The 57,671-nt window shown below is 61.7% G+C and carries 46 protein-coding genes and 1 tRNA gene (2 of these 47 running past the window's edge); 27 read left to right on the forward strand and 20 right to left on the reverse strand.

Features of this window, described 5'->3' with window-relative positions; all coding sequences use genetic code 11:
- Together BLS08_RS10050 and BLS08_RS10055 are read left to right on the forward strand one after the other, a co-directional pair.
- Window positions 1–1,613, forward strand: partial view of an NADPH-dependent 2,4-dienoyl-CoA reductase gene (locus tag BLS08_RS10050; RefSeq protein ID WP_026088778.1) — the 3' portion only. Its footprint begins 421 nt before the window's first position; 1,613 of the gene's 2,034 nt are visible here — the last part of the coding sequence; its start codon lies beyond the left edge, outside the window; its stop codon occupies window positions 1,611–1,613.
- A 65-nt stretch (window positions 1,614–1,678) separates the two neighbouring features.
- On the forward strand, window positions 1,679–2,110 hold the full coding sequence (locus BLS08_RS10055) for a nuclear transport factor 2 family protein (protein WP_017679046.1): 432 nt from the start codon (window positions 1,679–1,681) through the stop codon (window positions 2,108–2,110).
- An 8-nt stretch (window positions 2,111–2,118) separates the two neighbouring features.
- On the opposite strand, the gene BLS08_RS10060 is transcribed toward BLS08_RS10055, so the two are convergent.
- Window positions 2,119–3,075, reverse strand: coding sequence for a TAXI family TRAP transporter solute-binding subunit (locus BLS08_RS10060; protein WP_017679047.1), 957 nt, complete (start codon window positions 3,073–3,075; stop codon window positions 2,119–2,121).
- Window positions 3,076–3,659: 584 nt separating this feature from the next.
- Between BLS08_RS10060 and BLS08_RS10065 the strand changes: the two genes are divergently transcribed.
- From BLS08_RS10065 to BLS08_RS10075, 3 genes are read left to right on the forward strand one after another with little or no spacing between them, the layout of a single operon-like run.
- Window positions 3,660–5,027, forward strand: coding sequence for a hypothetical protein (locus BLS08_RS10065; protein WP_017679048.1), 1,368 nt, complete (start codon window positions 3,660–3,662; stop codon window positions 5,025–5,027).
- A 2-nt stretch (window positions 5,028–5,029) separates the two neighbouring features.
- Window positions 5,030–5,971, forward strand: a complete 942-nt coding sequence (locus tag BLS08_RS10070; protein ID WP_017679049.1) for a 1-aminocyclopropane-1-carboxylate deaminase/D-cysteine desulfhydrase — start codon at window positions 5,030–5,032, stop codon at window positions 5,969–5,971.
- Window positions 5,972–5,993: 22 nt separating this feature from the next.
- Window positions 5,994–7,103 carry a cyclic nucleotide-binding domain-containing protein gene (locus tag BLS08_RS10075; protein ID WP_017679050.1) on the forward strand — a complete coding sequence of 370 codons (1,110 nt, stop codon included), beginning with the start codon at window positions 5,994–5,996 and terminating at the stop codon, window positions 7,101–7,103.
- A gap of 79 nt (window positions 7,104–7,182) precedes the next feature.
- Here BLS08_RS10075 and BLS08_RS10080 read toward each other — a convergent pair whose 3' ends face one another.
- Entirely contained in the window at window positions 7,183–8,115 is a 933-nt protein-coding gene (locus BLS08_RS10080) for a DUF1853 family protein (RefSeq protein WP_017679051.1), read from the reverse strand.
- Window positions 8,116–8,211: 96 nt separating this feature from the next.
- Here BLS08_RS10080 and BLS08_RS10085 point away from each other — a divergent pair, with 96 nt between their 5' ends.
- The 10 genes from BLS08_RS10085 (at window position 8,212) to BLS08_RS10130 (ending at window position 22,661) form a co-directional block, all read left to right on the forward strand.
- Window positions 8,212–9,099, forward strand: coding sequence for an NAD(+) kinase (locus BLS08_RS10085; RefSeq protein WP_017679052.1), 888 nt, complete (start codon window positions 8,212–8,214; stop codon window positions 9,097–9,099).
- Complete coding sequence (locus tag BLS08_RS10090) at window positions 9,100–10,074, forward strand: metallophosphoesterase (protein WP_017679053.1); 975 nt, start codon at window positions 9,100–9,102, stop codon at window positions 10,072–10,074.
- Window positions 10,071–10,931, forward strand: a complete 861-nt coding sequence (locus BLS08_RS10095) for a rhomboid family intramembrane serine protease (protein WP_090336457.1) — start codon at window positions 10,071–10,073, stop codon at window positions 10,929–10,931. Before BLS08_RS10090 ends, BLS08_RS10095 begins: the two co-directional genes overlap by 4 nt.
- 90 nt (window positions 10,932–11,021) lie before the next feature.
- Complete coding sequence (locus BLS08_RS10100; RefSeq protein WP_017679055.1) at window positions 11,022–11,285, forward strand: YeaC family protein; 264 nt, start codon at window positions 11,022–11,024, stop codon at window positions 11,283–11,285.
- Window positions 11,285–12,121 (forward strand): DUF2797 domain-containing protein, encoded by an 837-nt coding sequence (locus BLS08_RS10105; RefSeq protein WP_090336460.1) that lies wholly within the window; start codon window positions 11,285–11,287, stop codon window positions 12,119–12,121. Before BLS08_RS10100 ends, BLS08_RS10105 begins: the two co-directional genes overlap by 1 nt.
- A gap of 51 nt (window positions 12,122–12,172) precedes the next feature.
- A complete protein-coding gene (pepN, locus tag BLS08_RS10110) occupies window positions 12,173–14,830 on the forward strand; it encodes an aminopeptidase N (protein ID WP_090336463.1) in 2,658 nt (885 codons plus the stop codon).
- A 614-nt stretch (window positions 14,831–15,444) separates the two neighbouring features.
- Entirely contained in the window at window positions 15,445–17,415 is a 1,971-nt protein-coding gene (locus BLS08_RS10115) for a DUF1302 domain-containing protein (protein ID WP_090336466.1), read from the forward strand.
- 68 nt (window positions 17,416–17,483) lie between these two features.
- Window positions 17,484–18,854 carry a DUF1329 domain-containing protein gene (locus BLS08_RS10120; RefSeq protein ID WP_090336469.1) on the forward strand — a complete coding sequence of 457 codons (1,371 nt, stop codon included), beginning with the start codon at window positions 17,484–17,486 and terminating at the stop codon, window positions 18,852–18,854.
- Window positions 18,855–19,193: 339 nt separating this feature from the next.
- A complete protein-coding gene (locus BLS08_RS10125; RefSeq protein ID WP_394327943.1) occupies window positions 19,194–20,288 on the forward strand; it encodes a WD40/YVTN/BNR-like repeat-containing protein in 1,095 nt (364 codons plus the stop codon).
- 18 nt (window positions 20,289–20,306) lie between these two features.
- A complete protein-coding gene (locus BLS08_RS10130) occupies window positions 20,307–22,661 on the forward strand; it encodes an efflux RND transporter permease subunit (protein WP_090336476.1) in 2,355 nt (784 codons plus the stop codon).
- 603 nt (window positions 22,662–23,264) lie between these two features.
- Here the strand turns inward: BLS08_RS10130 and BLS08_RS10135 are convergent.
- The 11 genes from BLS08_RS10135 to BLS08_RS10185 form a co-directional block, all read right to left on the reverse strand.
- Window positions 23,265–24,905, reverse strand: a complete 1,641-nt coding sequence (locus BLS08_RS10135; protein ID WP_090336480.1) for a BatD family protein — start codon at window positions 24,903–24,905, stop codon at window positions 23,265–23,267.
- A complete protein-coding gene (locus BLS08_RS10140) occupies window positions 24,902–26,659 on the reverse strand; it encodes a VWA domain-containing protein (RefSeq protein ID WP_090336483.1) in 1,758 nt (585 codons plus the stop codon). Before BLS08_RS10140 ends, BLS08_RS10135 begins: the two co-directional genes overlap by 4 nt.
- A complete protein-coding gene (locus tag BLS08_RS10145) occupies window positions 26,656–27,660 on the reverse strand; it encodes a vWA domain-containing protein (protein ID WP_090336486.1) in 1,005 nt (334 codons plus the stop codon). The genes BLS08_RS10140 and BLS08_RS10145 overlap by 4 nt, the downstream gene beginning before the upstream one ends.
- Window positions 27,653–28,147, reverse strand: coding sequence for a DUF4381 domain-containing protein (locus tag BLS08_RS10150; RefSeq protein WP_090336488.1), 495 nt, complete (start codon window positions 28,145–28,147; stop codon window positions 27,653–27,655). Before BLS08_RS10150 ends, BLS08_RS10145 begins: the two co-directional genes overlap by 8 nt.
- A complete protein-coding gene (locus BLS08_RS10155; RefSeq protein ID WP_075748576.1) occupies window positions 28,144–29,091 on the reverse strand; it encodes a DUF58 domain-containing protein in 948 nt (315 codons plus the stop codon). The genes BLS08_RS10150 and BLS08_RS10155 overlap by 4 nt, the downstream gene beginning before the upstream one ends.
- 100 nt (window positions 29,092–29,191) lie before the next feature.
- Window positions 29,192–30,151, reverse strand: a complete 960-nt coding sequence (locus tag BLS08_RS10160; RefSeq protein WP_090336490.1) for an AAA family ATPase — start codon at window positions 30,149–30,151, stop codon at window positions 29,192–29,194.
- 194 nt (window positions 30,152–30,345) lie between these two features.
- Window positions 30,346–31,275, reverse strand: a complete 930-nt coding sequence (locus BLS08_RS10165; protein ID WP_090336493.1) for a 5-oxoprolinase subunit C family protein — start codon at window positions 31,273–31,275, stop codon at window positions 30,346–30,348.
- On the reverse strand, window positions 31,272–31,985 hold the full coding sequence (locus tag BLS08_RS10170; protein WP_090336495.1) for a 5-oxoprolinase subunit B family protein: 714 nt from the start codon (window positions 31,983–31,985) through the stop codon (window positions 31,272–31,274). The genes BLS08_RS10165 and BLS08_RS10170 overlap by 4 nt, the downstream gene beginning before the upstream one ends.
- On the reverse strand, window positions 31,982–32,734 hold the full coding sequence (locus BLS08_RS10175) for a 5-oxoprolinase subunit PxpA (protein WP_090336498.1): 753 nt from the start codon (window positions 32,732–32,734) through the stop codon (window positions 31,982–31,984). Before BLS08_RS10175 ends, BLS08_RS10170 begins: the two co-directional genes overlap by 4 nt.
- A 152-nt stretch (window positions 32,735–32,886) precedes the next feature.
- On the reverse strand, window positions 32,887–34,770 hold the full coding sequence (locus BLS08_RS10180) for a methyl-accepting chemotaxis protein (RefSeq protein ID WP_090336502.1): 1,884 nt from the start codon (window positions 34,768–34,770) through the stop codon (window positions 32,887–32,889).
- Between the two features lie 140 nt (window positions 34,771–34,910).
- Window positions 34,911–36,134, reverse strand: a complete 1,224-nt coding sequence (locus tag BLS08_RS10185) for an OprD family porin (RefSeq protein WP_090336504.1) — start codon at window positions 36,132–36,134, stop codon at window positions 34,911–34,913.
- A gap of 271 nt (window positions 36,135–36,405) precedes the next feature.
- On the opposite strand from BLS08_RS10185, the gene BLS08_RS10190 reads away from it, so the two are divergent.
- The 5 genes from BLS08_RS10190 to BLS08_RS10210 all read left to right on the forward strand — a co-directional run bounded on the left by BLS08_RS10190 (window position 36,406) and on the right by BLS08_RS10210 (window position 45,602).
- Window positions 36,406–37,350 carry a LysR family transcriptional regulator gene (locus BLS08_RS10190; RefSeq protein ID WP_021489712.1) on the forward strand — a complete coding sequence of 315 codons (945 nt, stop codon included), beginning with the start codon at window positions 36,406–36,408 and terminating at the stop codon, window positions 37,348–37,350.
- A gap of 208 nt (window positions 37,351–37,558) precedes the next feature.
- A complete protein-coding gene (locus BLS08_RS10195; RefSeq protein WP_090336507.1) occupies window positions 37,559–38,536 on the forward strand; it encodes a TRAP transporter substrate-binding protein in 978 nt (325 codons plus the stop codon).
- Window positions 38,537–38,602: 66 nt separating this feature from the next.
- The gene (locus BLS08_RS10200; protein WP_090336510.1) at window positions 38,603–39,109 is read left to right on the forward strand and encodes a TRAP transporter small permease; all 507 of its coding nucleotides are present in this window, start codon (window positions 38,603–38,605) and stop codon (window positions 39,107–39,109) included.
- Between the two features lie 58 nt (window positions 39,110–39,167).
- Window positions 39,168–40,472, forward strand: coding sequence for a TRAP transporter large permease (locus BLS08_RS10205; protein WP_017679077.1), 1,305 nt, complete (start codon window positions 39,168–39,170; stop codon window positions 40,470–40,472).
- Between the two features lie 288 nt (window positions 40,473–40,760).
- On the forward strand, window positions 40,761–45,602 hold the full coding sequence (locus tag BLS08_RS10210; RefSeq protein ID WP_090336514.1) for an NAD-glutamate dehydrogenase: 4,842 nt from the start codon (window positions 40,761–40,763) through the stop codon (window positions 45,600–45,602).
- Between the two features lie 322 nt (window positions 45,603–45,924).
- Here BLS08_RS10210 and BLS08_RS10215 read toward each other — a convergent pair whose 3' ends face one another.
- Complete coding sequence (locus BLS08_RS10215; RefSeq protein ID WP_090336516.1) at window positions 45,925–47,358, reverse strand: M48 family metalloprotease; 1,434 nt, start codon at window positions 47,356–47,358, stop codon at window positions 45,925–45,927.
- 108 nt (window positions 47,359–47,466) lie between these two features.
- On the opposite strand from BLS08_RS10215, the gene BLS08_RS10220 reads away from it, so the two are divergent.
- Together BLS08_RS10220 and BLS08_RS10225 are read left to right on the forward strand one after the other, a co-directional pair.
- Window positions 47,467–47,706: a sulfurtransferase TusA family protein gene (locus tag BLS08_RS10220; protein ID WP_017679080.1), complete on the forward strand. Its 240-nt coding sequence runs from the start codon at window positions 47,467–47,469 to the stop codon at window positions 47,704–47,706.
- Window positions 47,707–47,820: 114 nt separating this feature from the next.
- Window positions 47,821–48,885 carry an AI-2E family transporter gene (locus BLS08_RS10225; RefSeq protein ID WP_090336518.1) on the forward strand — a complete coding sequence of 355 codons (1,065 nt, stop codon included), beginning with the start codon at window positions 47,821–47,823 and terminating at the stop codon, window positions 48,883–48,885.
- Between the two features lie 248 nt (window positions 48,886–49,133).
- Here the strand turns inward: BLS08_RS10225 and BLS08_RS10235 are convergent, their stop codons facing one another.
- Window positions 49,134–49,607, reverse strand: coding sequence for a peroxiredoxin (locus BLS08_RS10235; RefSeq protein WP_003460629.1), 474 nt, complete (start codon window positions 49,605–49,607; stop codon window positions 49,134–49,136).
- A gap of 146 nt (window positions 49,608–49,753) precedes the next feature.
- Window positions 49,754–50,311, reverse strand: coding sequence for a glycine cleavage system transcriptional repressor (locus BLS08_RS10240; RefSeq protein WP_003460630.1), 558 nt, complete (start codon window positions 50,309–50,311; stop codon window positions 49,754–49,756).
- A gap of 247 nt (window positions 50,312–50,558) precedes the next feature.
- Between BLS08_RS10240 and dapA the strand changes: the two genes are divergently transcribed.
- From dapA to BLS08_RS10260, 4 genes are all read left to right on the forward strand, one after another.
- On the forward strand, window positions 50,559–51,440 hold the full coding sequence (dapA, locus tag BLS08_RS10245; RefSeq protein WP_090336520.1) for a 4-hydroxy-tetrahydrodipicolinate synthase: 882 nt from the start codon (window positions 50,559–50,561) through the stop codon (window positions 51,438–51,440).
- Window positions 51,441–51,456: 16 nt separating this feature from the next.
- Window positions 51,457–52,578 (forward strand): outer membrane protein assembly factor BamC, encoded by a 1,122-nt coding sequence (bamC, locus tag BLS08_RS10250; RefSeq protein ID WP_017679083.1) that lies wholly within the window; start codon window positions 51,457–51,459, stop codon window positions 52,576–52,578.
- 198 nt (window positions 52,579–52,776) lie between these two features.
- Window positions 52,777–53,691 (forward strand): phosphoribosylaminoimidazolesuccinocarboxamide synthase, encoded by a 915-nt coding sequence (locus BLS08_RS10255; RefSeq protein ID WP_394327944.1) that lies wholly within the window; start codon window positions 52,777–52,779, stop codon window positions 53,689–53,691.
- Window positions 53,692–53,808: 117 nt separating this feature from the next.
- A tRNA-Ser gene (locus tag BLS08_RS10260) sits at window positions 53,809–53,898 on the forward strand.
- A gap of 383 nt (window positions 53,899–54,281) precedes the next feature.
- Here the strand turns inward: BLS08_RS10260 and BLS08_RS10265 are convergent.
- Window positions 54,282–55,196, reverse strand: a complete 915-nt coding sequence (locus BLS08_RS10265) for a replication initiation protein (RefSeq protein ID WP_090336525.1) — start codon at window positions 55,194–55,196, stop codon at window positions 54,282–54,284.
- 341 nt (window positions 55,197–55,537) lie between these two features.
- On the opposite strand from BLS08_RS10265, the gene BLS08_RS10270 reads away from it, so the two are divergent.
- Entirely contained in the window at window positions 55,538–56,080 is a 543-nt protein-coding gene (locus BLS08_RS10270; protein WP_090336529.1) for a type 4 pilus major pilin, read from the forward strand.
- Window positions 56,081–56,126: 46 nt separating this feature from the next.
- On the opposite strand, the gene BLS08_RS26010 is transcribed toward BLS08_RS10270, so the two are convergent.
- From BLS08_RS26010 to BLS08_RS10280, 3 genes are all read right to left on the reverse strand, one after another.
- A complete protein-coding gene (locus tag BLS08_RS26010; protein WP_139204196.1) occupies window positions 56,127–56,567 on the reverse strand; it encodes a hypothetical protein in 441 nt (146 codons plus the stop codon).
- Window positions 56,568–56,589: 22 nt separating this feature from the next.
- Window positions 56,590–56,868, reverse strand: a complete 279-nt coding sequence (locus BLS08_RS10275; RefSeq protein WP_090336531.1) for a hypothetical protein — start codon at window positions 56,866–56,868, stop codon at window positions 56,590–56,592.
- 136 nt (window positions 56,869–57,004) lie between these two features.
- On the reverse strand, window positions 57,005–57,671 hold the 3' portion of the coding sequence (locus tag BLS08_RS10280) for a coiled-coil domain-containing protein (RefSeq protein WP_139204198.1). 1,184 nt of this gene lie beyond the right edge of the window; 667 of the gene's 1,851 nt are visible here — the last part of the coding sequence; the start codon falls outside the window, past its right edge; it ends in the stop codon at window positions 57,005–57,007.

A 57,671-nucleotide genomic window follows, 5' to 3' on the forward strand; every position in this document is an offset into this window, starting at 1 on the left:
AGCAGATCGCCGACTTCGTCAATTGCGCGGCGCTGGCCCAGCAGGCCGGTTATGACGGTGTCGAGGTGATGGGCTCGGAAGGTTATTTCATCAACCAGTTCCTGGTCGCCCACACCAACCATCGTACCGACCGCTGGGGCGGCAGCTACGAGAACCGCATGCGCCTGCCGGTGGAGATCGTCCGCCGCGTGCGCGAGGCGGTCGGCCCGAACTTCATCATCATCTATCGCCTGTCGATGCTCGATCTGGTCGAGGGTGGCAGCACCTGGGACGAGATCGTGCTGCTGGCCAAGGCCATCGAGCAGGCCGGCGCCACCCTGATCAACACCGGTATCGGCTGGCACGAGGCGCGTATCCCGACCATCGCCACCAAGGTGCCGCGTGCGGCCTTCACCAAGGTCACCGCCAAGCTCAAGGGTGAGGTGTCGATTCCGCTGATCACCACCAACCGCATCAACACCCCGGAAGTCGCCGAGCAGGTGCTGGCCGAGGGCGATGCCGACATGGTGTCGATGGCGCGCCCGTTCCTTGCCGACCCAGACTTCGTCAACAAGGCCGCCGAAGGCCGTAGCGATGAGATCAACACCTGCATCGGTTGTAACCAGGCCTGCCTGGATCACACTTTCGGCGGCAAGCTGACCAGTTGCCTGGTCAACCCGCGCGCCTGCCATGAGACCGAGCTGAACTACATCCCCACCGCCGCGGTGAAGAAGATCGCCGTGGTCGGTGCCGGCCCGGCTGGGCTGGCGGCTTCTACCGTCGCCGCCGAGCGCGGCCATGCTGTGACCCTGTTCGACGCGGCTGGCGAGATCGGTGGCCAGTTCAACGTGGCCAAGCGCGTGCCGGGCAAGGAAGAGTTCTTCGAGACCCTGCGCTACTTCAAGCGCAAGCTGGAAACCACTGGCGTCGACGTACGCCTGAACACCCGCGTGTCGGTGGACGATCTGCTCAAGGGGGGCTTCGACGAAATCATCCTGGCCACCGGTATTGCCCCGCGCACCCCGGATATTCCGGGTATCGAGCATGCCAAGGTGATCAGCTACCTGGACGCGATTCTCGAGCGCAAGCCGGTCGGGCATAAGGTCGCTGTCATCGGTGCCGGCGGTATCGGTTTCGACGTGTCCGAATTCATCACGCACCAAGGCAAGGCCACCAGCCTCGACCGTGACGAGTTCTGGAAAGAGTGGGGCATCGACACGGCGCTGGAAGCCCGTGGTGGCGTGGCGGGTGTCAAGGCGCATCCGCACCCGGCGGCGCGTCAGGTATTCCTGCTGCAGCGTAAGAAGTCCAAGGTCGGCGATGGCCTGGGCAAGACCACCGGCTGGATTCACCGCACCGGCCTGAAGAACAAGAACGTGCAGATGCTCAACAGCGTCGAGTACGTGCAGATCGACGATGCCGGCCTGCATATCCGCATTGCTGGTGGCGAGCAGCAGGTGCTGCCAGTCGATACCGTGATCGTTTGCGCTGGCCAGGACCCGCTGCGTGAGCTGCAGGAAGGTCTGGAAAATGCCGGCCAGCGTGTGCACCTGGTCGGCGGTGCGGATGTCGCCGCCGAGCTTGACGCCAAGCGGGCGATCAACCAGGGCTCGCGCCTGGCGGCCGAACTCTGATCGAACCGACGCCCCGCCTTGTGCGGGGCGTCTGCTTAGTGGCTGAGAATAACAAGGAGACGCCCATGTCGCTCGATGCTCAACTCAACCCATCCGCCGCAGCCAGCCTGGCACGCTGGCACCAGTTCGTCGCCGCCAAGGACCTGAGTGCCTTGCCCGAGTTGCTGCACCCTCAGGCGGTGTTCCGTTCGCCCATGGCGCACACCCCTTATCCGGGCGCGCAGGTGGTCAATCTGATCCTCAATACCGTGCTCAAGGTGTTCGAAGATTTTGCCTATCACCGCGAACTGGCTACTGCCGATGGCCTCAGTGTGGTGCTGGAGTTTTCCGCGAAGGTTGGCGGGCGCGAGTTGAAGGGCATCGACATGATTCGCTTCGACGAGTCGGGACGAATCGTCGAGTTCGAGGTGATGGTGCGCCCGATGAGCGGACTGCAGGCGCTCGGCGCGGAAATGGCGCAGCGCCTGGCACCCTTTCTCGCAGCCGCCAAGGGCTGAGGGGCGCTCTACTTGAGAACGCCCACCTCACGATAGAAGCGCTCGGCGCCGGGGTGCAGCGGAATCGGCAGACCACTGGTCGCCCGTTCCAGTCTGATGTCCCTGGCGGCTGGATGCGCTTCGGCCAGTCGGTCGAGGTTCTCGAAGAGCAACTTGGTCATCTGATAGGCCACGGCGTCGGAAACGCTGGTCTGACTGACCAGAACGTTGGTGATGGTCGCCGTCGTCACGTCGTTGGCCTGGCCCTTGTAGGTGCCGGCAGGAATGGTGCCCGACTGATAGGCGCTGCTGCCGATACGTGACACCACCTGCTCTGGGATGGCGACGAAGGTGATCGGCACGCGTTCGGCCAGGTCGCGAATCGCCGCCATACCCAGGCCGGCCGACTGCAGGGTGGCGTCCAGTTGGCCTTTCTCGATCAGTTCGACCGATTCGGCGTAGGGCTTGAATTCGACGTGGCCCATATCCGCGTAGCTGAGACCCGCGGCCTTGAAAATGGCCCTGGCGTTGAGCTCGGTACCCGAGCGCGGCGCCCCGACGGAAATACGTTTGCCGCGCAGATCCTCCAGGCTGGTGATCCCCGATGCCTTGCTGGCAACGATCTGGATGTAGTTCGGGTAGATCCCGGCGATAGCGCGCAGGCGATCACGCGGGGCTCTGAAGCCAGCTTCTTCATCGCCTTTCCAGGCATCGGCAACGGAGTCGCCCAGGGCGAAGGCCAACTGGCCACGGGCGATCTGCAGCAGGTTGAGGTTCTCCACCGAGGCCTTGGTAGCCCGCACGCTGGTGGTCGAGTCTGCGATACGCTCGCTGTAAAGCTCGGACAGGCTCATGCCCAGCGGGTAATAAACGCCACTGGTACCGCCGGTAAGGATGTTGATCGAGGTTGGGTTGGCGTGAGCGTTGGGGCTACTGGCCAAAATCGCGGCAGCGGCGAGCAGGCCAAGGCGCTTGGCTAAGTACATGAGAATTCTCCGTTGTTGTTATTTTTAGCTAAGGACGCGGCAGTGCTGTGCAGGCAGTCTTCTGGCGCCGGGATAGGCACTCGCGAAGCGGATTGAACGATGAGGGGTTGGCAGTGAAGTGATGGCGGAACATGGCTGACCTCTTGTCTTTTTTATCAGTCCGGCCGCGCGACAGGCGCGCGAGCTTGTAAGAGCCAGAGCAGGTCACGTGCCAGGTTGTCGGACCACCGCTCTAGAGCGGATGAGCCCAATGGCACTGGCTGGAATAGGCAAAATTCCGCTTGTGAGGCATGGGTGAAAAGCAAGAATCCGCCGATCGAGTTGTGCTTGGCAGGCTGTTAACCATCCAGGCGGACCGGACCGCTGGCAGCTTTCGTACTTTCCGGTCTTGTCACATTTTTGCGCTAAGCGGTGGTCTATTCGGCCTGGCTCGCAGAGTGAGTGCCAACCCAGTCACATTGCTGTGGTCGGGTTTTCCCCTAGACTTGCCTCAGATATCAAGGACGATATCAGTACCGGAGTATGCGCTGCTCCGGCACGCGACTATGCGCGCGCGTATTCCCGGTTGGTCCAGAGGGTCCTCAATGAGCATGCAGAACAAGCCGCAGATGGTGGAAGCCGTGATGTTCTTCAGTGAACGCGGTATCTGCAAACAGATGATGTTCCCTGAGTTCGAAGCCTTGCTCGATGGTGTGGTGAACATGCCCGAGTTCGCCGACGAACAGATGCGCGCGGTATTCGTGGTGATCAACCCGCGGCTGCTGGTGAGGGCGGCGGTATTCTTCTTTCTGGATTTCGACGAGGACGGTCGCCCCGACAAGGGTTGGAACATTCCTCTGCAACATCTGGCAGAACGTGCCGGCCGTGGCCCGGACCTCGGCGCCGGGCCGATTCGTCTGGCTTGTCGCAGTCAGTGCCCGGTGTCCTGGCACCAGATGCACCTGTGGGACCCCAGCCTGGCGCCGGGGCAAAACGATCTGGTTTTGCTGCGCGATGCAGTCAAACGTAACCAGCTAGGGCTCCTGATCGAGGACGACAGTGCCCAGTCGGTGGTTGCCGAGCGTTTGCAGGTAGCTTCCGAAGACAAATGGTATGCGCCGGATCCGGCCAAGGAAGTGGCCGAGCAACTGGCGCAGAAGATGGATCATGAACATCGCGCCAAGACCGCGCAGCTGATTCAGCAGCAGCGCCTGCGCATCACCAGCCTGACCCAGCAGCATGAAGACGAACTGGCCAAGTTCAAACTGGCCAGCGAGGAGCAGAGCAAGAATCTGCAGGCGCAGATCCATGGGCTGCATCAGGCGCTGCGCCAGCAGGAGGAGCTCAACGCCAACCTCAAGGCGCAACTGGCCGCCCAGGCCGAAAGTTTCCAGAGCAGCCGTGAGGAAATGACTCAACAACTGCGTGCCCTCGAGCGTCATGGTCGTACCGAGGGCGATATCCTGCGTGCGCAGTACGATGGTGAAATGCGCGCCAAGGTCGCTGCGGCTGTGGCGGAGTACAAGGAACAGATCGCCATACGCGACGTCGAACTGGCCTATCGCAACGAGCTGGATGCCCAGTTGCAAGCGGAAATCGAACGCCTCAAGCGTGAGCGCGATGCATTCGCCAGTCAGGGCGGTGACCAGGTGCTCGATCGTCTGGCCAAGCTTGGCGTGGTATTCGTGGTGTACCATCCCGGCGCCGGGCACCTGACCATTCCCCTGCAGGATGTCGCCCGCTATCAGGACAATCCCATGGCCTACGCCGCTGGCAAATGCTTCGTTTCCGAAGATCAGTATCGGCACTGGTTGGCGCATTATCAGCAGCCCAGCTGCGACGCATCCTTGCCCAGTGGGGAGCGCTGCGCCATTCCCATCGATCGCGTCGATACGCCCAGCCGTTTCACCCTGGGTGATTCGAACTGCTGCGCGCGGCACAAGGCGAGCAGTCGTCTGCGCACCGTCAGCTGACCTTGCCAATACGGATTCCCACCTGGCGCCCGCGGGCGCCGCTACAACCTCTGCAACTGGACTGGCTCGAGGCCGCCGGCGTCGAGCTCGCCTGCTTGCGCCTGGATCTTGTCGACCCACTGCTGTCCGGCAACAAGTGGTTCAAGCTCGCGCCCTATCTTGAGCAGGCCGCTGCGGCTGGTGCGCAGGGGGTGATCAGCCTGGGGGGAGCGCACTCCAATCATTTGCATGCGCTGGCCGCTGCGGGCCGGCGTTTCGGTTTCGCCTGCGTCGGTCTGTTGCGTGGTGAAGCGCAGCAGACCCCGACCGTCGATGATCTGCAGCGCATGGGCATGGCGCTGCACTGGCTGGGTTACAGCGGCTACCGTGCGCGGCATCAGCCGGACTTCTGGGCGCCCTGGCTCGCCCGCTATCCGGGTTTCCAGGTGATCAGCGAGGGCGGTCTGGGCCTTCACGGCGCTAGTGGCTGCAGCTGTCTGGTGGCGATGGCCGAAGCGCAGTTGGCCGATATCGGCTGGCCTGATTTCGATGCCTGGTGGCTGGCTACGGGGACCGGCACCACCCTGGCCGGTGTGCTGCTGGGTGATGTTCGGCGCTGCGTGTTCGGCGCGCAGGCGGTACCGAGCGACCACGGCGTCGCCACTCAGGTCGCCAGGCTGCTGGACGAGGCCGGGGCGTCGGAGCGACGCTGCCAACTGATCGACGCCGCGCGCGGCGGTTTTGCCCGGCTCGACGAGCCACTGCGCCAGTTCATCCTGGAGACTGAGCAGGCCAGCGGTGTGCCGCTGGAGCCTGTGTATACCGGCAAGGCGCTTATGGCGCTGCGCGATTTCTGCAAGCGCGGTCATCTTGCGCGCGGCAGTCGGCTGATATTCATTCATACTGGCGGCTTGCAAGGGCGTCGGGTGTTGATGGGCGCCAGCGCCGACTACACTCAGGTCTGACCAGCGGAGCCTGGAAATCCTCATGAGCGAACCCCTTACCCCCGAACAACTGCGCAGCCTGACGCCGCTCAACGTGCTTTCCGAGCAGCAGTGGCGCGAGTTGCGTAGCCAGCTGGTGCCGCAGCCTCTGTTGGCCGGGCAACTGCTGTTTCGTCGGGGGGATCAGGCGCGCCTGACCTGCTATCTGCTGGCCGGCGAGTTGCAGCTGCAGGATGCCGAGGGCAGAACGCAGAGGGTGCAGGCTGGTAGCGAGATCAGCTGCCACCCGTTGTCGCCCGGCCTGCCGCGGTTACATGACGCCCGCGCCGTGAGCGATGTCAGCGTGCTGATGATCGACAGTGCCACGCTCGATCGCCTGCTGACCTGGCGCTTGGCGCATCAGGACCTGTTGCTGGCGCTGCAGCAGAGTGGCGCCGATGTCGAGTGGCTGGAGCGGCTGTTGGAAAACCCGTTGTTTGCCAAGGTGCCGCCGGCCAACGTGCAGAACATGCTCGCTCGCTTGCAGAAGATCGAGCTGGCGGCTGGCAGCCAGATTATCGAAGAGGGTGCCACTGGCGATTGCTGCTATTTCCTGGAAAGCGGCCGCGCCGAGGTGATTCGGGGCGCTGGTAGCGAGCACCAGGTGCTGGCGGAGCTGGAGGTTGGCGCTTGTTTCGGCGAGGAGGCCCTGCTTGCCGACCGGCCGCGAAATGCCACGGTGACCATGGTCGAGGCCGGCAGTGTGTTGCGTCTGGATCGTCAGGATTTCTTTGCCCTGCTCAAGGCGCCCGTGGTGGCCGAGGTGTCGCTGGGCGAGGGCGCCAGGTTGCTGACGCAGGGCGCGCAGTGGCTCGACGTACGCCTGCTGGAAGAGTACGAAAAGGCGCATGCGCCGCAAGCGCTGCATATGCCGCTGCAGCTGTTGCGTCTGAAGGCGCGCCTGCTGGAGCGATCACGCACCTACCTGTGCTACTGCGACAGTGGCAAACGCAGCAGCGGCGCGGTGTTTCTGCTCTCGCAGCTGGGTTACAGCGTTTACGCCTTGCGCGGTGGCCTGGACGCCTTGCCGGCGGTGCAACGCGATGCGCTGCTCTGTGAGAGCGGCGCAGGGTATCTGGCCCGTTCCGGTGGGCGTACCGAACGTAGCCGTTGATCGGCGCAGGCTCTGGGGCAAGCGTAGCCCGGATGAAATCCGGGGATTGCAGACGCATGCGTCCCGGATTGCATCCGGGCTACGAGTGCGTCGGCCACTGATCATTGACCAGAAAGATCCGCTCCACCTCCCGCCAATCCCCGGCGTGATCCTCCTCCAGTCGTACCAGCAGTTGCGCCTGAGCCTCCGGGCGCAACGTGCTCAGCCATTGCTGGAGCATTTCATCAGACCAGACCCCGTCGGCATTCACCAGAGCCGGCGCTAGCCAGGCCAGTCGCGGTAGCGGCTGCCAGTGCGCGCCTGGCTTCGTCGCGGCGAAGTCATTCCAGTCGCGCTGGTACAGCCAGCGCCCCCGGCAGTGTTCGGACGTGGCGCCGTGAGGCGCGGGGGAGTCGTCGGGCCAGGGATAGAACAGGTAGCCGCCGAGCCAGAAGGCGGATCGGGTTTCGCCCAGTTGCAGGTCGTTCAGCGCTCCCCGTGCCTCGCTGCGCGAAGACAGGGGTAACTGGTGCTGCGCGAGGTGGCTCAGTTTCAGATCGAGCCGATCATGACTGCCCGGGCCTAGCCAGTCAGCGGCGTCGCTGCCGTCCGTGCCGAGATAGAACTTCACTGCCAATTCAAGATGGTGTTCGCCTTCTGCGTCGCGCAGCAGCAGGTCCAGTTCGCCCAGGGTCTGACCGTTCTGGCGGATCGGCAGGTTGGCGGCGACGACCTCGACATCCGGTGCCGCATGCAGGGCGAACTGCCACAAGCGTTCGTAATAGAGGCCAAGGCGGCGCACCGGTTTCGCGGCCAACCAGGCATGCAGGGCACCGGCATCGTTGTCCTGCTGCACGAGCCAGTCAGCCAGCCGCTGCGGTTGCCGCGTCCAGCAACTGGCCTGTAGCGGATGACGCTGGACTTTCGGGGTCTCACCCAGCATGGGTGGCGAGAACAGCGCCCAGGCCAGGTCACGCACAGCCGGGGTACGCAAGCCCAGCAGCAGATCGTGCAGCGAGTCGGGAGCAGTCATCACCCGAGCATAGCGCAGTAACAGTGCTGGTTTGCTGCCGCCCAGGCCTTTGGCCGATAATCTCTCTTCGTTTCTTATCTGTCTGGCAGGAGTCCCATGGAGCAATTTCGCAATGTCGGCATCATCGGGCGCCTGGGCAGCACGCGGGTGCTGGAAACCGTGCGGCGACTCAAGCGCTTTCTGATCGACCGTCACCTGCATGTGATCCTCGAGGACACCATCGCCGACGTGCTGCCGGGACACGGCCTGCAAACCTCCTCGCGCAAGATGCTTGGCGAGGTCTGCGACCTGGTAATCGTCGTCGGTGGCGACGGCAGCATGCTTGGCGCCGCCCGCGCCCTGGCGCGGCACAAGGTGCCGGTGCTGGGGATCAACCGTGGCAGCCTGGGTTTTCTCACCGATATTCGCCCTGACGAGCTGGAGCTCAAGGTGGCGCAGGTGCTCGAAGGCCAGTACCTGACCGAGAATCGCTTCTTGCTCGAGGCTGAGGTGCGTCGTCAGGGCGAGGCCATCGGCCAGGGCGACGCGCTCAACGACGTGGTGCTGCACCCCGGCAAGTCGACGCGGATGATCGAGTTCGAGCTGTATATCGACGGTCAGTTCGTCTGCAGCCAGAAGGCCGACGGCCTCATCGTCGCCACGCCCACGGGTTCTACCGCCTATGCGCTGTCTGCTGGCGGGCCGATCATGCATCCCAAGCTCGATGCCATCGTCGTGGTGCCGATGTACCCGCATACGCTGTCCAGCCGGCCCATCGTGGTCGACGGCAATAGCGAGCTGAAGGTGGTGGTGTCGGCGGACATGACCATCTATCCGCAGGTGTCCTGCGACGGCCAGAACCACTTCACCTGTGCCCCGGGCGACACCCTGCACGTGGCCAAGAAGGCGCAGAAGCTGCGTCTGATCCACCCGCTGGATCACAACTACTATGAGGTCTGCCGCACCAAGCTTGGATGGGGCAGCCGCCTGGGAGGGCAGGACTGAATGTCCCTCGACCCCCATCGTGGCTATGACCTGATCGGTGATATCCACGGTTGTGCGCAAACCCTCGAACGCCTGCTCGAACGGCTGGGTTACAGCCGCCAGGGTGGCGTGTGGTGCCATCCGACGCGCATGGTGATCTTCCTCGGTGACCTGGTCGACCGCGGCCCGGGTATCCGCGAAACCCTGCATCTGGTGCATGACATGGTTCGCGCCGGCCAGGCGCTGTGCATCATGGGCAATCACGAGTTCAATGCCTTGGGTTGGAGCACGCCGGCGCCGCCGGGTAGTGGCCGTCAGTACGTGCGCGAACACAGCCCGCGCCACCAGCGCCTGATGCGCGAGACATTGGCGCAGTTCGAGGATCATCCGCAGGAATGGCGTGAGTTCCTGCGCTGGTTCTACGAGATGCCGCTGTTCATCGATGCCGGGCGCTTCCGCGTGGTGCACGCCTGCTGGGATGACGAGTTGATCACGCCGCTCAAGGCGCAATTCCCCGATGGCTGCATCGATGAACATTTCCTGCAGGCCTCGGCGGTGCCCGGCAGTTTCGCCAACATGGCGCTCGATCGCCTGTTGCGCGGGACCGACATGCGTCTGCCGCATGGTCTGACCCTGACCAGCGGCGACGGCTTCACCCGCTCGTACTTCCGCACCAAGTTCTGGGAGGAGGACCCGAAGACTTATGGCGATATCGTCTTCCAGCCCGATGCCTTGCCGGAGCTGGCGGCGCAGACGCCGTTGACCGAACTGCAGAAGGACGAGCTGCTCAGGTACGGCGCGCATGAGCCGCTGCTGTTCGTCGGTCACTACTGGCGGCGTGGCAAGCCGGCGCCGATCAGGCCCAACCTGGCCTGCCTGGATTACAGCGCGGTGGTCGGTGGCCGCCTGGTGGCTTATCGTCTGGATCAGGAAACACGTCTGGACGCGGGTAAATTCGTCTGGGTCGATGTCGACCCTCAGGAGGCGCCGCGATGACGGCTGTGGTTGTGTTGCGCTTGCCGCTGGATCGCGATTTGAGCGGTTTCATCGCTCTGCTGCAGCGTTTGCGTGTGCCGCACCGGGTATCGGAAGAGGGCGGCGAGCAGGTGCTCTGGGTGCCGGGGCAGGAGCTTGCAGAGCAGGTGCGCGAGCTCTATGCGCGTCATCCGCAGGGCGATGATGCCGGAGAGCTGCCGCCAAGCGTCGCCCCTGTGCGCGAGAGTTTCGCCACTCAGCTACGGAGCAGCCCGGTCACGGCGTTGATGTTGCTGACCACCTTCATCGTCTTTGCGGTGACCCTGGCGGGCGAGAACTTTTCCACCATTCGCTGGCTGAGTTTTGTCGATTTTCGCCTCGACGGTGAGCACATCTATCTGACCTATCTGGATGCCACCCTGGGCAGCGGTCAATGGTGGCGCCTGATCACGCCGATGCTGATCCACTTCGGTTGGTTGCACCTGGCGATGAACAGCCTGTGGTACTGGGAGCTGGGGCGGCGCATCGAATTTCGCCAGGGCGCCATCGGCCTGCTCGGGCTGACCCTGCTGTTCGGCCTGGCATCGAATTTCGCCCAATACTGGTGGGCCGGGCCGTCGTTGTTCGGCGGGCTGTCCGGCGTGCTTTATGGCTTGCTCGGGCATTGCTGGATCTACCAGCGCCTGGCACCGAACGCTGCCTATCGCCTGCCGTCTGGTGTGCTGGTGATGATGCTGGCCTGGCTGCTGATCTGCATGACCGGCATCTTCGAGTTGTTGCAGTTCGGCGCCATCGCCAATGCCGCGCATGTCGGCGGCTTGCTCACCGGCTGCCTGACCGGGCTGCTTGGCGGTATGCTGGCCCGACGTAGCGCTTGATTCGACTTTTTGACCTGTAGGGCGGGTGCAACCCGCCAGCTCGGCGTTTCGGCGGGTTTCACCCGCCCTATGATTTACTTGGAGACCTGTATGTCGTCCTTTCTCGATGCGATTGAAAACATCACCCCGGAAATCTACGAGAGCCTCAAGCTGGCCGTGGAAATCGGTAAATGGCCGGACGGCCGCAAGCTGACTCAGGAACAGAAAGAGCTGAGCCTGCAGGCGATGATCGCCTGGGAAATGCAGAACCTGCCGGAGGAAGAGCGCACTGGTTACATGGGCCCGCAGGAATGCAGCAGCAAATCCGAGCCGGTACCCAACCTGCTGTTCAAGTCCTCGGATACCCTGCACTGATGAGTGAATTGGGACGTGGCTCGCTGAGCAAGATGAAGGCGCACCTGGACGCACCGGTGCAATACGCTTTCCGCCTGGGCGACGAAGAAGTACCGGTCAACCCGCTGGTGGGCAAGCACCTGCGCCTGGAATACCTCGGCGCCATCCATTGCACGCACTGCGGACGCAAGACCAAGACCAGCTTCAGCCAGGGTTATTGCTACCCCTGCATGCAGAAGCTGGCGCAGTGCGACGTCTGCATCATGAGCCCGGAGAAGTGTCATTACGATGCAGGCACTTGCCGCGAGCCGAGCTGGGGCGAGCAGTTCTGCATGACCGATCACATCGTCTACCTGGCCAACTCCAGCGGCGTGAAAGTCGGCATCACCCGCGCCAGTCAGGTGCCGACACGCTGGATCGACCAGGGTGCGACCCAGGCGCTACCCATCCTGCGCGTGGCCACGCGGCAGCAGTCCGGTTTCGTCGAGGACCTGTTGCGTAGCCAGGTAGCGGACAAGACCAACTGGCGCGCGCTGCTCAAGGGCGATGCCGTGCCGGTCGATCTGCTGGCGATTCGCGAGCAATTGTTCGATAGCTGCGGTACGGGCATCACCGAGCTGCAGCAGCGCTTCGGCCTGCAGGCCATTCAGCCGCTGTCTGCCGCCGAGGTGCTGGAAATTCGCTACCCCATCGAGGCCTACCCGGCCAAGATCAGCAGCTTCAACCTGGACAAGCAGCCGCTGGCCGAAGGTACTCTGCTCGGTATCAAGGGCCAGTACCTGATGTTCGACACCGGCGTGATCAATATCCGCAAGTACACCGCCTATCAGTTGGCCATCCACGAGATCGCCGCCTGACACCCGATTGCCACCGGCGCCCGGGGCGCCGCAGACGAGAGGCCAAGAACCATGCGCACCGAACAATCCAAGACCATTTATCTGAAGGACTATCAGGTTCCCGACTACCTGATCGACGAGACCCACCTGACCTTCGAGCTGTTCGAGGATCACAGCCTGGTGCACGCGCAACTGGTCATGCGTCGCAACCCCGCCGCCGGCGCTGGCCTGCCGAAACTGGTGCTGGATGGTCAGCAGCTTGAACTGCTGGAGCTCAAGCTCGATGACCGCGAGCTGGGCGAGGGCGACTACACGCTGACCGACAGCCACCTGACCCTGCAGCCGACGCAGGAACGTTTCGTGGTCGACAGCAGTGTGCGCATTCACCCGGAAAGCAACACTGCGCTGGAGGGCCTGTACAAGTCCGGCACGATGTTCTGCACCCAGTGCGAGGCCGAGGGCTTTCGCAAGATCACCTTCTACCTCGACCGCCCGGACGTGATGAGCAAGTTCACCACCACGGTCAGCGCCGAAAAGCATGCCTACCCGGTGCTGCTGTCCAACGGCAACCCGATTGCCAGTGGTTCGGAAGAGGGCGGTCGTCATTGGGCCACCTGGGAAGACCCGTTCAAGAAGCCGGCCTACCTGTTCGCCCTGGTCGCTGGTGATCTCTGGTGTGTGGAAGACAGCTTCACCACCATGAGCAGCCGCGAAGTAGCGCTGCGCATCTACGTCGAGCCGGAGAACATCGACAAGGTGCAGCACGCCATGGACAGCCTCAAGCGCTCGATGAAGTGGGACGAGGAGGTCTATGGCCGTGAGTACGATCTGGACATCTTCATGATCGTCGCGGTCAACGACTTCAACATGGGTGCCATGGAGAACAAGGGCCTCAACATCTTCAACTCCAGCTGCGTGCTGGCCAAGGCCGAGACCGCCACCGACGCCGCCCACCAGCGCGTCGAGGCGGTGGTGGCGCACGAGTACTTCCACAACTGGTCGGGCAACCGCGTGACCTGCCGTGACTGGTTCCAGCTGTCGCTCAAGGAAGGCTTCACCGTGTTCCGCGACAGCGAGTTCTCTGCCGACACCCACTCGCGCACCGTCAAGCGTATCGAAGACGTGGCCTACCTGCGCACTCACCAGTTCGCCGAGGACGCCGGCCCCATGGCTCACCCGGTGCGCCCGGACGCGTACATGGAAATCTCCAACTTCTACACCCTGACCATCTACGAGAAGGGTGCCGAAGTACTGCGCATGATTCACACCCTGCTCGGCCCGGAGCTATTCCGCAAGGGCTCGGACCTGTACTTCGAGCGTCACGACGGCCAGGCCGTGACCTGCGACGATTTCGTCAAGGCCATGGAAGATGCCAGTGGCATCGACCTGACCCAGTTCAAGCGCTGGTACACCCAGGCCGGCACGCCGCGTCTGGAAGTCAGCGAAGCCTATGACGAGGCGGCGCAGACCTACAGCTTGACCTTCCGCCAGAGCTGCCCGGCGACGCCGGGGCAGAGCGAAAAGCTGCCGTTCGTGATTCCAGTGGCGCTCGGCCTGCTCGATGCCCAAGGCTTTGAGCTGCCGCTGCGCCTGCAGGGCGAAAGCGCGGCGCAGGGCACCAGTCGCGTTTTGTCGGTGACTGAGGCTGAGCAGACCTTCACCTTCGTAGGCGTCGTCGAGAAGCCGCTGCCCTCATTGCTGCGCGGCTTCAGTGCGCCGGTCAAGCTGCACTTCCCCTACAGCCGTGACCAACTGATGTTCCTCATGCAGCACGACAGCGACGGCTTCAACCGCTGGGAAGCCGGCCAGCAGCTGTCCGTGCAGGTACTGCAGGAACTGATTGGCCAGCACCAGCGTGGTGAAGCCCTGGTGCTGGATCAGCGTCTGGTCACCGCGCTGCGCACCCTGCTTGAAGACGAGTCGCTGGATCAGGCCATGGTCGCCGAGATGCTCTCGCTGCCGGGCGAGGCCTATCTCACCGAAATCAGTGAGGTGGCGGATGTCGAGGCCATCCACGCCGCGCGCGAGTTCGCTCGCAAGGCGCTGGCCGACGCGCTGTTCGCTCCACTGTGGGCGCGCTACCAGGCCAACCGTGAAGTCTCCAAGGCCACGCCTTACGTGGCCGAGGCAGCGCACTTCGCTCGCCGCAGCCTGCAGAACATCGCGCTGTCCTATCTGATGCTCAGCGAGAAGCCCGAGGTGTTGGCGGCCTGCGTCGACCAGTTCGACAACGCCGACAACATGACCGAGCGCCTTGCCGCACTGGCCGTGCTGGTCAACTCGCCGTTCCAGGAAGAGCAGGGCAAGGCCCTGGCCATGTTCGCCGACTTCTTCAAGGACAATCCGCTGGTCATGGATCAATGGTTCAGCGTGCAGGCCGGTTGCCCGCTGCCGGGCGGTCTGGAGCGTGTGCATGCACTGATGCAGCACGAAGCCTTCACCCTGAAGAATCCGAACAAGGTGCGTGCGCTGATCGGTGCCTTCGCCAACCAGAACCTGATCAACTTTCACCGCGCCGACGGGGCCGGCTACCGCTTTCTCGCCGACCAGGTGATCACTCTCAACGCCCTCAACCCGCAGATCGCTTCGCGTCTGCTGGCGCCGCTGACCCGCTGGCGCAAGTACGGCTCGGCGCGTCAGGCACTGATGAAGGCCGAGCTGGAGCGCATCCTCGCCTCCGGTGAGCTGTCCAGCGATGTCTATGAAGTGGTGAGCAAGAGCCTGGCCTAAGGCTGATGCCGCTTAGGTAAGGCTACGGAAGCTGTGTTTCGTAGGAGCCCCGCCCCGGGGCGAAGCTTTTCAGGTTCGCGGCGAGGCGCCGCTCCTACACACTCGGTGCGTCGACGCTTGACTGGTTGGCTTTAGGCCTGAAACGGGTTTTGCTCCACAAAAAAAGTGTTACCGACCTCTGGTTGGTAACACTTTTTTGTTACCCAATGAAATATGCATGCAGTCCGTTATGCCTTTGCACACTTAAGTTCGGGCTTCGTCGCTTGACAGCGAGATGATATTCGTCACCCAACTGCGCTGCGAGGCGCGTGGTAAGTGGCATAAAGCGTCGGATCGTAGGACAAAGTGCGCCAGTTTTTCTGACGTATTGGTCAGTGGCTGATCAGTCACGAAAAGAAACTGGCCAACAGCTCTTCCAAGCCTGTTTGCGCTGATACACCTGTTTGAATTGGCACAATGGTTGCAGTACCGAGCTGGATCTGACCGCGTGCGAGCGCACGCTGGTCGTTGGAACATGTCGCTGCAAATAAAAACAGAAGCCGTCGTCAGTACGGCAATCGCGACCCGGATACGGGATCGCTCAAAAGAATGATCTGTCCACGGAGTGAGTCTCGATGGAAATTAAGTCCCGCAAGCCCGTTCTACGTTTTGCCCCGGCCAAGGCCGGCTTTGCGTTCGCAGGCGTTCTGCCGTTGCTGGTCGCCGCCCAGGCTCAAGCGGTGGAGTTCAGCTTCGCCGATAACGAAATCACCGGCTCCCTCGATACCACCATCTCCTACGGTCAACTGTGGCGCGTACAAGGCCAGGACAAGACCAACAACGACATCAACACCAACGATGGCAACCGCAACTTCGATACCGGCCTGGTTTCCGAAGTTTTCAAGATCACTACCGATCTGGAGGCTTCTTACCAGAACTATGGCGTATTCGTTCGCGGTACCGCTTTCTATGACACCCAGATCATGGACAAGCGCAACGATTACTATGACGCCAACACTCCGGCTCAGCCGAGCCAAAGCTATCCGCGCGATAACACCTTCACACGTGAAACCCGCCACAAGGCTGGTCGTGACGCGCAGATTCTTGACGCCTACGTCTATGGCAACTGGGACGTGGCCAACATGCCTGTCTCTGGTCGTTTCGGTAAGCAGGTATTCAACTGGGGCGAGGGTCTGTTCTATCGCGGTGGTGTGAACACCACCAACCCGGTCGATGCTGCCAAGTTCCGTTTGCCAGGCTCGGAAGTGAAGGAAGTGCTGGTTCCGGTCGAGGCGCTTAGTTTCAACATCGGTTTGACCGATAACCTTTCGATGGAGACCTTCTATCAGTTCAACTGGAAAGAGAGTGCTATCGATCCGGTCGGTACCTATTTCTCTGAGACCGACTTGTTTGCTGACGGCGGTCATACCGCTTATAACGAAAGTGGTGCGCTAGCTGGGGCCCTGACACCGAACCCGCGGCTCGGTGGTCTTTCGCTTTATCAAGCCTCCGTATTGAACCCTGCTTATGGGCTGAATGGGAGTTCATTTGCCACGTCTGACGCTTTCAAAGTTGCATCTATCAAGAATGACCTGAATGCCAAGAACGATGGCCAGTTTGGTGTGGCGTTTCGTTATATAGCGGAAGAGCTGAATTCGACGGAATTTGGTTTTTATTTTGTCAACTACCATGCCAAAGAGCCTGCGATCTACGCTCAGCTTGATGGGGCTTATGCTGGGCTAACTCCTGCGCAGTTTGGTGCTTTGGTCGCCAGTGCTCCGGTGCAGGGGGCGGCTGGCGGTGATCCTGCACTTGCGCAGCAGATTGCTGGCGGTTTGGTCTCGGTTGACGTGGCCAATCAAATTCAAGCAAGCCGCCAATATGCCGAAGACATCAGGATGATGGGGCTGAGCTTCAATACCACTGTGGGCAATGCGTCGGTATTCGGTGAGTTTTCCTATCGTCCCAACCTGCCGATTGGTATAGCCACAACTAACGACCTGTTGGGGCAAGTTCTCCAGCAAGCGCCACAGATCGCTTTGGGGCAGCAGGTGCAAGTGGGGGGGCAGACTGTAAGTCTGGGTAATCGTCGCTTGAGCAACTATGAACGTGTTGAGGCTTTTAACACGTCCATTGGCAGTATCTACAACTTTGGCCCGTCACTGGGCTTCGACTCCCTTTTTGGTGTTGCTGAGCTCGGTTCTGAACATATTCGTGGCAGCGATCTGAAGTACACAGACTTCCAGGGTAACGTGCGCTACTACTCCGGACGTGCGAACGGTTCCTATATCTCCGGCTATGACCGCGACGACCAGATCAACAAGAACTCCTACGGCTATACCCTGGTGCTCTCCGGCACCTGGAACGACGTCTACGCCGGCGTAAACCTGTCGCCGTTCGCCGTGTTCAAGCACGACTTCGAAGGCAACTCGCACCAGACCGGTAACTTTATCGAAGGTCGCAAGGCTTACACCGTCGGTATGCGCGCCAGCTATCTGAACAGCCTGGAAGCCGAGATCCAGTACACCGAGTTCTACGGCGCTGGTCAGAACAACGATGCGCGTGATCGCGACAATATCGGCGTCAACGTCAAGTACTCCTTCTAATAACCAAAATCGGAAAGAACGCCGGGCGCTTGCGGGCGCCCGTCACGACTCTTCATGGAGAATTACCCATGCTGAACAAGCACAGGCTGATGGCCGTAGCCGTTGCACTGGCGTTTTCCGCCGGTTCCGCGCTGGCTGCCGTTTCCTCGCAGGAAGCCGCAAAACTTGGCGATACCCTGACTCCCTTCGGCGCCGAAAAAGCCGGCAACGCAGCCGGCACTATTCCGGTCTGGACCGGTGGCATCACCCAGGCCCCGGCTGGATACAGCCGCTCGGGCCAGCACCACGTCAATCCGTTCCCCGACGACAAGCCGCTGTTCACCATCACCGCGGCCAACCTGAGCCAGTACGAGGCCAACCTGACCCCCGGTCAGATCGCCATGTTCAAGGCTTATCCGGAAACCTACCAGATGCCGGTCTACCAGACCCGCCGCTCCGGCTCCGCGCCGCAGTGGGTCTATGACAACACCATCAAGAACGCCACCAGCGCCAAGCTGGCCGATGGTGGTAACGGCTTCACCGACGCTTATGGCGGTATTCCGTTCCCGATTCCGCAAAATGGTGTCGAGGCGCTGTGGAACCACATCGCCCGCTACCGTGGCACCTACATCGTGCGCCGTGCCTCGGAAGTGGCCGTGCAGCGCAACGGCGCCTATTCGCTGGTGACCTCGCAGCAGGAAGCGCTGTTCAAGTACTACCTGCAGAACGGCTCGTTCGCCGATTTGAACAACATCATGTTCTATTACCTGTCGTTCACCACCAGCCCGGCGCGTCTGGCCGGTGGCGCGACCCTGGTTCATGAAACCCTCGATCAGGTGAAAGAGCCGCGTCAGGCCTGGGGTTACAACGCCGGCCAGCGCCGCGTGCGTCGTGCGCCGAACCTGGCCTACGATACCCCGATCGCCGCGGCTGACGGTCTGCGTACCGCCGACGACACCGACATGTTCAACGGTGCTCCGGATCGCTATGACTGGAAACTGGTGGGCAAGAAGGAAATCTACATCCCGTACAACAACTACAAGGTCACCAGCCCTGAGGTTAAGTACAAGGATCTGCTGCAGGTCGGTCACCTCAACCCGGCGCTGACCCGTAACGAGCTGCACCGTGTGTGGGTGGTCGAGGGCACGCTGAAGTCCGGCGCCCGCCATATCTACTCCAAGCGCACCCTGTTCCTCGACGAGGACAGCTGGCAGGCTGCGGTGGTGGATCAGTACGACGGCCGTGGTGAGCTGTGGCGCGTGTCCATCGCCTATCTGAAGAACTACTACGATCTGCCGACCACCTGGTCTGCACTCGATGTGTTCCACGATCTGCAGGCGCGCCGTTACCACGTGCAGAACCTGGACAACGAAGAGAACAACACCATCGACTTCACCCAGGCGGTTCCGGACGACGGTTATTTCAAACCGGCTGCCCTGCGTCGCCGCGGCACGCGATAATAGTCGTGTAGTCTCACGCGAAGGCCGCTACAGTAGTAGCGGCCTTTTCGTATCAGCTTGGCGAATAGGCTTCTATCACGCGGGTTTTGCCTTAACAAAACATAACGTCACGCCAATTGTCAGGGCTTTCCGAAGCTCGCTAGGATGGGCGGCCTGCTAAGAGTCTATTCACGTTTTCGCGAGCTAGAGCAATGCAAGGCAAAAACAAGCGAGGAAGCGCAGTGTACTTTTGTACATGAGCATTCCGAGCTGGTTTTTAACGTAGCAGGGCCGACGCGCAGCAAATCGTGAGTAGGCTCTGAAGGCAGTACCGCCTATAACAAGAAAGGGGGAAGGTATATGAGTGAGCCCGTCATGCGGCGCACCCAGTCCGGTCTGGCGCCCAAACAGGCGCGCAAATCGGCGCTCCGTGTCCATTCGCCGCTGGCTAAAGCGCTCTCGCTGTGCAGTGTGCTTTCCATTCTGGCTTTCGCTGCCGCACCCTTGCAGGCCGAGACCTCGGCTGCGGCTGACGCCGGTTACGCCATCGAGTCGCCCAAGGCCGTGCATAGCCTGCTGCTCGATGTGGTCAACACCGGTGAGCGCCTGGTTGCCGTTGGCGACCGCGGCCACATTCTCTATTCCAACGATCAAGGGCAAAGCTGGCAGCAGGCCAAGGTACCGACGCGGCAGATGCTGACCTCGCTGTTTTTCGTCGATGCCCAGCATGGCTGGGTGGTCGGTCATGATGCGCAGGTTCTCACGACGACCGATGGTGGCCTGACCTGGACCAAGCAGTACGAAAATCTTGAGCTCGAAGCGCCGCTGCTGGATATCTGGTTCAAGGATCTCGAGACCGGTTACGCCGTGGGTGCCTATGGTGCGCTGCTGGAAACCACCGATGGTGGCGAGAACTGGGAAGACGTCAGTGATCGTCTCGATAATGAAGATGCCTATCATCTCAATGCCATCACCGCGGTGAAGGATGCTGGTCTGTTCATTGTCGGCGAGCTGGGTGGCATGTTCCGTTCGCGCGACTGGGGTGAAACCTGGGAGACCGTCGAAAATAAACCCTACGAGGGTTCGTTGTTCGGCGCGCTGGGCACCGACGAAGCCGGCACGCTGCTGGTTTACGGCCTGCGGGGTCATCTATTCCGTTCCGCCGATTTCGGAGACAGCTGGCAGCAGATCACCCTCCACACGCCAAATAATGGCCCGCTGGAATTTGGCCTTGCCGATGGCACCTTGCTGCGCGACGGCAGCATCGCGGTCGTGGGGCATGGCGGTACCGTGCTGCGCAGCACTGATCACGGCCAGACGTTCAGTCTCATCAACCGCCCTGACCGTCTTTCGCTGGCCGGTGTAACTGCACTGGATAACGGCAACCTGATCCTGGTGGGGCAGGGCGGCGTTCACCTCGCCGCCTCGACTGGCGCCGATCTGGGCCAACAATAACAAGCCGGGAGCCTTTGCATGAGCAAGCACCAACAACAGCCTGCCTCCTTCCTTGAGCGGCTGATTTTCAACAACCGCCCGGCGGTAATCCTGATCTGCCTGCTGATCAGCATCTTCCTGTTCTATCAGGCTGCGCAGGTACGCCCGCAGACCAGCTTCGAGAAAATGATTCCGCTGGGCCACCCCTACATCCAGAAGATGCTCGAGCACCGTAACGACCTGGCCAACCTGGGTAATACCGTGCGGATCGCGGTGGAGGCCACCGATGGCGACATCTTCAGCAAGGAGTACATGGAGACCCTGCGTCAGATCCACGACGAGGTGTTCTACATTCCCGGCGTCGACCGTTCCGGTCTCAAGTCGCTATGGAGCCCGAGCGTACGCTGGACCGAAGTGACCGAAGAAGGTTTCGCCGGTGGCGAGGTGATCCCGCAGACCTACGACGGTTCTGCCGACAGCCTCGAAGACCTGCGCAGCAATATCCTCAAGTCGGGCCAGATCGGTCGCCTGGTGGCGAACAACTTCAAGTCCAGCATCGTCGATGTGCCATTGCTGGAGTCCTATCCGGATCCAAATGATCAGAGCAAGCTGATCAAGCTGGATTACCAGAGCTTCTCTCACGAACTGGAAGAGAAGATTCGCGAGAAGTACGAGGCGCAGAATCCCAACGTCAAGGTGCACATCATCGGCTTCGCCAAGAAGGTCGGCGACCTGATCGATGGCCTGGTTGGCGTGGCGCTGTTCTTCGCTGTCGCCATCGGCATCACCTTCGTTCTGCTGCTGTGGTTCACCCACTGCTTCAAGAGCACCCTGGCCGTGGTGATCACCACCCTGATCGCGGTGATCTGGCAGCTCGGCCTGCTGCATACCCTGGGCTTCGGTCTCGATCCCTACTCGATGCTGGTGCCGTTCCTGGTGTTCGCCATCGGTATCTCGCACGGGGTGCAGAAGATCAACGGCATCGCCATGGCCTCGGGGGAGGCGACCGACGCGCTCTCCGCTGCGCGCATGGCTTTCCGTCAGCTGTTCATTCCCGGCCTGGTGGCGCTGCTGTCCGACGCCGTGGGTTTCGTCACCCTGCTGCTGATCGATATCGGCGTGATCCGCGAACTGGCCATCGGCGCATCGATGGGCGTGGCGGTGATCATCCTGACCAACCTGATTCTGCTGCCGGTCGTGATTTCCTATATCGGTATCGGCAACCGCGCGGTGAAGAAGAGCCGTGAGGAAGCCGCCAAGGACCATCCGGTCTGGCGCACCATTTCCAACTTCGCTCATCCGATGGTGGCACCGATCTCCGTTGTCGTTGCCGTGGTGGCGCTGGCTGGTGGTGTCTGGTACGGGCAGAACCTGAAGATCGGCGACCTCGATCAGGGCGCGCCGGAGTTGCACCCGGACTCTCGCTACAACCTCGATAACGACTTCGTCATCCGCAATTACTCGACCAGCTCCGATGTGCTGGTGGTGATGATCAAGACGCCTAGCGAGGGTTGCTCCACCTATGAAGCACTGTCCGCCATGGACGAGCTGATGTGGAAGATGGAGAACACCAAGGGTGTGCAGTCCGCCATCTCCATGGTCACCGTGTCCAAGCAGATGATCAAGGGCATGAACGAGGGCAACCTGAAATGGGAAACGCTGTCGCGTAACCAGGACGTGCTGAACAACTCCATCGCCCGTGCCGAAGGTCTGTACAACGCCGACTGTTCGGTAGCGCCGGTGCTGATCTTCCTCGAGGACCACAAGGCCGAGATCCTGTCGCGTGCCGTGGCTGCCGCCGAAGAGTTCGCCGCGCAGCACAACACCGACGAGCTGCAGGTGGTGCTGGCTGCCGGTAACGCGGGTATCGAAGCGGCCACCAACGAGGTGATCGCGGCGTCCGAGACCACCATGCTGATCGCGGTCTACGCGGCGGTGAGCATCATGTGCCTGCTGACCTTCCGTTCGCTGGCTGCGACCCTGTGCGTGATCCTGCCGCTGGTGCTGACCTCGGTGCTGGGTAACGCGCTGATGGCCTTCATGGGCATCGGCGTCAAGGTGGCCACCCTGCCGGTGATCGCCCTGGGTGTGGGTATCGGTGTCGACTACGGCATCTACATCTACAGCCGTCTGGAGACCTACCTGCGTCAGGGCATGCCGCTGCAGGAAGCCTACTACGAGACGCTGAAATCTACCGGTAAGGCGGTGCTGTTCACCGGTGTCTGCCTGGCCATCGGTGTGGCGACCTGGATCTTCTCGGCGATCAAGTTCCAGGCCGATATGGGCTTGATGCTGACCTTCATGTTCCTGTGGAACATGATCGGTGCGATCTGGCTGCTGCCGGCCCTGGCTCGTTTCCTGATCAACACCGAGAAAATGCGCGCCAAGGCTTGATGCCTATCGCGTAGAACGAAAACCGCGGCCCTTGGGCCGCGGTTTTTTTATGTGCGTAGCGCCGGTATACGAGATGGCAAGCCGACTGCTGGATGGCTGCCTGGGGTAGGAGCCCCGCCTCGGGGCGAATGTTTTTGTTGCCGGCCTGTATGGCGCCCCCGACCGGCAGTCGAGGTCAGGCAAGCTGTGCAGATTCGCGGCGGGGCGCCGCTCCTACAAATGGATCGCGTCGCCGCTCAACGCATACATAGCACTAGCCCCGTCCGCCAATGTTCAGCCCCGTGTAGCCCGGATGAAATCCGGGGGGCGTCGTCGACAGTCATATCCGCAATGCCAGGCCCAAGTCTCGCGGCTACCGGCCAGGGCGAATGCCCGGCTACTGGCCACGGCAGAGCGAACCCTCTGGCGGGGACAGTGCCATGGTCGATTGGTGCGCGGCGTATCCAGGGATCAGCGCGGATATAGTACGTAGGGTGGGCCGGGCGGCGATCCGTTTCAGCCCTCCAAGGCCAGCCGCTGTTGGTGGGCTGAAACGGATCGCCGCCCGGCCCACCTTACCACTTGCACGCCTCGAACTGCGTATCCTGCAAGCCCATCGCGCGCCTAGCGCGGATACAGCGGCGGCAGCGCGCTGCTTTCCTGCGGCGCTGCGCTTGGCTCCTGTGCGGTGGGCAGGTTGCGAATCGCCTTCCACAGCTCCTCGCCTTGCCATTGCTGGCCAACTTCGCTGTACAGCGCGCCGTTGAGACCGTCCAGGGCGTCCGACAGCGGCACGTAGCGTGCGGCCATATCGGCGAGGGTTTCCGGTTGTTGGCGAGCCCAGGCGTCGAGTGCATGACGAGTGGCCTGGGCATCGCCGGCCTGGCAGGCACGCTTGATGTCGTCGAGTAGTGTGCGCGGGCTCGGGCCACTCTGCGCCGCGCGCTGGATCGCCGGTTGCCGGCGGGCATGCCACCACAAGCCGAAGCCGAGCAGCGTGGTCAAACTCAGCACTGCGCAGGCCAACTGCCAGGGCCACAGTTCCGGCCCCTCGATCACCTGGGTCGTTACCATCGGCGTATTGGGTTGTTCATCGTTCTGCAGTTGCGGGTTTTCCGCGACCTGCAGCGTACGGGCGGAGAGGGTGGTGCGCTCCAGCGTGTCGGTCTGGGTGTTCCACCACAGCACTTCCAGGGGCGGCAGATCGAAACTGCCGCTGCGATTGGGTACCAGCGCCTCGCGTTCTTCGCGGGTACCGATGATGCCCGTTTCGCTCTTCTGGTCGCTCATTTGCGGCTGATCCGGGTAGCGACGCAGGCCGTCGACCTGGGTTGCCGGCAATGGCGGCAGCTGGGCGCTGGAAAGGCCATCGACCTTGAGAATCAGGCGGCGGGTCAGGGAATCGCCAACCTGGCTCTGCTCCGGTTGCGGGTTCCAGGTTTCCGCCAGGCCCAGGGCACGCGCCGGTAGCCAGGGCGCGTCAGCCGGGTAATCGGTCGGCTTGGGTTTGACCTGCAGCGGAATGTCCGGTGATTTGACCCGCGAGACCTTGCCGGTGCGGGGGCCAAAGGGCAGGAAATCATTGCTGCGCGAGCGGTCGACCAGGGTGGCGCTGAAGGTCTGGCCCGGGATCACCAGTTGTCCGCTGCGCTGCGGGTAGATGGCGTATTGCAGCTCGATCACGCCGTGCAGCACGCCGCCGATGCTCTTCTCGTAGGTGCGTGGTTCGCCCAGTTGCTCGACCCGCGCATCCGCTATGCGCAGGGGCGTCAGGCTGCTGTCGTCGTACATGGACACCGAGTGGTAGATGCGCAGGGTCAGCACGGCCTGGGCCTGAACGTAGACGTTGTCCTGATCGAGGCTGGCATCGATGAATACCGGTGCCAGCTGTTCGCCGTTGCCGGCGCTGACGGCTGCCTCGACATTCAGCGTGATCGGCAGGGTTTCGGCGTCTTCCAGGCGGATCGCCGGGATCGTCACCTCGCCGTTGCGGCGTGGCTGCAGGGTCAGGATCCAGCGAGTGCTGGCGCGTGGTGTATCGCCGATGCTGCTCAAGCGATTGACCTGGCGGCTGCCAAGCACCTCGAAGTCTTTATCCAGCGGGCTCAGGTCGGGTCGGCCGAAGCGGGTCGGGTCGGTCGACTCCAGCGTCAGCACCACGGTTTCGCCCTCGCTCAGGCGAGTGCGGTCGACGCTGGCGAAAAAGGCTTCTGCATGGGCCTGCCCCGCGAGCAGTAGAAGAAGCAGGAAGACCAGACGCTTCATTGATTCGAGTCCTGACGCTGTTGCTGTTCGTACCAGAATTTGCGCCGCAGCAGTTCGGCCGGGTCATCCGGGATCTGCCGCAGCCATTGTTCCAGCGCTTGCCGGCGTTCTGCCGCCGTGCCCAGATCGGCTTCCGTGCGGGGTGGCGCAACGGGCTCGGCGTCGCTCGGGAGTTCACTGCTGGTACTGGGCTGGGTGTCTTCCCCGGCGCCATTGGCGCTGCCCTGTGTTTCGCTGCGCTCACTGTTCTCGCCCGTGCTGCCAGGCTTGGCGGGTTGTGCGGTGTTGCTCTCGGCAGGCTGACCGGCCGAAGACTCACTGGCCTCCGGCTGCTCGTTGGCGGGTTCCTGCTGCTCGTCCGAATCGCCACTGCCTGACTGCTGCTGATTCTCGCGCTGGCGCAGCGCTTCTTCTACCAGGGCTTTGTTGTGCTGCGCTGCCGCCAGCTCCGGCTGGCGTTCCAGGGCTTGCTCGTAGGCGTCGAGCGCCGCCTCCAGTTCGCCGGCCTTGGCCAGGGCATTGCCGCGATTGTAATGATCGGCTGCGCTGTCGCCCTTGGCGAAACGTTCTGCGGCGGCGGCATAATCCTCGGCCTCATAGAGTGCCTTGCCTTGCCACTGCGGATCGACGAAGCGTTGCGCGGCCTCGGCCGGGCGTTGCGCCTGAAGCAGGCGCTGGCCCTGCTGATCGGGGCGCAGCCAGAGATCGTCGAGTTCGAAGGCATGACTGCTCTGTGGCGGCAGCATCAGCAGCAGTGGCAGGCAGAACAGCCAGCCGCGACGTCCGGCGCAGGCGGCGAGCAACAGCAGCGGCAGCAGTAGCCAGTAGCCCTGGTCGATATGGCTGTCGAGCTGTGTCGGCTCACCCGCTGCGCGCATGGCCTGCGGGCCGTCGAGCAGGCCCAGGCGACGCAGGTCCTCGTCGTCCAGGCGGCTCGCTGCGTAGCGGCCGTTATGGGCTTCAGCGGTTTCACGCAGGCCGCGCGCATCGAGGCGCGGAATCAGGATGGCGCCGCGCGAATCCTTGAGGAAGCTGCCGTCTTCCTGCACCACCGGCGCGCCTTCGCGACTGCCCACGCCGAGGATCAGCAGGGGTACCGAGCGCTTTTGCAGCGCTTGCTGGATGCCGCTGCGCTCCTCTTCATCGAGGGCGCTGGTAATCAGCAGCAGGCGACCCTGGCCAAGTTGCGCCTGGTCGAGCAGCTGCAGTGCACGGGCCACGGCCAGATCGGCGCGACGCCCCGGCTCCGGCATCAGCGAGGGTTTCAGCGCTTCGAGCAGGTTGCGGCTGGTGGCCAGGTCATCGGACAGCGGCACCAGGCTGTGTGCGCTGCCGGCGTAAACGATGATCGCCGTCTGCGCATCGCGACGCGCTTCGAGCAGATCGAGCAGCTTGCGCCGGGTCTGTTCCAGGCGGTTGGGGCGACCGTCGGTGGCGAGCATCTGCGGCGTCAGTTCGAGCAGCACCACCAACGGATCGGCAGGCTTCTGGTTGCTCTGCTCAACGCGCTGCCAGCTGGGGCCGAGCAGCGCCAGTATGGCCAGCAGCCAGGCCAGGCCGAGTGCCAGCCAGGGCAGCTTGCTGGAGCGGCCGCTGCCACCCTTGAGCAGCGCCTGATGGAAGGCCGCCGGCAACAGGAGTTGCCAGCGCCCGCTCTGGCGCTCGCGATGCCACAGGCGCCAGAGCAGCCAGGCCAACACAGGCACTGCCAGCAGCCATAATGGGCGCAGCCATTCCGGCCAGAGTAGGCTCATGTACGCCTCCGCAGCCGCTGTAGCAGGTCGGGCCACAGTACCTGACCGACCAGCAGCAGCGAGCCCAGTAGCGCCAGCGCCAGCGGCCAGGGATAGAGGGCCAGGGCCGGGCGGGCGAGGGTAGGTTGCTGGGCGACCGGTTCGAGGCGGTCGAGGGTCAGTTCGATCTGCTCCAGATCGGCCTGATTGCGTGCACGGAAATACTCACCGCCAGTGACGTCGGTGATCGCGCGCAGGCTGGTTTCGTCCAGATCCAGGGCGCTGAAGCCGAAGCTGCCGAATGCACTGCTTTGCTGCGGATCGGCGCCGATGCCGATGGCATAGATGCGTACGCCTTCATCGGCGGCCAGTTGCGCGGCGACCATCGGATCGATCTCGCCGCCGTTGTTGGCGCCGTCGGTGATCAGCACCAGCACGCGGCTCTGCGTCGGGCGCTGGCGCAGGCGCTTGACCGCCAGGCCGATGGCATCGCCGATGGCGGTGTTCTTGCCGGCGATGCCGATCATGGCTTCGTCCAGCCAGGTGCGCACCGTGTGACGGTCGAAGGTCAGCGGTGCCTGCAGATAGGCCTGGCTGCCGAACAGGATCAGGCCGACCCGATCGCCACGGCGGCCTTCGATGAAATCGCCGAGCAGGCGCTTGACCAGTTCCAGGCGGCTGACGGGCTCGTCGTCCCACTGCATGTCGGCGTAATCCATGGAGCCGGAGACATCCACCGCCAGCAGCAGGTCGCGGCCGCTGGCCGGCAGCGGCAGCGGTTCGCCGACCCACTGCGGCCGTGCGGCGGCGCACAGCAGCAGAAACCAGAGCAGTGCCAGCGGTGCTTGTTGGCGCCAGCTGGGCAGGGCGGCGCGGGCGCGGCGCCCGCTCAGGGCCTGCAATTCGTCGAGAAAGCCGACACGCAGCGCCGCATCGCCGCTGTCGGCTGGAGGCAGCAGCAGGCGCAGCAGCCAGGGCAGCGGCGCGAGCAGAAAGACCCAGAGCCAGGCGAACTCAAACATGCTTGCGAATCCAGATGGCGATGGCCTGATCGAGCTCCACGATGGCCTTGTCGCTCAGCGTGCACTGCGGCCTGTAGCCGCCATCGACGAGGATCATCCAGCGGGTCAGGCCCGCCGCCGGGCAGCGGTTGTCGAGAAACGCCAGCCAGGCGCGGCTGCTCAGGGTGTGGCTGGCACTCTCTGGATAGCGTTCGCGGCACAGGCGCTTGAGCAGGGCGTTGAGCTGCTGCAGCCAGGGGCCAGCCGGAGCACCGTCATAGGGTTTGCTCAAGCGTGCCAGCTCATCGAGCGCGGCCTGACGCAGTGGGTCGAGTGTTTGCTCAGCAGCCACCTTGGGCGTACGTCGGCGCCAGTTGCGTAGCAAACGCCACAGTGCCCAGCCGAGCACTGGCAGCAGCACGGCCAGCACCCACCAACCCGGAGCCGGCGGCCACCAGAGTATGGGAGGCGGGTCGATCAGCGGCTGCAACTGGTCGATGGGGTTCATAGCGACTTTCTCGAATGCAGGGCGCTGAGTTGCTCCTGCAATTGCTCGACCAGTTCGAACTGGGTGCTCAGCGGCAGCAGCGGTACGCCGAGCTTCTGCGCCAGACGCTGCCAGCGTGCTTCACGGGCCTGAGCCTGGGTGCGGTAGGCCTGGCGCAGGTCACCATTGTGGCTGTCGAGCTCCAGCTGAGCGCCGTTCTGGGTAAAGCGCAGCAGGCCGGCAGCCGGCAGGGCGTGATCGAGCGGGTCGGACAGCGGCAGCAGTAACAGATCGGTGTGGCGCGCGAGCAGTGTCAGCTGCTGTTCGGCGTTATCGCTGAGGGCGCGTTCGTCGCACAGCACGATCACCAGGCTGCCTGGGCGCAGCACCTCGCGGGCGCGGCGCAGGGCCAGGCCGAAGTTGTCGCGGCCCGTGTTGGCCTGGCTCTCCGGGCCGAGCGCCTGGTTGGCACGGGCCAGCAGATTGAGCAGTTGCAGCAGGCTCTGCTTGCTGCGCCGTGGTTTGACTTCGTGATGCTCGTTGTCGGCGAACACCAGGCCGCCGATGCGGTCGTTATGCCCCAGCGCAGCCCAGCCGATCAGCGCTGCAGCACGCGCGGCCAGCACCGACTTGAAGCACTGGCCGGAGCCGAAGAACAGGCGCTGGCTCTGCTCGGCGATGATGAAGATGGGACGTTCGCGCTCTTCGTGGAACAGCTTGGTGTGCGGCTCCTGGGTGCGTGCGGTGACGCGCCAGTCAATGGTGCGCACGTCGTCGCCCGGCTGATAAACGCGCACCTGGTCGAAGTCCACGCCGCGACCGCGCAGCTTGGAGTGGTGCAGGCCGATCAGCGGGCTGCGCCGAGCCGGTGTGGAGAACAGCGGCACTTCATGCACCTTGTGGCGCATGTCGATCAGCTCGCCGAGGGCGATATGGATGCCGGGTTGGCTGGCCGGGGTTTGCATGGGCTTCAGCCCGTAGCCCGGATGCAATCCGGGGAGGCAGCGTGATCAGCCCGGAATTGCATCCGGGCTACGTGGGACAGGCGCATGGGGCGCGGCTGCATCAAGCCACCGCCACCACGTCGAGGATGCGCTGGATCACGCGGTCCTGATCGACGCCCGAGGCTTCGGCCTCGAAGGACAGGATGATGCGATGGCGCAGCACGTCGAACAGCACGGCCTGGATATCTTCCGGGCTGACGAAGTCGCGTCCGGCCAGCCAGGCGTGGGCGCGTGCGCAGCGGTCGAGGGCTATGGAGCCGCGCGGGCTGGCGCCATAGGCGATCCAGTCGGCCAGCTCGGCATCGAACTTGGCCGGGGTGCGGCTGGCCATCACCAGTTGCACCAGGTACTCCTCCACGGCATCGGCCATGTACAGGCCGAGAATTTCCTTGCGCGCGGCGAACACCGCCTGCTGGCTGACCCGGTGTTCGGGTTTGACCTCGCCATTGAGTGCCTCGCCACGGGCCTGGGCAAGAATCTTGCGCTCCACCGCCGCGTCGGGAAAACCGATCTTCACGTGCATCAGGAAACGGTCGAGCTGCGCTTCCGGCAGTGGGTAGGTGCCTTCCTGCTCGATGGGGTTCTGCGTGGCCATGACCAGAAACAGCGGCGACAGGTCGTAGGTGCTGCGGCCCACCGACACCTGGCGCTCGGCCATGGCTTCGAGCAGCGCCGATTGCACCTTGGCCGGGGCACGGTTGATCTCGTCGGCCAGCACCAGGTTGTGGAAGATCGGCCCCTGCTGGAACACGAAGCTGCCGGTTTCCGGGCGGTAGATCTCGGTGCCGGTGATGTCCGCCGGGAGCAGATCGGGGGTGAATTGGATGCGATGGAACTCGCCTTCTATGCCTTCGGCCAGTTCCTTGATCGCCTTGGTCTTGGCCAGACCAGGGGCGCCTTCGACCAGTAGATGGCCGTCGGCGAGCAGGGCGATCAGCAGGCGCTCGATGAGCTTTTCCTGGCCGAGAATCTGGGTGGAGAGAAATTGGCGTAATGCGACCAGCGCTTCACGGTGTTCCATCGTCGGGCTCTTCTGGCGGATGGGCGGGGCTTTTACTGCCGCGCGTGCAGACCGCCGACTTTAATGCATTTGCGGCTTCGGCCGCTATGTGTGGCGCGGGTCATGAACAGTCTGGCAACAGAAATGCGAGGGATGTCGCCAGCGCTGAAATGACCCGCCGTCGACGAGGGCGGGTCATGCAGCCAGGTGCGACGCTATTGCCACTGCGCCAGGAGCCGGCGCTGGGTGAGCAGGGCGCTGTCCTGCGTGGTGGGAGCAAGCTGTATGGTCTGCCCCGGCAGGCATTGCGCCAGCCGAGCCACGGCCTGTGGCGTCAGCGCGCCGAGACGCGGGTAGCCACCGATGGTCTGGCGGTCGTTGAGCAGGATGATCGGTTGGCCATCCGGTGGCACCTGCACGGCGCCCAGCGGGATGCCTTCGGAGATCATCGAACTGCGCTGGCATTGCAGCTGCGGGCCGTTGAGACGAATGCCCATGCGGTCGGCGCGCTGATCGATCAGCCATTGGCTGTTGAAGGCGTCGAACAGGCTCTGTCCGCGAAAATCGCCAATTTGCGCACCCAACACCAACTGCAGGCGCGGCACATCCTGATACTCGGGAATGCACTCGTTGGGCATCTGCCGCGTTTCATTGGCGTTGCCGCTCCAGCCCAGAGCATCGCCGACAGCGATGGCGCGGCCATCGCCCTGCAGGCCACCAAGGCCTTCACGTAGCATGCTGGCGCAACTGCCCAGCACCAGCGGCGCCTGGAATCCACCTGGCGCTGCGAGATAGGCGCGCGCGCCCTGGCGCGGCTGGGCGAAGCTCAGACGCTGGCCCTGGCGCACCTCGAAGCTGCGCCAGGGCGCCAGCGGCTGCTCGTCCAGACGCGCGCCGAGGTCGGCACCGGTCAGCGCCAGTGTGGCGTCACGGCGGCATTCGAACTCGGCGTTGCCCAGGGTGATCTCCACCACAGCGGCAGTCAGCGGGTTGCCCAGCAGCCAGTTGGCCCAGCGATGGGCAACCCAGTCCAGCGCGCCGCACTGGGTCACGCCGAGGTGACGCACGCCGAAACGGCCAGCATCCTGCAGTTGAATGAAAGGGCTGCTGCGCAATACGCGCAGGCCGCCATCGATAGCGCTCATTGGCTGGCCTCCAGCGGGCTGTCGTCACCGCCCAGGCGGATGAATTCGGCGCGCTCGATGGGCACGAAACACACCCGATCACCGGGTTGCAGCAGGCTGTAGCCTTCGATGTCGCTGCCGAACAGGCGGCTCGGCGTGCGCCCGATCAGGTTCCAGCCGCCAGGCGAAACCACCGGGTAGGCGGCCGTCTGTCGTTCGGCGATGCCGACGCTGCCGGCGGCGATGCGCTTGCGCGGCGTGCTCAGGCGCGGCGCGGCGAGGATTTCCTCGACCAGCCCCATGAAGGCGAAGCCGGGCGCGAAACCCAGGGCGAATACCTGATAGGCATGGCCGCTGTGCCGGGCGATCACCTCCGCCTCACTGAGCCCGCTGCGCCGCGCCAGCAGTTGCAGCTCCGGGCCGACGCTGCGGTCGTACCAGGTGGGCAGCTGGTGTTCGCGACCGCCTTGCACATCGGCAGGCTGCAAGCCATCGAGTGCTTCGGCGACCTTCGTGCGCGCCTGCTCGCTGTCGAGCTGGCACAGGTCGTAGTGCAGCAACAGCGTGGTGTAAGAGGGCACCAGGTCGATCAGTGCGCCGCCGAACGCTGCCTGCAGGCGCGTACGCGCTGCCAGCATCCATGGCATGTTGGCTTCATCGATATGCTCGAACAGGCGCAGGATCAGGCTGTCGATGCCGGCGACTTCCAGCCGGGCGTTGGGCGCCTTCATGCCTGAACCAGGCTATCGAAAGCCTGGCGGATGCGCTGCACGGCTGCCACCGAACTGGCGTTGTCGCCATGCACGCACAGGGTCTGCGCCGCCAGGGGCAGTGCGCTGCCGTCGCTGGCCTGCAGGGCCTCGCCACGGGCCAGGGTCAGCGCCTGGCTGACGATCACTTCGCTGTCGTGATGCACGGCACCCGGCAGGCTGCGGCTGACCAGGAAACCGGCGGCATCGTAGGCGCGGTCGGCGAAGGCTTCGAACCACAGGGTCAGGCCGAATTCGTCGCCCAGCGCCTGGGCTGCGCTGTTGTCGCGGGTGCACATGAGCATCAGCGGCAGCTGGCGGTCGTACTTGGCCACGGCGCTCATCACCGCACGCAGGGTGGCGGGCTTGCGCATCATGTCCTGATACAGCGCGCCGTGAGGCTTGACGTAGCTGACACGGGTGCCCTGGCTGCGGCAGATGCCTTCCAGCGCACCGATCTGGTAGAGCATCAGGTCTTCGACTTCCTGCGGCGTGCAGTCCATCGAGCGGCGGCCGAAGCCGACCAGGTCCTGATAGGCGGTGTGCGCGCCGATACGGACATCGTGGGCCACGGCCAGGGCCACGGTCTTGCGCATCACGCTGGGGTCGGAGGCATGGAAGCCGCAGGCGATGTTGGCGCAGTCGATATAGGGCATGACCTCGGCGTCCAGGCCCATGGTCCAGGCGCCGAAGCTTTCGCCGATGTCACAGTTCAGAAGCAGGTCGTTCACGCGGGAGCTCCTCAGGCAGGCAGCCGGTAAGCCGGTGCTGGCGCGGCTTGCGACGGCCGTAGCCGTCATCCATGGCTGTCATTTTTCAACGGCCTGCCGGAGGCGTCCAACTAATTAAAGCGTGCGCCCGATATAGGAAAAGTCGATGAGGCTCAGGTCAGGCGGAACTGCCTGGCGCTGCGTCCCAGTGCATCGACCTGGGATGACAGCCCATCGGTATGGCCGCCCAGGGCATGGCGCAGGTCCTTGCTCTGCCCGGTGTGCACGTGGATGGTTTCCATCTTGTCGGCGATGTCCTCGGTGGTGGTGGAAACTTCCTCGATGGCCACCACGACCTGGTTCATCTCGCCGGTCAGGCGCTCCATCGCCGAGGTGATGGCGCCGATGGCGTCGGCCACCTGCGCGGCATGTCGCTCGCTGTCGGCAGCCAGGTTCAGCCCGTTGCTCATCAACTGGTGCATGTGTCGGGTCTGTTGCTGGAACTCGCCGACGATGGCGCTGATGTCGGTGGTTGCTGCGACCGTCTTCTGCGCCAGCGAGCGCACTTCATCGGCCACCACCGAGAAACCACGACCGGCATCACCCGCCCGGGCGGCCTCGATTGCCGCGTTGAGGGCGAGCAGGTTGGTCTGGTCGGCGAGGCTGTTGATCACATTGACGATGCCGCTGACCCGGGCGCTGCTCTGGCCGAGGGCATCGACCTGGCTGTGGGTGTCCTGAATCAGTTGCGCCAGGCGACTCATGCTGTCGACGCTGGCGGCGATCACCTCGCCGCCGTTACGCGCGGCATCGTAAGCGCTGGTGGTGGCGGTGCCGACTTGTGCCGTGCGTTGCGCCATGTCGTTGAGGGTGGCGCTGATCTGGTGCGAGGCCGAGGCGGCCTGCTCGGTCTGCATTTCCACCTGGGTGCTGTTGTCACCCAACTGGCGCATGGCATCACCCAGGTGATGGTGCAGGCGGCTCAGCTCGCCGTTGGCACGGACCACTTCGGCAACGATGCCGCCGATGCCCTGGATCATGCGGTTGGCGGCATCGGCCAACTGGTTGAACTCGTCGCGCGGGTTGCTGCCCACCGGCAACTTGCCGGTGAGATCGCCGGAGGCGACCTGGGTGAGTAGCTGAATGACGTTGCGCAGACGGGTGACCAGGGTGCGTGAAGCCTGCAGCAAGGTGAGGCAGAGCAGGGCGGCGACAGCGAGGAAACTCAGCCCCATCATCCACAGCGCGGACAGGCGGGCCTGCTCGGCTTCCTGGGTGCGGCGCAACAACAGGCCGCTCTGCAGCGCCTGCGCTTGTTCGTCGATGCGCGTCTGCAGTTGCTCGCCCAGTTGGCGCAGGCGCTGATTGGTCGCGTTGATGCGCTCGATGTTGCCATGGATATCAGTGAACGCCTGGGCATAGCCCTGCACGTTCTTGCCGATCGGTGTGTCCTGCCATTCGAGATCCGCGATCTGCTCCTGCAGCTTGCCGATCGCCGTCAGGGCAATCTGGGCGAACGCCGGGTCGAAGGTCGACAGATAGTCACGTTGGCTGCTCAGAGCGCTGGTAATGAAGGGTTTGATCAGCTCGAAGCTGATCGCTTCCAACGCCTTGCCTTTTTCCGTCAATGTTTTGCGCTGGCCCTCGAAAGGCGTCAGGCCCAGGGCCTGATTGAGGTTCAGCCACTGGCGCTGTTGGGCCAGTTCCTCGAGCAGCACGGCCTGGATCTGCTGGGCGTGTTGCAAGGTGGCGTCGTCTTCCAGTGCCTGGGCTTGCGTCAACAGTTGTCCGATGAGTTCTTGCAGCTCATTGAGACCGCTGTCGAACTCTGCCTGCAGGTCGGGGGTGATCTGTTGGCGCAGTGCGTTCTGTTGCCACCAGTGGTTCATCAACTGGGTACTGGCGCTGGCATAGGCTGCCGCCTGTTCCCTCGCCTGTAAGGCGCTGCTGACGCGATGGTTGGCCCATAACGACGCGGCCGCCATCAAGATCAGGCTGATCAGGGTGAGCGCGATAAGGGCGCGGAATTTTTGTTGCCAGGACAGTAAAAAGCTCACGATAACGCCTCGCCATCTTCTTCAGGATGATTCTCAGGAGTCGGCAAGTTGTCATACAACTTGATTAAAAGTCTATGGCCTTCTTGCTTCCCGAGAAATGCAAACGGGGCCGTGATGGCCCCGTCATCGGGTTGAAGTGCTTACCAGAGCGCCAAGGTGTAGCTGAGAATCAGGCGGTTCTCGTCGAGATCGTTGCCGAAATTGGAGCGAACGGTGGCGTTACGCCATTTCAGCCCGAGGTTCTTCAGCGGACCGTTCTGCACCACGTAGGCGATATCGGTATTGCGTTCCCATTCCTTGCCTTCGCTGCTGCGGCCGGCGACCTCGACGTTGTCGCCGGAGATGTAGCGGGTCATGAAGGTCAGGCCGGGGATGCCGATGCTGGCGAAGTTGTAGTCGTAGCGCACCTGCCAGGAACGCTCCTCGACGTTGGCGAAGTCGTTGATCTGCACGAAGTTGACCAGGAACGGGTCGCTGCTGGCGATGTACGGGAACGGATCGTCACCGCTCATGCGCTGGTAGCCGGCGCCGACGGCGTGGCCGCCCAGGCTGTAGGTGAACATGGCGCCGAAGGCCTTGTTGTCGAGGTCGCGGAAGTTACCGTCCTCGCGGCTTTGCGAGTAGCGCAGGTCGGTCTTCAACGATTGGCCATCGCCCAGCGGCAGTACGTGCACCAGCGTGCCGTAGTACTGCTGGTAGATATCCTCGAGGGTGCCGTAGTGCAGGCCGGCGGTCAGTTGCGGGGTGAGCTTGTACTCGCCGCCACCGAACACGAAGGAATCACTGCTGCCGCCGATGCGGTTGCCGGTCATCTCGGTGTAATCGGTGGAGCTGTTGGCCTTGATGCGGTTGATCTTGCCGCCCTGCAGGGTCAGGTTGTCGATTTCCTGAACGTTCAGCAGTGCACCCTGGAAGGTCTGCGGCAGCAGGCGTGAGTCGTTGGCCGAGACGATCGGGCTGCGAAAGTGCAGGGCGCCAGCTTTCAGTGTGCTGTTGGAGACCTTCACTTTGGCGGTCAGGCCGAGCTTGGAATACTCATCCTGCGAGCCGCCGGAGCGGTCGGCCGGGAGCAGGCCGCTGCCAGCGGTGCCGTCACCGGAGTCGAGTTTCACGCCGAGCATCCCCAATGCATCGATACCGAAACCGACGGTGCCCTCGGTGTAGCCCGACTCCATGCGCAGCAGAAAGCCCTGCGCCCATTCTTCGGCCTTGTCACGGGCGCCGCTCTGGCGGAAGTCACGGTTGAAATAGAAGTTGCGCATCTCGACGCTGGCCTTGCTGTCAGCGATGAAATCGGCATGTGCGATGCTTGGCAGGCCGCCGCCGAGCAGCAGTGCGGATGCCAGTGGGTAATGGGGTTTCATGGTGCAGTGTCTCCTGTTGGGAGCGCGCAGCCGACGTGAGCGGCTGCTTGGCAGAGCGCGTTTTGAATGATGTTGTTGTGGTCTGCGCAGAGCGCGGCGCCATTCTTCAAAGCGTTGTTCGGCGGCGTCCAACGAGAAAAAACAGGGGGCCAGCGATAGGAAAATTCATCGGCTGGGCGAAAAACCTCTGGCATACAACCTGCTACGCCTGAGGCTGCGTGGGCGCTGCAAATCAGCCCCTGAGAAGAACATTGCGAAGAGGCGTTACGGCATGAATCTGAGATTTCTCGAGACCTTCGTCTGGGTGGCACGGCTCAAGAGCTTCCGCCTGACAGCCGAGAAGCTGTTCAGCACCCAGGCGTCCATTTCCAGCCGTATCGCCGCGCTCGAGGATGAACTCGGCACGCGTCTTTTTCTGCGTGACTCCAAAGGCGTATCGCTGACCCCGGAAGGGCAGAAGGTGCTCGAATATGCCGAGCGTATGATCGACACCATGCAGGCCTTGAAGCAGTCGATCAGCGATACCGGCAACATTCAGGGGCGTATTCGCGTCGGGGCTATGGATACCGTCATTCACACATGGTTGAGTCCGTTCGTAACACGGGTGATGGAGCGCTACCCCGCGGTGGAGATCGAGCTGACGGCCGACACCGCGCGCAATCTCAACGAGCAATTGCTCAAGGGCTATCTGGATATCGTGTTCCAGACCGACATGGTCAACGGCGACAGCGTGCGCAATCTGGAACTGGCTGCCTTTCCGGTGCGCTGGATCGTCCCGACCGGTTCGTTGTACCACCGCAGCTATGCCTCGATGGAGGAGCTGGCGCGTGAGCGCATCATCACCTTCTCGAAGAATTCGCGGCCGCATCAGGACATTCTCAACCTGCTGCATGCCGGCAGCGTCAGTGCGCCACGCATCAATTGCGTCAACTCCATCGCCGCGATGACGCGTCTGGTGCGCGACGGTTTCGGTATCGGCGCGCTGCCGCCAGCGCTGGTGCATGACGAACTCAAGCAAGGCCTGCTGACCATTCTCGACGAGGTTCCCGAGCCGCCGCCCTTGCCGGTGGTCGCCACCTGGCGTACAGGCGTGGGGCTGGAGCTCAGCGAGGACATCATCGCCCTGGCCTGCGAAGCACTGGACGTCTACGCCGAGGAAATGGGCGAAGCCTGCATGGCACGAGTCGCGCCAGCGCCGGAACAGCAAAGCGCCTGAACACCCCCATTCAGCTTCTGCGGGCCTGGAAACGGCTGCCCGCTGCTGGTGCATTTGTCGCGAAAACGCCCCTTTTCATCCCATAACGATTTCCGATCATGCGCCTCCGGTTTTTCTAGTTGGACAGGGTAGGGCGATGCGCTGAGACTCGAAATCGTCTTCCAGCCGCGCCTTGCGGCGCACAAAAAACAATGAACAGGAGAGCACCATGAAAAGCATCGCATCGCGTTTCGCCATTACCGCTCTGGCTTGCGCACTGGGCTTCGGTGCCCAGGCCGCCGAGCGCTGGAACATGACCGCCGAGAACCCCGATGGCAACTTCATCACCACCGTGGCCAAGGAGTTCGCCCAGGATGTGGAGAAAGCCAGTAACGGCGAACTGCTTATTCGCGTGCACGCCAACTCGGTGCTGTTCAAGCGCCCCGAGGTCAAGCGCGCCGTACAGACCGGCCAGGTGCAGGTGGGCGACGTACTGATGTCAGTGCTGGGTAACGAAGATCCGATCTTCGAAATCGACAGCGTGCCGTTTCTGGTGCGCAACTACGAGCAGGCCCAGGCCCTGTGGGACGCGAGCCGCCCGGCTGTGGAAGAGCGCCTGGCCAAGCAGGGCATCAAGCTGCTGTACGCCATGCCCTGGTCGCCGCAGAGCATCTTCACCAAGACGCCGATCGCGAGCATGGATGACTTCAAGGGTATGAAGTTTCGTGCCTACAACCCGGCCACTTCGCGCATGACCGAATTGATGGGCGCAGTGCCGACCGTGATCCAGACCGGCGAAATACCGCAAGCCTTCAGCACCGGCATGATCAACGGCATGCTCACCTCGCCGACCACAGGTGTCGACTCCCAGGCCTGGGACTTCTCCTCCTACTACTATGACGTCAAGGCGTTCATTCCGAAGAACTTCGTCATCGTCAACGCGCGTGCCTTCGCCCGCCTGCCGGAAGCGACCCAGGCTGCCGTGCTGGCTGCCGCTGAGCGTGCCGAAAAACGTGGCTGGGCGATTGCCCAGGAAAAGACCAGTGAGCTGGTCAAGACCCTGGCCGACAATGGCATGCAGGTATCCGAGCAGGCCCCGGCGGCGGTGGAGAGCGGCTTCGAGCAGATCGGCCAGAGCATGGCCGATGAGTGGCTCAAGCGTGCTGGTGCCGATGGCAAGGCGATTCTCGATACCTACCAGCCGTGATTCTGCTGCCCGCCGCGCTGGTTGCGGCGGGCTTTTCTCGTGGCTTGACCAGGGAGCCCGTTGTTAATGACCCCACTGCACAAGCTCTACACCCTGTCCGGATGGTTGTCCGGCGTGTTTCTCGTCCTGATCTGTGTGCTGGTCGTGGCGCAGATCGTCGCCCGCCAACTGGGCACCATGGTGCCCGCCGCCGATGAGTTCGCCGCCTACGCGATGGCCGCATCGGGCTTTCTCGCCTTGCCCTACGCCCTGCAACGTGGCGCGCACATCCGTGTGGAACTGCTGTTGCGCCTGCTGCCCGCTGGCGGTCGCCTTGTGGTCGATGTATTGGCCACGCTGGTCGGTTTGGGGATCGCCACCTATATGGCCTGGTACTGCGCGTTGTTCGTGCTGGAGTCCTACGAGTTCAAGGAAGTGTCGCCCGGCCTGTTGCCGATTCCCATGTGGCTGCCACAGCTGCCGATGCTGCTGGGCACGCTGATTCTGGTGGTGGCGATGGCCGAGCGCCTGGTGCTGGTCTGCCAGGGCAAGCGCTTCGAAGCTGTCGAAGCCGGTACGGCGATGAGCGAGTGAGCCCACTGGCTCGACCCTTAATTGCGGCCAGCGCCGCACTGCATTCGTGAGTGAACCCGTGGACTACACAATCATTACAATCACCCTGCTGCTGGCGCTGTTCGTGCTGCTTGGCGGCGGCGTCTGGGTTGCCCTGTCGTTGCTCGGCGTTGGCATCATCGGCATGGAGCTGTTCGGCGGTGCGCCGGCCGGCTCGATCCTCGCTTCCACCAGTTGGGCTTCCAGCGCCAGCTGGACATTGACGGCGCTGCCGCTGTTCATCTGGATGGGCGAGATTCTCTATCGCACCCGACTTTCCGAAGACATGTTCAATGGCCTGGCGCCGTGGATGCGGGGCCTGCCGGGGCGGTTGTTGCACGTCAACGTATTCGGCTGCGGTCTGTTCGCCGCGGTCAGTGGCTCTTCCGCTGCCACCGCCGCCACCATCGGCCGTATCTCTCTGCCCGAGCTGAAGTCGCGCGGTTATCCGGAATCCATCGCCATGGGCTCGCTGGCCGGTGCCGGCACGCTCGGTTTGCTGATTCCGCCGTCGATCATGATGATCGTCTATGGCGTGGCGGCGCAGGTATCGATCTCGCGCCTGTTCATCGCCGGCATTCTGCCGGGCCTGCTGCTGCTGGCGATTTTCAGCGGCTACCTGATGCTCTGGTCTGCCTGCAATCGCAGCAAGCTGCCGGAGGAGGGCGAGCGCCTGCCGTTCATGGACAAACTGCGCCGAGCCAAACTGCTGATTCCGGTGCTAGGGCTGATCGTCGCGGTGATCGGTTCGATCTACGGCGGCATCGCCACGGCCACCGAGGCAGCGGCGGTGGGTGTGGTCGGTGCGCTGCTGATCGCGCTGGTCTCGGGGGCGCTGACCCGGGAAACCTTCATGGCCAGCCTGATGGGCGCGGTGTCCACCTCGTGCATGATCTTCTTCATCCTGCTCGGCGCGGCGTACCTGACCTCGGCCATGAGCTTCACCGGCCTGCCGGCGGCGCTGGCCGACTGGATCATCGCCAAACAGCTGTCGCCGTACCTGTTGCTGCTGGCGTTGACGTTGTTCTTCATCGCCCTGGGCTGCTTCCTCGACGGCATCTCGATCATCCTGCTGACCACCGCAGTGATTCTGCCGGCGGTGCAGGCTGCCGGGATCGATCTGCTGTGGTTCGGCATCTTCGTCATCCTGGTGGTGGAAATGGCGCAGATCACCCCGCCGGTGGGTTTCAACCTGTTCGTCATCCAGAACCTCACCGGGCGCAACCTGGGCGCGGTGGCGCGCGCCAGTTTCCCGTTCTTCCTCCTGCTGGTGCTGGCGGCGATCCTCATCACCTTGTTCCCGCAGATCGTGCTGGCGCTGCCCCAAGCGATGCGCGGCACCTGATCTCTCTCCCTGGCCCGCTCGCGCTCCGCTTGCGGGCCATGGCTTTTTCTTTTTGCACCGTGCCGGTGCAGCCTTGAAAGAAAATGTCGCAGCGCCGCAAGCGGTTGCGGGCCATCCCTCGTTAAGCTCGCTGGCTATATGTGACCAGTCGGTCGCTCCCTTCACGCCGGTCCGCATGCGACTCGCAAGTGTCATCGTCGCTTCATGGACTAACGTTGAACTAACACCCAGCGACAGCGATAGCGATCCAGACTTCCTGTCGAACCACCAGCCCAATGGAGCAAAACCATGGCGTTCTTTACGGCGGCCAGCAAAGCCGACTTCCAGCACCAACTGCAAGCGGCCCTGGCACAGCACGTGAGTGAGCAGGCGCTGCCACAAGTAGCCCTATTCGCCGAACAGTTCTTCGGCATCATCGCCCTCGAGGAGTTGACCCAGCGGCGTCTGTCCGACCTGGTCGGCTGCACCCTGTCGGCCTGGCACATGCTGGAGCAGTTCGATCACGCCAAGCCGCAGGTGCGCACCTTCAACCCCGATTACGAGAAGCACGGCTGGCAGTCCACCCACACGGCGGTGGAAATCCTGCATGGCGACATCCCGTTCCTGGTCGACTCGGTGCGCATGGAACTCAATCGCCATGGCTACAGCATCCACACCCTGCAGAACAGCGTGTTCAGCGTGCGCCGCGACAAGAATGGCCAACTGCTGGAGATCCTGCCGCGTGGTACCCAGGGCGAGGGCGTGCTGCAGGAAGCGCTGATGTTCCTGGAAATTGACCGCTGCTCCAGCTCCGCCGAACTGAAAACCCTGGAGAGGGCCATTCACGAAGTCTTCAGTGACGTGCGCATGAGCGTCGCCGACTTCCAGCCGATGAAGGCCAAGGCACGCGAGCTGCTGGCCTGGCTGGATCGCGCCAAGCTCAAGGTGGACAAGGCCGAACTGGATGAAATCAAGATCTACCTGAACTGGTTGCTGGACAACCACTTCACCTTCCTCGGCTACGAGGAATTCACCGTCGTGCCGACCGCCGATGGCGGCAGCATCGTCTACGACGAGAAATCCCTGCTCGGCCTGTCCAAGCGCCTGCGCACCGGCTTGTCCGCCGAGGAGCTGCACATCGAGCCTGAGGCGGTGGCCTACCTGCGCGAGCCGCAGCTGTTGTCCTTCGCCAAGGCTGCAGTGCCGAGCCGGGTGCACCGCCCGGCCTACCCGGATTTCGTTTCCATTCGTGAACTCGACGCCAAGGGCAACGTGGTCAAGGAATGCCGCTTCATGGGCCTGTACACCTCGGCGGTGTATGCCGAGAGCGTATGGAACATCCCCTACATCCGCCGCAAGGTGGACGTGATCAAGCAGCGCTCGGGCTTCGACAGCAGTGCTCACCTGGGCAAGGAACTGGCCCAGGTGCTGGAAGTGCTGCCGCGTGACGACCTGTTCCAGACCCCGGTGGACGACCTGTTCAACACCGCGCTGTCCATCGTGCAGATTCAGGAGCGCAACAAGATTCGCGTGTTCCTGCGTCGCGATCCCTACGGCCGCTTCTGCTACTGCCTGGCCTACGTGCCGCGCGACGTCTATTCCACCGAAACCCGGATGAAGATCCAGCAGGTGCTGATGGAGCGTCTGCAGGCCACCGATTGCGAGTTCTGGACCTTCTTCTCCGAGTCGGTGCTGGCACGCGTGCAGTTCATCCTGCGCGTCGACCCGAAGAACAAGACCCAGATCGACCCCGTGCTTCTGGAGAAGGAGGTCATCCAGGCCTGCCGTTCGTGGAAGGACGACTACGCCAGCCTGATGGTCGAAAGCCTCGGCGAAGCCCAGGGCACCAACGTCCTGGCCGAATTCCCCGGCGGCTTCCCGGCCGGTTACCGCGAGCGTTTCGCCCCGCACTCGGCGGTGGTGGACATGCAGCACCTGCTCAGCCTGAGCAACGACAAACCGCTGGTGATGAGCTTCTACCAGCCATTGGCCCAGACAGGGCAGCAACTGCACTGCAAGCTGTATCACGCCGATACACCGCTGCCGCTGTCCGACGTGCTACCGATTCTGGAGAACCTCGGCCTGCGCGTGCTCGGCGAGTTCCCCTACAAGCTGCGCCGCAATGACGGCCGCGAGTTCTGGATCCACGACTTCGCCTTCACCTACGCCGAAGGCCTGGACGTCGACATCCAGCAGCTCAACGACACCCTGCAGGACGCCTTCATTCACATCGTCGGCGGCGATGCCGAGAACGATGCGTTCAACCGCCTGGTGCTGACCGCCGCCATGCCCTGGCGTGAAGTGGCGCTGCTGCGTGCCTACGCGCGCTACCTGAAGCAGATCCGCCTGGGCTTCGACCTCAGCTATATCGCTGCGACCCTGATCAACCACGCCAACATCGCCAAGGAGCTGGTGCGCCTGTTCCGCACCCGTTTTTACCTCGCGCGCAAGCTCACCGCCGAGGATCTGGAAGACAAGCAGCAGAAGCTCGAACAGGCCATCCTCGCCGCGCTGGACAACGTCGCCGTGCTCAACGAAGACCGCATCCTGCGTCGCTACCTGGACCTGATCAAAGCCACCCTGCGCACCAACTTCTTCCAGGCCGATGCCAGCGGTGCGGCCAAGTCCTATTTCAGCTTCAAACTCAGCCCGCGCCTGATCCCGGAGATTCCGCGGCCGGTGCCGAAGTTCGAGATTTTCGTCTACAGCCCGCGCGTCGAAGGTGTGCACCTGCGCTTCGGCGACGTGGCCCGCGGCGGCCTGCGCTGGTCGGACCGCGAGGAAGACTTCCGTACCGAGGTGCTCGGCCTGGTCAAGGCGCAGCAGGTGAAGAACGCGGTGATCGTGCCGATGGGCGCCAAGGGCGGCTTCGTACCGCGCAAGATGCCGGTCGGCGGTTCGCGTGACGAGGTGATGGCCGAGGGTATTGCCTGCTACCGCATCTTCATCAGCGGCCTGCTGGATATCACCGACAACCTCAAGGAAGGCGAGGTAGTACCGCCGCAGAACGTGGTGCGTCACGACGCCGATGACCCCTATCTGGTGGTAGCGGCGGACAAGGGCACCGCGACCTTCTCCGACATCGCCAACGGCATCGCCGCCGAATATGACTTCTGGCTCGGTGACGCCTTCGCCTCCGGCGGCTCGGCCGGCTACGACCACAAGGGCATGGGCATCACCGCCAAGGGCGCCTGGGTTTCGGTGCAGCGTCACTTCCGCGAGCGCGGCATTGACGTGCAGAAGGACAACGTCACCGTGATCGGCATCGGCGACATGGCCGGCGACGTGTTCGGCAACGGCCTGCTGCTGTCGGAAAGCCTGCAACTGGTAGCGGCCTTCAACCACATGCATATCTTCATCGACCCGAACCCGGACGCCGCCAAGAGCTTCGTCGAGCGCAAGCGTTTGTTCGAGCTGCCGCGTTCGAGCTGGGCCGATTACGACGCCAAGCTGATTTCCGACGGTGGCGGCATCTTCCTGCGCAGCGCCAAGAGCATCGCCATCACCCCGCAGATGAAGGCGCGCTTCGACATCGCGGCCGACAAGCTGGCGCCTACCGAGCTGCTCAACGCGCTGCTCAAGGCACCGGTCGACCTGCTGTGGAACGGCGGCATCGGCACCTACGTGAAATCCAGCAAGGAAAGCCACGCCGACGTCGGCGACAAGGCCAACGACGCCCTGCGCGTGGACGGCCGTGAACTGCGCGCCAAGGTGGTAGGCGAGGGCGGCAACCTGGGCATGACCCAGCTTGGCCGTGTCGAGTTCGGCCTGCATGGCGGCGCCAGCAACACCGACTTCATCGACAACGCCGGTGGCGTGGACTGCTCCGACCACGAAGTGAACATCAAGATCCTGCTCGGCGAGATCGTCTCCGCTGGCGACATGACCGGGAAGCAGCGCAACAAGCTGCTGGCCGAGATGACCGACGATGTGTCCGAGCTGGTGCTCGGCAACAACTACAAGCAGACCCAGGCGCTGTCGCTGGCCGAGCGCCGTGCCCGTGAGCGTGTCGGCGAGTACAAGCGCCTGATGAGCGCGCTGGAAAGCGCCGGCAAGCTCGACCGCGCGCTGGAGTTCCTGCCTTCGGACGAAGAACTGAACGAGCGCGCCACCAACGGCCAGGGCCTGACCCGGCCAGAGCTGTCGGTGCTGATCTCCTACAGCAAGATCGACCTCAAGGAGTCGCTGCTCAAGTCCCTGGTGCCGGACGATGAGTACCTGGCGCGCGAGATGGAAACCGCCTTCCCGGCGATCCTCACCGAGAAGTTCGGCGACACCATGCGTCGTCATCGCCTCAAGCGCGAGATCGTCAGCACGCAGATCGCCAACGACCTGGTCAACCATATGGGCATCACCTTCGTGCAGCGCCTGAAGGAGTCCACCGGCATGAGCGCGGCCAACGTCGCCGGCGCCTACGTGATCGTGCGTGACCTGTTCCGCCTGCCGCACTGGTGGTCGCAGATCGAGGCGCTGGACTACAAGGTATCGGCCGATCTGCAACTGCAGTTGATGGACGAGCTGATGCGCCTGGGCCGTCGCGCTACCCGCTGGTTCCTGCGCAGCCGCCGTAACGAGCTGGATGCCGCGCGCGACGTGGCGCATTTCGCACCGCGTATCGAAGCGCTGGTCGGCCGTCTGGACGAACTGCTCGAGGGCCCGGCCCGCGAGCAGTGGCTGGCGCGCTACCAGAGCTTCGTCGAAGCCGGCACGCCGGAGGAGCTGGCCCGCGTGGTCGCCGGCACCAGCCATCTGTACACGTTGCTGCCGATCATCGAAGCGGCGGACGTCACCGGCAAGGATGCCAGTGAAGTGGCGACTGCCTACTTCGCCGTTGGCGGCTCCCTGGAGCTGTCCTGGTACCTGCAGCAGATCACCAGTCTGCCGGTGGAGAACAACTGGCAGGCGCTGGCCCGCGAGGCCTTCCGTGATGATCTGGACTGGCAGCAGCGTGCGATCACCGTGTCGGTGCTGCAGATGGCCGATGGTCCGCAGGAAATCGAAGCGCGCGTGGCCCTGTGGCTCGACCAGCATCAACGCCTGGTCGACCGCTGGAAGGCGATGCTGACCGAGCTGCGTTCGGCGACCGGCACCGACTACGCCATGTACGCGGTGGCCAACCGCGAGCTGATGGACCTGGCGCAAAGTGCCTGAGCCGTGCGCTGAAAGAAAAGAGCCCCGCCAAGTGCGGGGCTCTTTCTTTTTGCTGCACTGCATTCACAGGCTTACGTAGCCCGGATGAAATCCGGGGAATTTGCCGACGATGTCCCGGATTGCATCCGGGCTACGCACCCACGTTCTACGCAATGTGCTCCCCTCTCCCATTTATTGGGGGCACGCCTAGTGGAGAGGGGCTGGGGGAGAGGGCGGTAGCGCCGCGAGTCGTCTGTCTGTCGCGCTAGACGGAAATCCCAAGCCCGTATGCAATCCGGGATCAGGGAGGTAGGGCGCACCGTGCGCACCGCCATGCTCCGGATCAGCGCAGTATCTGTTCGACCAGGCGCTTCTCCTCGGAGAGTTCGCGTTGACGGGCATCGATGCGTGAGGCCAGCTGGAAGTTGTTGCTGGCACGGCGCTTGGCGTAGTCCAGCTGTTCGATGGCCTGGTTGTAGTCGCCGACCAGGGCGAAGAACTCCGCGCGCGCCTGGTGCAGGCCGATGGTATTGCCGCTCAGGCCACGAACCTCGGCGACCTGGTACCAGACATCCGGGTCCTTGGCGCGGGTCTTGAGCAGGTCGTCCAGCGCGCGTTCGGCATCGGCGACGCGCTGCTGCTTGAGCAACAGGTCGATGTGTGTCTGCTGCAACGGATAGTTGCTCGGGTAGAGGCTGAGCAGGCGTTTCTGTCTGCGCTGTGCGGCATCCAGGCGATTGGCCGCCATATCCAGCTCGATCTGCGCCAGGTTGTAGGTGATGTCGTCCGGGGCCTTGCTCAGCAGCGGCGCCAGGGTTTCACCAGCCTCGGCGAGTTGGCCGGTTTTCATCTGTGCCAGCACCAGGCCGTAGCGTGCGGCATCGAGGCCAGGGTTCTCGTCGAGCATGGCGCGGAAACGCTTGGCCGCAACGCCCGGCGTCTCTTCGTAGGTCAGTTGCACGCGGGCGCGCATCAACTGGTAGCGCAAGCTATCTTCGCGGCCCGTGGCCGGGTACTGCTCGGCGCGGTTGCGGGTGTCGGCAATACGCGATTCCGACACCGGGTGGGTCAGCAGGAATTCCGGCGGGCGGGCGTCGTAACGGTACTGACGCATCAGCCGTTCGAACATCAGCGGCATGGCGCGTGGGTCGTAGCCGGCCTTTTCCAGGTTGACCAGGCCAATGCGGTCGGCCTCCTGTTCGTTCTGTCGGGAGAAACGCCGTTGTTCCTGAATGGCAGCGGCCTGGGTCGACATGATCGCTGCCATGCCGGCATCGCCGGCGCCGGCCGCCGCGGCGACAATGCCGGCGAGCATGGCCGCCATCATGGGCAGCTGCATGCGTTGCTGGGCCTCGACGCCACGGGCGAAGTGGCGCTGCGACAAGTGCGCCAGTTCGTGCGCCATGACCGAGGCGTACTCGGCTTCGGTCTGGGCATAAAGGAACAGGCCACCGTTGACCCCGACGATCCCGCCGGGGGCGGCGAAGGCGTTGAGCTGCGGGCTGTTGAGCAACACGAACTCCAGGCGGCGGTCCTGCAACTGGCTGGTTTCCGACAGGCGATAGACGCTGGACTCGACGAAATCCTTCAGTTGCGGGTCGTCCAGTTGCGAAACCTGACCGCGCAGCAGGCCGAGCCAGGCACGGCCGAGCTGGTGTTCTTGCTGGGGCGAGACGATCGAGGAGCTGGCGTCGCCTAGCGACGGCAGGTCACTGGCACCCGTGTGGGCGGCGAACAGGCAGGCCAGCGTCAGCAGGGTGGGGCGCAGAAAAGTCATGCACTCAGGGCTCTCGGGCGGCAAAGGCGTTACTGTAGCCGGCCAGCTACCGCGCTGGCCAGGGTTGTGGCGGCTTGGGTATCCTAGCCGACCTATCAGGAGTAGACGATGACAGACGTACCGGCTTTCGATGCTGAACTCGATGCCTGCGGGCTGAACTGCCCGCTGCCCTTGCTCAAGGCCAAGCTCGAACTCAATCGCCTGGCCAGTGGCGCGGTGCTCAAGGTCAGCGCCACTGACGCCGGCTCGCAGCGTGACTTTCGCGCCTTCGCCAGCCTGGCCGGGCATGCGTTGCTGCATGAAGAACTCGAGGCAGGCGTTTACCGCTATTGGCTGCGCAAGGCCTGAACAGCTGTTGCAGCTTGAAACACATCCCCGTGGTCATTCATGCGCGGCGTGCGCCATTTTTCATGTGGCGGGCGTAGTGAAAGAACCGGCACTTCTCTGCGTTAAGGAATTCTGATGGTCAAGGTTTTACGCGATTGGCTGCACCGCTACTTCTCCGACGAACAGGCGGTGGTGTTGGCGGTGCTGCTGGTACTGGGCTTTGCCGTGGTGCTGACGCTGGGCGGCATGCTCGCGCCGGTGCTGACCGGCCTGGTGCTGGCCTTTCTAATGCAGGGCCTGGTCAACGGCCTGGAGCGCCTGAGGGTGCCGCAGGCGCTGGCGGTCTGGCTGGTGTTCACCCTGTTCATGGGCGGCCTGACGGTGTTTTTGCTGGTGCTGATGCCGCTGCTCTGGCAACAGTTGAGCACGCTGTTCAATGAACTGCCGCGTATGGCCGCCGAATGGCAATCGGTGTTCCTGCTGCTGCCGGAGCGTTACCCGAACCTGATCACCGACGCGCAGGTCGTGCAACTGATCGACAGCATGCGCGGCGAAGCTGGCAAGTTTGGCCAGTGGGCGCTGTCGTTCTCCCTGTCCAGCCTGCCGATGCTGGTCAGCGTGATGATCTACCTGGTACTGGTGCCGATCCTGGTGTTCTTCTTCCTCAAGGACCGCGAGCAGATCGGCCAGTGGTTTCGCAGCTACCTGCCGCGCGAGCGCTCACTGATTACCCAGGTGGCGCAGGAAATGAACCAGCAGATCGCCAACTACATCCGTGGCAAGTTCATCGAGATCATCATCTGCGGCGTGGTCACCTATATCGCCTTCGCCTACCTGGGCCTCAATTACGCCGCGCTGCTGGCCTTGCTGGTCGGCCTGTCGGTGGTGGTGCCTTATATCGGCGCGGTGGTGGTGACCGTGCCGGTGGCGCTGATCGGCCTGTTCCAGTGGGGCTGGAGCGATCAGTTCCTCTATTTGATGGTGGTCTACGGCATCATCCAGGCGCTCGATGGCAACGTGCTGGTGCCGCTGCTGTTCTCCGAGGCTGTCAACCTGCATCCGGTGGCGATCATCTGCGCGGTGCTGCTGTTCGGCGGGCTGTGGGGCTTCTGGGGTGTGTTCTTCGCCATTCCGCTGGCGACCCTGTTCAAGGCCGTGATCAACGCCTGGCCGCGTACCGAGCCGGTGTCCGCCGAATAAGGCGTCGATGGCAAAGGCTGTGCCTGGAATAAGGGTTCCAGCGCGGCCTTGCGTAGGAGCCCCGCCCCGGGGCGAAGCTCGTCAATTGCGCGCCATCCATGTTCGCGGCGGGGCGCCGCTCCTACAAATACGGCGCGTAGATGCTTGGCTGAGCGCCGGGTTTTGCACAGCTCAAACCAGGCTACCTCCAAACAAAAACGCCGCGACTGCCATTGGCCGTCGCGGCGTTTCATGTGCAGGGCAGGGGGTCAGCCTTTGTTCAGGGCTTCGGCGGCTGCCAGCACCTTGTCGACATGGCCGGCGACCTTGACGTTGCGCCACTCTTCACGCAACACGCCGTCCTTATCAATGAGGAAGGTACTGCGCACGATGCCCATGTATTCCTTGCCGTAGTTCTTCTTCAACTGGTACACGCCGAACAGGTCGCACAGTTGGTGCTCTTCGTCGCTGATCAGCTCGAAGGGGAACGCCTGCTTGCACTTGAAGCTTTCGTGCTTCTTCAGGCTGTCCATCGACACGCCGAAGATCAGCGTGTTGGCCGCCTTGAACTGCTCGAAGCGAGCGCTGAAGTCCATACCCTCGGTGGTGCAGCCCGGGGTCGCGTCCTTCGGGTAGAAATACAGCACGACCTGCTGGCCCTTGAGGTCGGACAGCTTTACCTGCTGGCCACTGGTGGCCTCGGCCTGGAAGTCGGCAACGGCTTTGTCGAGTTCAACGGGCATGGAAACTCCTTCATTTAGAGGTTGTCGGCGATCTCGCGAGCTAGAGCCATGCAAGGCAGAAACAGGTGAGGCCGCGGAGTTTACGAGTTGTAAATGAGCAGGCCGAACCTGTTTCTAACGCAGCAGGGCCGACGCGCAGCAGATCGTCATGGATTCTGCGGGCGCCAGGGTTCGATCAAGGCATCAAGATTCAGCGCATCGGCGAAATCCAGGAACTGATCGCGCAGCCAGCTGATCTGTGTGCCGGCCGGCAGCGTCACGGTCAGGGTGGCGTTGAGCATGGTGCCGCCGGTCTGCGGCGCCTGGTAGGTGTCGCAGGTCAGGGCTTCCAGCTCGACGCGGTGGTCGATGAAGAACTGGCATAGCTCGTTGAGAATGTCCGGGCGGTACACCGCGCTGACGTAAGCTACATATGGCAGCGCCTGCGGGCGCACCTCGGCGGCAGCGCTGCGCGCCAGATCCACGCTGAAATCATGCTTCTTGGCCAGCAGCGGCAGGCTCGACTCCAGGCGCGCCAGGGCATCCCAGCTACCGGACACCTGCAGCACCAGGGCGCTGAATTCACCGTGACGGCTCAGGCGAGTGCTGATCACCGCACAACGGTTCTCATGGCTGGTGCGGCTGAGCAGGTTGGTCAGGGCCATGGCATCGCGGCCGAGAGCGCTGATGACGAGGAATTGTTCGCGAACGAGGGGGGTGGACATGCAGCCTTCCTAAAGCGATGAACGGTCCACGCGCGAGAAGCCGCAGACCAAAGACAGCAGGTTAGCGAAAAGCACCGCCGAGGGGAATGGCGAAGCCTTGTGCATCGGACGACGGCCTGCGCCGATAGCCGGTCGCGGAAAAACGCAGGTAGTGTTCAAACGACCTGATAAGCCCTTGTCCGTTGCTTGTGCCGGATTGGTGGCACCAGTACCATTACGGCTCAATTTTTCCGGCAGGAGCGGTTGCATGATTGCGGGCAGTATGGTGGCACTGGTCACGCCCATGGACGCGCAGGGTGGTCTGGATTGGGATGCCCTGAGCAAACTGGTGGACTTCCACCTGCAAGAGGGGACCAATGCCATCGTCGCGGTCGGCACCACGGGTGAATCCCCCACACTGGATTTCGACAGCGAACACTTAGAGGTGATTCGCCGCGTGGTCGATCAGGTTGCCGGGCGTATCCCGGTAATCGCCGGCACCGGTGCCAACAGCACCCGCGAGGCCGTGGAGTGGACCCAGGCCGCCAAGGATGTCGGCGCCGACGCCTGCCTGCTGGTCACCCCGTACTACAACAAGCCGACCCAGGAAGGCCTGTACCTGCACTTCCGCCATATCGCCGAAGCCGTGGACATCCCGCAGATTCTCTACAACGTGCCGGGCCGCACCGTGTGCGACATGCTCCCGGAAACCGTCGAGCGCCTGTCGAAGATCGACAACATCATCGGCATCAAGGAAGCCACTGGCGACCTTCAGCGCGCCCAGGACGTGCTGGATCGCGTCAGCAAGGATTTCCTCGTCTACTCCGGTGACGACGCCACCGCGGTGGAGCTGATGCTGCTCGGCGGCAAGGGCAACATCTCCGTCACCGCCAACGTTGCGCCGCGTGCCATGAGCGATCTGTGCGCTGCCGCCATGCGTGGCGAGGCGGCCATCGCTCGCGCCATCAACGACCGTCTGATGCCGCTGCACAAGGCGCTGTTCCTCGAATCCAACCCGATTCCGGTGAAATGGGCGCTGCACGAAATGGGTCTGATGGGCGACGGTATTCGTCTGCCGCTGACCTGGCTCAGCCCGCGCTGTCACGAACCGCTGCGCCAGGCCATGCGCCAGTGCGGTGTATTGGCTTAACTCAAGGATTCTACGCATGAAGCGACTGGCCGGATTTTCCGCCCTTGCTCTGATCGTCTCCAGCACCAGCGGTTGCGGCTGGCTCTGGGGTGAAAATGGCTACTTCCGTGATCGCGGTAGCGACTACCTGGAAGCGCGTCAGACTGCACCGATGCAATTGCCGGCTGATGTCCAGGCCAAGCGTCTCGATCCGTTGCTGCCGGTGCCTGCCCAGGTAGCCAGCAGCACCGCGACCCCGGCCGAATTCGAAGTGCCGCGCCCGCAAGGCCTGCAGGTACGTGCCGACGAACGCGAGTTCAGCCTGCAGCGCAGCGGTGATTCGCGTTGGGTCGTGGCCCAGCGCGTGCCGGCCGAAGTCTGGCCGCTGGTGCGTCAGTTCTTCGAGGACAACGGTTTCCGCATCGCCAGCGAGCGTCCGCAAACCGGCGAATTCATCACCTCCTGGCAGCGTTTCGATGAGCTCTCCACGAGCATGGCGCGCAGTCTGAGCAGCCGCGTTTCCGGCGTTGCGGCGGACGCCGAAACCCGTGTGCGCGTGCGCATCGAGCCGGGCGTACAGCGCAACACCAGTGAAGTCTTCGTCACCAGCGCCGAGCGTCCTGCCGGCAGCACTGCCGATGTCGATTTCGCTGCCCGTAGCGGCAATGCCAGCCTCGAAGCTGCACTGCTCGACGAAATGCTGGTGAGCATGGCTCGTGGCGTGGAGCAGGGCGGCTCGGTATCGCTGCTCGCCGCACGCGACTACGATGCGCCCAGCCGCGTCAGCCTGAGCGAAGACGGCAACGGCAACCCGGTGCTCAACCTCGGCGCCGATTTCGACCGCGCCTGGTCTGGCGTCGGCCGTTCGCTGGAGCTCGGCAACGTGCGCGTCGACGACCTCAACCGCAGCCTTGGCCTGTACTACATCAACATGGCCGAAGGCGCTCAGATCAACGAAGAGAAGCCAGGCTTCTTCGGTCGCATGTTCGGCAGCGCGCCGAGCAAGGAAGAGATCGAAGCCCGCGCCGAGCGCTATCAGGTGCGCCTGACTCCGGTTGGCGATGGCGTCCAGGTCACCGTGGAAAAAGACCTCAACACCGTAGCCCCGGCCGATGTATCGCGCCGCGTGCTGAGCCTGATCCAGGATAATCTCGGCTGATCGGCGCCAGCAGGTCGTTGAAAAACGGCCTGCAGCGCGCTCCAGCCGTTAATCGATGGGCGAAACCCGCAAAGGTTTCGCCTTGTTAGTGTGAAAGTCGCGCAGCGACGTCTTCCTTCAGTCCTTCTCCCTCCGGGAGAAGGTGGCGCGAAGCGCCGGATGAGGGAGGGCATGCCGCGAAGGCTTTCATCATTCGGGATGCCTCTCGCGGCATACCCGTTTGCCAGAAACGGAAATGCCGACATGAGCACACCCACCACCCTGAGCCTGAAGAAGATCTACTCGGGCAAGGTCCGCGACCTCTACGAAATCGACGACAAGCGCATGCTGATGGTGGCCACTGATCGTCTGTCGGCATTCGACGTCATCCTCGAACAACCGATTCCGGAGAAGGGCAAGATCCTCACCGCCATCTCCAACTTCTGGTTCGACAAGCTGGCTGGCGTGGTGCCCAACCACTTCACCGGTGACAAGGTCGAGGACGTGGTGTCCGCCGCCGAGCTGCCACTGGTCGAAGGCCGTGCGGTCGTCGCCAAGCGCCTCAAGCCGGTCGCTGTCGAAGCCATCGTGCGTGGCTACATCGTCGGCTCCGGCTGGAAGGAATACCAGAAGAGCGGCACCGTCTGCGGCATCGCCCTGCCGGCAGGCCTGAAGGAGGCGGCCAAACTGCCGCAACCGATCTTCACCCCCTCGACCAAGGCCGCCGTGGGCGATCATGACGAGAACATCAGCTTCGCGCAGTGTGAAGCCATCATCGGCGCCGAACTGGCTGCCAAGGTTCGTGACACCGCGATCAAGCTGTACACCACGGCTGTCGAGTACGCCGCCACTCGCGGCATCATCATCGCCGACACCAAGTTCGAATTCGGTCTGGACGAAGACGGCACCCTGACCCTGATGGACGAAGTGCTGACCCCGGACTCCAGCCGCTTCTGGCCGGCCGACAGCTACGCCGAAGGCAGCAACCCGCCGAGCTTCGACAAGCAGTTCGTGCGCGACTGGCTGGAATCCACCGGCTGGAACAAGCAAGCCCCGGCCCCGGCCGTACCGGCAGACGTCGCGCAGAAAACCGCCGACAAGTACCGCGAAGCGCTGACCCGCCTGACCGCTTGAGCCTTGCGAGAGAAGGCCGGGTAGCCCCGGCTTTTTCACAAGCGTCTGATAGAACACGAAATTTTTTCAAAATAAGCTTCGCCAAAGCGCATTCAGCTGTTATGATTCGCGCCGCTTGGGAAGATGCCGGAGTGGTCGAACGGGACGGATTCGAAATCCGTTGTGTCAGCAATGGCACCTAGGGTTCAAATCCCTATCTTCCCGCCATATCGTAAAAAGCCTTATAAATCAACGGTTTATGAGGTTGTCGAAACGGCGATTTGTAGCAACGGTTTGTAGCGTTTTTTGTAGCGCAAGCCTGACCTACGAATCGCCTTTTTTCTTTGTCTTTCGGGGCGTTCTGCCCTGTCCTATGCCAATCCATACCCTCTACCTTGAAAGGCCGTCCAAGGCGTTTCTAGGGGCTTCTCCGTTCGCTTTGAGGATCGAGGTCGCCAAGCGGGCGAAGGCTCTGCATTCGCTCGGTTGGTGGCCGGTTTAGGAATGGGTGTAAGTGGGTGAGGATATGGTTTTCGCTAACGGAATGAGCAAGCAGAGAAACCCGGTTCGGGTGCTATTATCTGATATAGGCTTTTGCACTGATTATAATGCTATGTCTGTTCTCTCCAATAAAACACGGTTCTACGGCTTACTTTTAACTGTTGCATTACTTCTTGAATGCTTGCGCCGGATTCAAGCAAAATAATGCCTTCCTCTCTTTTTGTTCTGCCTTTCTGCTTGCCTCTAATCGCTTGAATCTCTGGTGTATGAGTTTTGGCGATGTAGTCTTCAAAGGTCCCACGGTTGAAGTTTCTAAACGTCCACTTTGCTACGCTCTTGGCCGTGTGTTTGACTTCTGCGGTATCCAATGGGGTAGAAAACTGGCTGTTGTAGCCCGTGGCTCTATCCAAGCAAGCGTTTAGCCATTGGTCATAGTCAGGCCAGCCCTGACGGATAGCCTTATATGCCCATGTCCTTAGTTTCTCGAATAGTGTGCAGTTCCTGCCTAGTCCATAGTCGGGAAGGGGCTTGCGCTTGTTCTGGTAGGGGGATAGGTCCAGGTAATCGGCTAGGCTGTCTAGGGTGTAAAGTTCTGGCTCCCACTGTTTGACGATCCAATGTGGATTGAGTGGGTTTTTACAGATAAGCCCTGAATAACCTATGTCAGCGTCGAGAAGATCACGCATAGCGTTGTCGATAGCCCCAGCGTAGCGTAAAGGGGCTGTTTTGCCGTCGATTGCGGTTCGGATAGGGGTATATAACCCGTAGAGCAAATGAGCGTGCCCATTGGCCGGATTACGAGCGATTAGGTTAGGTGGTGGCGCTCCTACCTGTTCCCAGTGCAGTCCAGCGTCTCGACGGTCTACGTCATAGACAAGCCATAATTTATGGGTAGGGCCATTCGGTTGAATGTGGCGAGCAAGTGCGGCTTTCTCTTTTTTGTTTATTTTTAAGCCGTTTGATAAGTGGTCAGCGTGATACGGTCTTGCTGGTAGTTTCTCGTTAAATAGGTCTAAGCATTCCATTGTATTCCTCTTCTGGTTAATGTTCAGAAAGAGAAAACTTAGGAAGTGGTCTTGACAATGATTTATTTGATGATTAAATGAATATTGTTAAGTAAGTTGTTTAGTTTGATTGCCACCTTTCCAGAGGTGGTTTTCTCTTTCTGCTATATTCAAAATCTCACATTTTATAATTTTGTCAATGCGCTCTTGACTTATATTGTTTATGGGTTAATTTGTAATTAGCACAATCCTCAATTGTGTGTTTCTTGAAAAAAAGGCCAGCAAATGCTGGTCTTTTTTTGCTCTTCCATTATTGAATTTATGAGGTATATTGATATTAAGTAAACAATAAAAAGGAAAATATGGTAAGGAATGGAATTAGAAAAAGTGCCGGTTTGACATTAATTGAGTCATTAGTTGTTGTGGGTATTTTGCTAGGAATTGTTGCGATTGCTTTGACTTTGTATGGGACTGTCAAAGATAGGCTAAATGTAAAGAATGAGTCCGAAAATATATCTTTTGTATACTCTCAGGTTCTAGATTTGTTTAGTGATGAAACTACGGATGAGCTAGAGAATGCTTTGGCTGTTGAGTCTGGAATATTTCCGAAGAAGATGAAGATCGTTGGTGGGGATAGAGTATATAATTCTTGGGGTGGTTCTGTAGTAATCAAGGGTGAGAGTAATAGCAATGCTTTCACTTTGGAGTATAAAAAAGTTCCGAAAGAGGGTGTATGTGTTGATTTGGTGAGAAACCAGCGAAAAGTTGGTTGGGATTCTGTTTCGATTGGTAGTAAAGATATTACTTATAGTGAAATGACCGCAACGGAGTTGTCTGGCAGTTGCACAGGTGGGTCAGGTGATACGGTAGATATATTGTTTGAATATGGAGTTGATTCTGAGTAATAAAAAGCCCGCTTAATTGCGGGCTTTTTATTGGTGAGATTTAGATTTAACTTTCATAATCCCAAATCGGACCATAGGAGCCAAAACAACTGTTCAAAATTGCTTCAGTAGTTATTCCGTGGGGAATAAGCTCCCCCCATTCATTTATCTCCATTACAAGGGAGTTGTGTTGCTGTCCATTACGCATTTGAATGAAGTCTACGATTCTTACAGACTTCCCCCTGCTATCAATATTGGTTATCACTGGTATTTCAGGGTTATTCATTTGAGCTAATCTTGCTAGCAGCACATTTCTTAGTGGCAAGAAACGTCCATCCTGAGCGTTGCACTCAATATCAAAAGACTCAACGGCATCCATAGCATAAACCGTCTCGTAAACGATTCTCTTACCGTGACGACTTTCAAGGTCATCTATAAACTTTTGATTTTCACCTGCAATTGCGTTCCATGCTGATATAGCAAGGATTATAGGTATAATTTTTTTCACGCCCGATATCCCTATCTACAATTCACTGTTTTTGCTTAGCAATGATTTGATTTAAACTGCTTTGCAAGCCTTCAATTTTTCTTGTCTGCCATTCCAGCGACTCTTTAATTGAGAGAACAGTAATAAAATGCCCTACTAGTGGGACTGCCGCAACAAAACCAATGATTCCCCCGATTAGCCCTTTGAACATGCTTCCATCATAAGGGTTAATATTATACCCGGCAAAAAAACCAGCAGCAGCGGCGACAAATAAAAGTAGTATAAGCATCCATTCATAAATTGAAATTATGAAATCTCTCATTTCTATTCTCCTTTCGTGAGGTAAGCAATTCGATGTAGCGCTGCAATTAGAGGAGCAGAGGTTAGATTAGCATAGCTTGATTTCAAAATGCCATGCTCACAAATGAGAAAAGCCAAAGCACCCTGCTTGAGTGCTTTTATTGATATGGATTATTGGGATTATTGGGATTGTTGAATGGGCTTGGTGGTTTAGGCTTTAGCATCCTTCTCTTTCTTGCTACTTCTGCTTGCTTCTTCTCTTCCTCGTCAAACTCAATTGTTTGCTTGTCAGTTAACTTGTCGGAAGCCCATAGCTTAGCGTTGTCGATTACTCCGAACTCTACTCGTTTACTGTCTAGCCCGACTTCGTTTAATTTCTCATGGACGTTAAAGAGGTAATCCTTCCTTTTCTCTCTTCCTAAATAGCGTGCCGTCTGGAATACGTTTTCCTTTAGTTCTTTGTAGATTGGGTCGGTCGGCTCAGAAAGGCGCTGTGCGTTTAAGATCTTGTCGATTTTAACGTCTAGGCTGTAAATCAATGGTTGTAGTTCGTCATTCAATATCGTCATTGCTTTAGTGATTTGAGCGTGTCGCTTCTCGTCTTTTACAATCTGAGCGTTTAGGGTTTTTATAGCCTTATTGTGTTTCTCTAGTTCTGCTGTGATTGTCTTCTCTAGTTCAGTCTTTTTCTTTTCAAGGACTCTAACGGTTTCCTTGGTTATTTTCTCTTGAGCAATAATGTTGTCGAGTTTTCTTTTTTGCTCGTTAAACTCATTGGAAAGTAAGTTGATTTTGTTCTTTGATGATGTTTCGATTTGCTCTAGT

This window comes from Ectopseudomonas chengduensis, assembly GCF_900102635.1.
Taxonomy (GTDB): domain Bacteria; phylum Pseudomonadota; class Gammaproteobacteria; order Pseudomonadales; family Pseudomonadaceae; genus Aquipseudomonas; species Aquipseudomonas chengduensis.

Coding starts and splice junctions, on each gene's coding strand:
- BLS08_RS10055 (WP_017679046.1), top strand. CDS start 1,679: ATGTCGCTCGATGCTCAACTCAACCCATCCGCCGCAGCCAGCCTGGCA.
- BLS08_RS10060 (WP_017679047.1), bottom strand. CDS start 3,075: ATGTACTTAGCCAAGCGCCTTGGCCTGCTCGCCGCTGCCGCGATTTTG.
- BLS08_RS10065 (WP_017679048.1), top strand. CDS start 3,660: ATGAGCATGCAGAACAAGCCGCAGATGGTGGAAGCCGTGATGTTCTTC.
- BLS08_RS10075 (WP_017679050.1), top strand. CDS start 5,994: ATGAGCGAACCCCTTACCCCCGAACAACTGCGCAGCCTGACGCCGCTC.
- BLS08_RS10080 (WP_017679051.1), bottom strand. CDS start 8,115: ATGACTGCTCCCGACTCGCTGCACGATCTGCTGCTGGGCTTGCGTACC.
- BLS08_RS10085 (WP_017679052.1), top strand. CDS start 8,212: ATGGAGCAATTTCGCAATGTCGGCATCATCGGGCGCCTGGGCAGCACG.
- BLS08_RS10090 (WP_017679053.1), top strand. CDS start 9,100: ATGTCCCTCGACCCCCATCGTGGCTATGACCTGATCGGTGATATCCAC.
- BLS08_RS10095 (WP_090336457.1), top strand. CDS start 10,071: ATGACGGCTGTGGTTGTGTTGCGCTTGCCGCTGGATCGCGATTTGAGC.
- BLS08_RS10100 (WP_017679055.1), top strand. CDS start 11,022: ATGTCGTCCTTTCTCGATGCGATTGAAAACATCACCCCGGAAATCTAC.
- BLS08_RS10105 (WP_090336460.1), top strand. CDS start 11,285: ATGAGTGAATTGGGACGTGGCTCGCTGAGCAAGATGAAGGCGCACCTG.
- pepN (WP_090336463.1), top strand. CDS start 12,173: ATGCGCACCGAACAATCCAAGACCATTTATCTGAAGGACTATCAGGTT.
- BLS08_RS10115 (WP_090336466.1), top strand. CDS start 15,445: ATGGAAATTAAGTCCCGCAAGCCCGTTCTACGTTTTGCCCCGGCCAAG.
- BLS08_RS10120 (WP_090336469.1), top strand. CDS start 17,484: ATGCTGAACAAGCACAGGCTGATGGCCGTAGCCGTTGCACTGGCGTTT.
- BLS08_RS10125 (WP_394327943.1), top strand. CDS start 19,194: ATGAGTGAGCCCGTCATGCGGCGCACCCAGTCCGGTCTGGCGCCCAAA.
- BLS08_RS10130 (WP_090336476.1), top strand. CDS start 20,307: ATGAGCAAGCACCAACAACAGCCTGCCTCCTTCCTTGAGCGGCTGATT.
- BLS08_RS10135 (WP_090336480.1), bottom strand. CDS start 24,905: ATGAAGCGTCTGGTCTTCCTGCTTCTTCTACTGCTCGCGGGGCAGGCC.
- BLS08_RS10140 (WP_090336483.1), bottom strand. CDS start 26,659: ATGAGCCTACTCTGGCCGGAATGGCTGCGCCCATTATGGCTGCTGGCA.
- BLS08_RS10145 (WP_090336486.1), bottom strand. CDS start 27,660: ATGTTTGAGTTCGCCTGGCTCTGGGTCTTTCTGCTCGCGCCGCTGCCC.
- BLS08_RS10150 (WP_090336488.1), bottom strand. CDS start 28,147: ATGAACCCCATCGACCAGTTGCAGCCGCTGATCGACCCGCCTCCCATA.
- BLS08_RS10155 (WP_075748576.1), bottom strand. CDS start 29,091: ATGCAAACCCCGGCCAGCCAACCCGGCATCCATATCGCCCTCGGCGAG.
- BLS08_RS10160 (WP_090336490.1), bottom strand. CDS start 30,151: ATGGAACACCGTGAAGCGCTGGTCGCATTACGCCAATTTCTCTCCACC.
- BLS08_RS10165 (WP_090336493.1), bottom strand. CDS start 31,275: ATGAGCGCTATCGATGGCGGCCTGCGCGTATTGCGCAGCAGCCCTTTC.
- BLS08_RS10170 (WP_090336495.1), bottom strand. CDS start 31,985: ATGAAGGCGCCCAACGCCCGGCTGGAAGTCGCCGGCATCGACAGCCTG.
- BLS08_RS10185 (WP_090336504.1), bottom strand. CDS start 36,134: ATGAAACCCCATTACCCACTGGCATCCGCACTGCTGCTCGGCGGCGGC.
- BLS08_RS10190 (WP_021489712.1), top strand. CDS start 36,406: ATGAATCTGAGATTTCTCGAGACCTTCGTCTGGGTGGCACGGCTCAAG.
- BLS08_RS10195 (WP_090336507.1), top strand. CDS start 37,559: ATGAAAAGCATCGCATCGCGTTTCGCCATTACCGCTCTGGCTTGCGCA.
- BLS08_RS10200 (WP_090336510.1), top strand. CDS start 38,603: ATGACCCCACTGCACAAGCTCTACACCCTGTCCGGATGGTTGTCCGGC.
- BLS08_RS10210 (WP_090336514.1), top strand. CDS start 40,761: ATGGCGTTCTTTACGGCGGCCAGCAAAGCCGACTTCCAGCACCAACTG.
- BLS08_RS10215 (WP_090336516.1), bottom strand. CDS start 47,358: ATGACTTTTCTGCGCCCCACCCTGCTGACGCTGGCCTGCCTGTTCGCC.
- BLS08_RS10220 (WP_017679080.1), top strand. CDS start 47,467: ATGACAGACGTACCGGCTTTCGATGCTGAACTCGATGCCTGCGGGCTG.
- BLS08_RS10225 (WP_090336518.1), top strand. CDS start 47,821: ATGGTCAAGGTTTTACGCGATTGGCTGCACCGCTACTTCTCCGACGAA.
- BLS08_RS10235 (WP_003460629.1), bottom strand. CDS start 49,607: ATGCCCGTTGAACTCGACAAAGCCGTTGCCGACTTCCAGGCCGAGGCC.
- BLS08_RS10240 (WP_003460630.1), bottom strand. CDS start 50,311: ATGTCCACCCCCCTCGTTCGCGAACAATTCCTCGTCATCAGCGCTCTC.
- dapA (WP_090336520.1), top strand. CDS start 50,559: ATGATTGCGGGCAGTATGGTGGCACTGGTCACGCCCATGGACGCGCAG.
- bamC (WP_017679083.1), top strand. CDS start 51,457: ATGAAGCGACTGGCCGGATTTTCCGCCCTTGCTCTGATCGTCTCCAGC.
- BLS08_RS10255 (WP_394327944.1), top strand. CDS start 52,777: ATGCCTCTCGCGGCATACCCGTTTGCCAGAAACGGAAATGCCGACATG.
- BLS08_RS10265 (WP_090336525.1), bottom strand. CDS start 55,196: ATGGAATGCTTAGACCTATTTAACGAGAAACTACCAGCAAGACCGTAT.
- BLS08_RS10270 (WP_090336529.1), top strand. CDS start 55,538: ATGGTAAGGAATGGAATTAGAAAAAGTGCCGGTTTGACATTAATTGAG.
- BLS08_RS10275 (WP_090336531.1), bottom strand. CDS start 56,868: ATGAGAGATTTCATAATTTCAATTTATGAATGGATGCTTATACTACTT.